This is a genomic window from Rhizobium sp. USDA 4016 (genome assembly GCF_056279705.1).
In genome coordinates this window covers 2,263,485-2,321,155 of record NZ_JBWCCY010000002.1, presented here as the reverse complement: position 1 = coordinate 2,321,155, position 57,671 = coordinate 2,263,485, and the positions used below count along the sequence as shown (strand labels likewise).

Annotated in this window: 49 protein-coding genes and 4 pseudogenes (1 of these 53 only partly in view); 43 read left to right on the top strand and 10 right to left on the bottom strand. The window is 60.9% G+C overall.

Annotation, left to right across the window (positions count from 1 at the left end):
- Positions 1 to 18: 18 nt before the first annotated feature.
- The 5 genes and pseudogenes from ACZ9DP_RS12150 to ACZ9DP_RS12130 all read left to right on the top strand — a co-directional run.
- Positions 19 to 381, top strand: a pseudogene (locus tag ACZ9DP_RS12150) (Tn3 family transposase); the annotation flags it as partial.
- A gap of 92 nt (positions 382 to 473) precedes the next feature.
- Positions 474 to 728 carry a FitA-like ribbon-helix-helix domain-containing protein gene (locus ACZ9DP_RS12145; protein ID WP_028739329.1) on the top strand — a complete coding sequence of 85 codons (255 nt, stop codon included), beginning with the start codon at positions 474 to 476 and terminating at the stop codon, positions 726 to 728.
- Positions 725 to 1,156 (top strand): PIN domain-containing protein, encoded by a 432-nt coding sequence (locus ACZ9DP_RS12140; RefSeq protein WP_476201906.1) that lies wholly within the window; start codon positions 725 to 727, stop codon positions 1,154 to 1,156. Before ACZ9DP_RS12145 ends, ACZ9DP_RS12140 begins: the two co-directional genes overlap by 4 nt.
- 160 nt (positions 1,157 to 1,316) lie before the next feature.
- A complete protein-coding gene (gene parS / locus ACZ9DP_RS12135; RefSeq protein ID WP_476201904.1) occupies positions 1,317 to 1,802 on the top strand; it encodes a type II RES/Xre toxin-antitoxin system antitoxin in 486 nt (161 codons plus the stop codon).
- Complete coding sequence (locus ACZ9DP_RS12130; protein WP_476201903.1) at positions 1,799 to 2,305, top strand: RES family NAD+ phosphorylase; 507 nt, start codon at positions 1,799 to 1,801, stop codon at positions 2,303 to 2,305. Before parS ends, ACZ9DP_RS12130 begins: the two co-directional genes overlap by 4 nt.
- A gap of 58 nt (positions 2,306 to 2,363) precedes the next feature.
- On the opposite strand, the gene ACZ9DP_RS12125 is transcribed toward ACZ9DP_RS12130, so the two are convergent.
- On the bottom strand, positions 2,364 to 2,492 hold the full coding sequence (locus tag ACZ9DP_RS12125) for a hypothetical protein (RefSeq protein ID WP_476202293.1): 129 nt from the start codon (positions 2,490 to 2,492) through the stop codon (positions 2,364 to 2,366).
- Positions 2,493 to 2,877: 385 nt separating this feature from the next.
- Positions 2,878 to 4,245 (bottom strand): MmgE/PrpD family protein, encoded by a 1,368-nt coding sequence (locus ACZ9DP_RS12120; RefSeq protein WP_476201902.1) that lies wholly within the window; start codon positions 4,243 to 4,245, stop codon positions 2,878 to 2,880.
- Between the two features lie 39 nt (positions 4,246 to 4,284).
- Between ACZ9DP_RS12120 and ACZ9DP_RS12115 the strand changes: the two genes are divergently transcribed.
- The 16 genes from ACZ9DP_RS12115 to ACZ9DP_RS12040 all read left to right on the top strand — a co-directional run bounded on the left by ACZ9DP_RS12115 (position 4,285) and on the right by ACZ9DP_RS12040 (position 22,414).
- Entirely contained in the window at positions 4,285 to 5,259 is a 975-nt protein-coding gene (locus ACZ9DP_RS12115) for a LysR family transcriptional regulator (RefSeq protein ID WP_476201900.1), read from the top strand.
- 37 nt (positions 5,260 to 5,296) lie between these two features.
- Complete coding sequence (locus ACZ9DP_RS12110; protein ID WP_476201899.1) at positions 5,297 to 6,202, top strand: LysR family transcriptional regulator; 906 nt, start codon at positions 5,297 to 5,299, stop codon at positions 6,200 to 6,202.
- Between the two features lie 178 nt (positions 6,203 to 6,380).
- Entirely contained in the window at positions 6,381 to 7,325 is a 945-nt protein-coding gene (locus tag ACZ9DP_RS12105) for an ABC transporter permease (protein ID WP_476201897.1), read from the top strand.
- Positions 7,322 to 8,140, top strand: a complete 819-nt coding sequence (locus tag ACZ9DP_RS12100; protein WP_476201896.1) for an ABC transporter permease — start codon at positions 7,322 to 7,324, stop codon at positions 8,138 to 8,140. The genes ACZ9DP_RS12105 and ACZ9DP_RS12100 overlap by 4 nt, the downstream gene beginning before the upstream one ends.
- On the top strand, positions 8,137 to 9,765 hold the full coding sequence (locus ACZ9DP_RS12095; RefSeq protein WP_476201895.1) for an ABC transporter ATP-binding protein: 1,629 nt from the start codon (positions 8,137 to 8,139) through the stop codon (positions 9,763 to 9,765). The genes ACZ9DP_RS12100 and ACZ9DP_RS12095 overlap by 4 nt, the downstream gene beginning before the upstream one ends.
- A gap of 1 nt (position 9,766) precedes the next feature.
- Positions 9,767 to 10,627, top strand: a complete 861-nt coding sequence (locus ACZ9DP_RS12090; protein WP_476201894.1) for a serine hydrolase — start codon at positions 9,767 to 9,769, stop codon at positions 10,625 to 10,627.
- A gap of 25 nt (positions 10,628 to 10,652) precedes the next feature.
- Positions 10,653 to 12,197, top strand: coding sequence for an ABC transporter substrate-binding protein (locus tag ACZ9DP_RS12085; RefSeq protein ID WP_476201892.1), 1,545 nt, complete (start codon positions 10,653 to 10,655; stop codon positions 12,195 to 12,197).
- Positions 12,198 to 12,331: 134 nt separating this feature from the next.
- Positions 12,332 to 13,780 (top strand): M20 family metallopeptidase, encoded by a 1,449-nt coding sequence (locus ACZ9DP_RS12080; RefSeq protein WP_476201891.1) that lies wholly within the window; start codon positions 12,332 to 12,334, stop codon positions 13,778 to 13,780.
- A 152-nt stretch (positions 13,781 to 13,932) separates the two neighbouring features.
- On the top strand, positions 13,933 to 15,066 hold the full coding sequence (locus tag ACZ9DP_RS12075; RefSeq protein ID WP_476201889.1) for a transporter substrate-binding domain-containing protein: 1,134 nt from the start codon (positions 13,933 to 13,935) through the stop codon (positions 15,064 to 15,066).
- Position 15,067: 1 nt separating this feature from the next.
- Positions 15,068 to 15,691, top strand: a complete 624-nt coding sequence (locus ACZ9DP_RS12070) for an ANTAR domain-containing response regulator (protein WP_476201887.1) — start codon at positions 15,068 to 15,070, stop codon at positions 15,689 to 15,691.
- Between the two features lie 195 nt (positions 15,692 to 15,886).
- A complete protein-coding gene (locus ACZ9DP_RS12065) occupies positions 15,887 to 16,732 on the top strand; it encodes a nitrilase family protein (RefSeq protein WP_476201885.1) in 846 nt (281 codons plus the stop codon).
- A gap of 30 nt (positions 16,733 to 16,762) precedes the next feature.
- The gene (locus tag ACZ9DP_RS12060) at positions 16,763 to 17,911 is read left to right on the top strand and encodes a substrate-binding protein (RefSeq protein WP_476201884.1); all 1,149 of its coding nucleotides are present in this window, start codon (positions 16,763 to 16,765) and stop codon (positions 17,909 to 17,911) included.
- A 51-nt stretch (positions 17,912 to 17,962) separates the two neighbouring features.
- Positions 17,963 to 18,796, top strand: coding sequence for a branched-chain amino acid ABC transporter permease (locus tag ACZ9DP_RS12055; protein ID WP_476201883.1), 834 nt, complete (start codon positions 17,963 to 17,965; stop codon positions 18,794 to 18,796).
- Complete coding sequence (locus ACZ9DP_RS12050; RefSeq protein WP_476201881.1) at positions 18,789 to 20,546, top strand: branched-chain amino acid ABC transporter ATP-binding protein/permease; 1,758 nt, start codon at positions 18,789 to 18,791, stop codon at positions 20,544 to 20,546. The genes ACZ9DP_RS12055 and ACZ9DP_RS12050 overlap by 8 nt, the downstream gene beginning before the upstream one ends.
- Positions 20,539 to 21,246 (top strand): ABC transporter ATP-binding protein, encoded by a 708-nt coding sequence (locus ACZ9DP_RS12045; RefSeq protein WP_476201879.1) that lies wholly within the window; start codon positions 20,539 to 20,541, stop codon positions 21,244 to 21,246. Before ACZ9DP_RS12050 ends, ACZ9DP_RS12045 begins: the two co-directional genes overlap by 8 nt.
- 13 nt (positions 21,247 to 21,259) lie before the next feature.
- On the top strand, positions 21,260 to 22,414 hold the full coding sequence (locus ACZ9DP_RS12040) for an amidase family protein (protein WP_476201877.1): 1,155 nt from the start codon (positions 21,260 to 21,262) through the stop codon (positions 22,412 to 22,414).
- On the opposite strand, the gene ACZ9DP_RS12035 is transcribed toward ACZ9DP_RS12040, so the two are convergent.
- The 6 genes and pseudogenes from ACZ9DP_RS12035 to ACZ9DP_RS12010 all read right to left on the bottom strand — a co-directional run bounded on the left by ACZ9DP_RS12035 (position 22,411) and on the right by ACZ9DP_RS12010 (position 27,528).
- Complete coding sequence (locus tag ACZ9DP_RS12035) at positions 22,411 to 22,803, bottom strand: MarR family winged helix-turn-helix transcriptional regulator (protein WP_476202271.1); 393 nt, start codon at positions 22,801 to 22,803, stop codon at positions 22,411 to 22,413. The genes ACZ9DP_RS12040 and ACZ9DP_RS12035 overlap by 4 nt on opposite strands.
- A gap of 210 nt (positions 22,804 to 23,013) precedes the next feature.
- Positions 23,014 to 24,042: a 2,5-dihydroxypyridine 5,6-dioxygenase NicX family protein gene (locus ACZ9DP_RS12030; protein ID WP_476201875.1), complete on the bottom strand. Its 1,029-nt coding sequence runs from the start codon at positions 24,040 to 24,042 to the stop codon at positions 23,014 to 23,016.
- Positions 24,043 to 24,098: 56 nt separating this feature from the next.
- A complete protein-coding gene (locus ACZ9DP_RS12025; protein WP_476201874.1) occupies positions 24,099 to 24,737 on the bottom strand; it encodes an N-carbamoylsarcosine amidohydrolase in 639 nt (212 codons plus the stop codon).
- A gap of 10 nt (positions 24,738 to 24,747) precedes the next feature.
- Positions 24,748 to 25,502: pseudogene (locus tag ACZ9DP_RS12020) on the bottom strand (maleate cis-trans isomerase family protein).
- Between the two features lie 92 nt (positions 25,503 to 25,594).
- Positions 25,595 to 26,395, bottom strand: coding sequence for an alpha/beta fold hydrolase (locus tag ACZ9DP_RS12015; RefSeq protein ID WP_476201873.1), 801 nt, complete (start codon positions 26,393 to 26,395; stop codon positions 25,595 to 25,597).
- Positions 26,392 to 27,528 (bottom strand): FAD-dependent monooxygenase, encoded by a 1,137-nt coding sequence (locus ACZ9DP_RS12010; RefSeq protein WP_476201872.1) that lies wholly within the window; start codon positions 27,526 to 27,528, stop codon positions 26,392 to 26,394. The genes ACZ9DP_RS12015 and ACZ9DP_RS12010 overlap by 4 nt, the downstream gene beginning before the upstream one ends.
- 321 nt (positions 27,529 to 27,849) lie before the next feature.
- Here ACZ9DP_RS12010 and ACZ9DP_RS12005 point away from each other — a divergent pair, with 321 nt between their 5' ends.
- From ACZ9DP_RS12005 to ACZ9DP_RS11955, 11 genes are all read left to right on the top strand, one after another.
- Positions 27,850 to 28,395, top strand: coding sequence for a (2Fe-2S)-binding protein (locus ACZ9DP_RS12005; RefSeq protein ID WP_476201871.1), 546 nt, complete (start codon positions 27,850 to 27,852; stop codon positions 28,393 to 28,395).
- Complete coding sequence (locus ACZ9DP_RS12000; protein ID WP_476201870.1) at positions 28,392 to 31,934, top strand: molybdopterin cofactor-binding domain-containing protein; 3,543 nt, start codon at positions 28,392 to 28,394, stop codon at positions 31,932 to 31,934. Before ACZ9DP_RS12005 ends, ACZ9DP_RS12000 begins: the two co-directional genes overlap by 4 nt.
- Before the next feature lie 31 nt (positions 31,935 to 31,965).
- Entirely contained in the window at positions 31,966 to 34,662 is a 2,697-nt protein-coding gene (locus ACZ9DP_RS11995; RefSeq protein WP_476201869.1) for a carbohydrate-binding protein, read from the top strand.
- Positions 34,656 to 36,908: an MGH1-like glycoside hydrolase domain-containing protein gene (locus ACZ9DP_RS11990; RefSeq protein WP_476201867.1), complete on the top strand. Its 2,253-nt coding sequence runs from the start codon at positions 34,656 to 34,658 to the stop codon at positions 36,906 to 36,908. The genes ACZ9DP_RS11995 and ACZ9DP_RS11990 overlap by 7 nt, the downstream gene beginning before the upstream one ends.
- A gap of 419 nt (positions 36,909 to 37,327) precedes the next feature.
- Complete coding sequence (locus ACZ9DP_RS11985; RefSeq protein WP_283073383.1) at positions 37,328 to 38,404, top strand: ABC transporter substrate-binding protein; 1,077 nt, start codon at positions 37,328 to 37,330, stop codon at positions 38,402 to 38,404.
- Positions 38,394 to 39,308: an ABC transporter permease gene (locus ACZ9DP_RS11980; protein WP_476201865.1), complete on the top strand. Its 915-nt coding sequence runs from the start codon at positions 38,394 to 38,396 to the stop codon at positions 39,306 to 39,308. Before ACZ9DP_RS11985 ends, ACZ9DP_RS11980 begins: the two co-directional genes overlap by 11 nt.
- A 12-nt stretch (positions 39,309 to 39,320) precedes the next feature.
- Positions 39,321 to 40,100 carry an ABC transporter permease gene (locus ACZ9DP_RS11975; protein ID WP_239601567.1) on the top strand — a complete coding sequence of 260 codons (780 nt, stop codon included), beginning with the start codon at positions 39,321 to 39,323 and terminating at the stop codon, positions 40,098 to 40,100.
- The gene (locus ACZ9DP_RS11970) at positions 40,087 to 41,136 is read left to right on the top strand and encodes an ABC transporter ATP-binding protein (RefSeq protein ID WP_476201864.1); all 1,050 of its coding nucleotides are present in this window, start codon (positions 40,087 to 40,089) and stop codon (positions 41,134 to 41,136) included. Before ACZ9DP_RS11975 ends, ACZ9DP_RS11970 begins: the two co-directional genes overlap by 14 nt.
- Before the next feature lie 4 nt (positions 41,137 to 41,140).
- Positions 41,141 to 41,737, top strand: coding sequence for a cysteine hydrolase family protein (locus ACZ9DP_RS11965; protein WP_476201863.1), 597 nt, complete (start codon positions 41,141 to 41,143; stop codon positions 41,735 to 41,737).
- A 67-nt stretch (positions 41,738 to 41,804) separates the two neighbouring features.
- A complete protein-coding gene (locus ACZ9DP_RS11960) occupies positions 41,805 to 42,296 on the top strand; it encodes a MarR family winged helix-turn-helix transcriptional regulator (RefSeq protein ID WP_476201861.1) in 492 nt (163 codons plus the stop codon).
- A 53-nt stretch (positions 42,297 to 42,349) separates the two neighbouring features.
- Entirely contained in the window at positions 42,350 to 44,701 is a 2,352-nt protein-coding gene (locus ACZ9DP_RS11955) for a beta-glucosidase (RefSeq protein ID WP_476201859.1), read from the top strand.
- A gap of 325 nt (positions 44,702 to 45,026) precedes the next feature.
- On the opposite strand, the gene ACZ9DP_RS11950 is transcribed toward ACZ9DP_RS11955, so the two are convergent.
- The gene (locus ACZ9DP_RS11950) at positions 45,027 to 45,356 is read right to left on the bottom strand and encodes a hypothetical protein (RefSeq protein WP_476201857.1); all 330 of its coding nucleotides are present in this window, start codon (positions 45,354 to 45,356) and stop codon (positions 45,027 to 45,029) included.
- Positions 45,357 to 45,631: 275 nt separating this feature from the next.
- Between ACZ9DP_RS11950 and ACZ9DP_RS11945 the strand changes: the two are divergent.
- Positions 45,632 to 45,907 (top strand): annotated as a pseudogene (locus ACZ9DP_RS11945) (DUF4440 domain-containing protein); the annotation flags it as partial.
- A 249-nt stretch (positions 45,908 to 46,156) separates the two neighbouring features.
- Here ACZ9DP_RS11945 and ACZ9DP_RS11940 read toward each other — a convergent pair.
- Positions 46,157 to 46,237: pseudogene (locus tag ACZ9DP_RS11940) on the bottom strand (integrase); the annotation flags it as partial.
- Between the two features lie 299 nt (positions 46,238 to 46,536).
- On the opposite strand from ACZ9DP_RS11940, the gene ACZ9DP_RS11935 reads away from it, so the two are divergent.
- The 10 genes from ACZ9DP_RS11935 to ACZ9DP_RS11890 form a co-directional block, all read left to right on the top strand.
- Positions 46,537 to 47,730 carry an ABC transporter substrate-binding protein gene (locus ACZ9DP_RS11935; RefSeq protein ID WP_476201855.1) on the top strand — a complete coding sequence of 398 codons (1,194 nt, stop codon included), beginning with the start codon at positions 46,537 to 46,539 and terminating at the stop codon, positions 47,728 to 47,730.
- A 24-nt stretch (positions 47,731 to 47,754) separates the two neighbouring features.
- Positions 47,755 to 48,627: a branched-chain amino acid ABC transporter permease gene (locus tag ACZ9DP_RS11930; RefSeq protein WP_476201853.1), complete on the top strand. Its 873-nt coding sequence runs from the start codon at positions 47,755 to 47,757 to the stop codon at positions 48,625 to 48,627.
- A gap of 43 nt (positions 48,628 to 48,670) precedes the next feature.
- Complete coding sequence (locus ACZ9DP_RS11925) at positions 48,671 to 49,657, top strand: branched-chain amino acid ABC transporter permease (protein ID WP_476201851.1); 987 nt, start codon at positions 48,671 to 48,673, stop codon at positions 49,655 to 49,657.
- Positions 49,654 to 50,427: an ABC transporter ATP-binding protein gene (locus ACZ9DP_RS11920; RefSeq protein ID WP_476201849.1), complete on the top strand. Its 774-nt coding sequence runs from the start codon at positions 49,654 to 49,656 to the stop codon at positions 50,425 to 50,427. Before ACZ9DP_RS11925 ends, ACZ9DP_RS11920 begins: the two co-directional genes overlap by 4 nt.
- Positions 50,417 to 51,160, top strand: coding sequence for a branched-chain amino acid ABC transporter ATP-binding protein (locus ACZ9DP_RS11915; protein ID WP_476201847.1), 744 nt, complete (start codon positions 50,417 to 50,419; stop codon positions 51,158 to 51,160). The genes ACZ9DP_RS11920 and ACZ9DP_RS11915 overlap by 11 nt, the downstream gene beginning before the upstream one ends.
- 137 nt (positions 51,161 to 51,297) lie before the next feature.
- The gene (locus ACZ9DP_RS11910; protein WP_476201845.1) at positions 51,298 to 52,506 is read left to right on the top strand and encodes an aspartate transaminase; all 1,209 of its coding nucleotides are present in this window, start codon (positions 51,298 to 51,300) and stop codon (positions 52,504 to 52,506) included.
- A gap of 76 nt (positions 52,507 to 52,582) precedes the next feature.
- Positions 52,583 to 53,521, top strand: coding sequence for a nitrogen assimilation transcriptional regulator NAC (gene nac, locus ACZ9DP_RS11905; protein ID WP_476201844.1), 939 nt, complete (start codon positions 52,583 to 52,585; stop codon positions 53,519 to 53,521).
- Positions 53,522 to 53,712: 191 nt separating this feature from the next.
- Entirely contained in the window at positions 53,713 to 55,776 is a 2,064-nt protein-coding gene (locus ACZ9DP_RS11900; RefSeq protein WP_476201842.1) for a hydantoinase/oxoprolinase family protein, read from the top strand.
- Positions 55,777 to 55,787: 11 nt separating this feature from the next.
- Entirely contained in the window at positions 55,788 to 57,464 is a 1,677-nt protein-coding gene (locus ACZ9DP_RS11895) for a hydantoinase B/oxoprolinase family protein (RefSeq protein WP_476201841.1), read from the top strand.
- Positions 57,465 to 57,473: 9 nt separating this feature from the next.
- A protein-coding gene (locus ACZ9DP_RS11890) for an SDR family oxidoreductase (protein WP_476201839.1) crosses the window boundary here: on the top strand, positions 57,474 to 57,671 show its 5' portion. The gene runs 597 nt beyond the window's last position; the window shows 198 of its 795 coding nt (coding positions 1–198); the start codon lies at positions 57,474 to 57,476; its stop codon lies beyond the right edge, outside the window.

The following is a 57,671-nucleotide window of genomic DNA, read 5'->3' as shown; positions in this document are numbered from 1 at the left end:
GCCATGAACTCACAATCTATTACCGATGCACACACCCGTCATCCGCATTCCCGCCTTTGGGGCAACGGCACGACATCTTCGTCAGATGGCCAATTCTTCCGCGCGAGTGACCGAGCCGCAAAGCGCGGCGACATCAATTTGCATTACGGCAGCGAGCCCGGATCGAATTTATACAGCCATATTTCCGATCATGTATGGCTACTTTAGCATTCTGCCCATCAGCCCGACCGAAAGCGAGGCTGCCTATGTGCTCGACGGGCTATTCGATCAGGACACGATCCTCGACATCCAGGAACACTTTACCGATACGGGCGGCGCGAGTGATCACATCTTCGGCTGTTCGCCCTGATTGACAAGCGGTTCGCACCGCGATCGAGATCGAATTATAGGGTCGCACATCTATCCCCTTGAACAACGATATCATTTGGTGTATTTCGATATCAAAGTCATCGTTTCTTAGAAGGGTGATATCAATGCCGGCGGTCACTATTCGCAATCTTTCTGATGAAACGCATCGCGCCCTACGGGTGCGAGCAGCTCACCATGGCCGAAGCACCGAGGCCGAAATCCGTGACATTATCGAGGCCGCCGTTCGTCCATCTGAACGCGTGAAACTCGGCTCCTTACTCGCGGCCATAGGTCGTGACGCTGAGCTTTCCAACCACGACGTTGAAGCCCTGCAGCAAAATCGCGATAAAGCGCCTGCCGAGCCGATGACTTTCGAATGATCTTGCTGGATACCAATGTGATATCGGAGCCGTGGAAACCGGTTCCTGACGGGGCAGTGATCGAGTGGATGGACGCCCAAGCCATCGAGACACTGTTCCTTTCCGCGATAACAATTGCAGAACTTCGTTTCGGGATCGCTGCCATGCCCTCAGGCAAACGGCAAACTATCCTTCGCGATCGCCTGGAGGGCGAAGTGCTTCCGCACTTTGCCGAGCGCATCCTGCCTTTCGGCCTTGCCACCTCGCAGTTCTACTCGGAGCTGATGGTGCGAGCTCGAGTATCCGGGAAAGCGATCGGCAAGGCGGATGGATATATTGCAGCCACAGCAGCAGCGAACGGCCTCGCGGTCGCAACTCGAGACACCAGCCCTTTCGAGGCCGCCGGGGTGAAAGTGATCAATCCTTGGTCACTACAACAAAGATATTAATCTAAGTCGTCGTGAGTTCGATTCTTATCAAGGCGTGACTTGCCCGTGACAGGCTTGCGCGCAGCAGAAGCGTGATCGAGGCCGTCAGTTTCGAGAGCCTATTGAAATAGGGTGCGACAACTGTCACATATAGAACGACAGATGACGTAGGAGATGCGCAATGGTAATTGCGGTGGATAAGGGCTTTCAGGATGGAGCTAGCGGAGGATTGCAAAAGGTCGCAGCGTTGCTCGGCGGAACGCGTGTCCTGTCGCGCCGCCTGACGAGCGCGCTCGATGCCCATGAGCTCTTGCTGCACGGTTTGCCGGCCTCAGCGGTTGACCACCTCGTCGGTAGCTTAGTCTTTATTGGCAAAAGTGAATCCCTCGAAAAGGCGGTCGGCATGAGTGTGCGGACGTGGCAGCGGCGCAAGGATGTACCATCCAAGCCACTTAGCCAGGAACAGAGCGGGCGGGCATGGAAGTTCGCCGAGATTCTGGCAAAGGCGACGGATGTCCTTGGAACTCAAGCGGAAGCCGAGCAATGGCTTGAGCGTCCGGCAGTCGGTCTCGACCAACGTCGCCCGCTCGATCTTTTGGGAACGCCCGCCGGCGTCGAACTGGTCGAGGATTATCTCCAGCGGCTCGAATATGGCGTCTATGCATGACGCCCTTGCCGATTGCGCTTGGTGGCTCCGAGCTGATCGCATGGCGGCTCGACCAGGCCGGCTATGCCCCAACCTGGGATAGCGGGGAAGGCGCGTACCGTGTGGGAGGCCGGTGGAACAGTAAGGGCATGCGCGCGGTCTATTGCTCCATCGACCCATCGACCGCCATCTTGGAGGTCGCGGTTCACAAGGGATTTCGCGCGCTCGATACAGTCCCACATATTTTGACGGCAGCCGTCGTCACCGACGTCTCTGCCGTGCATGTTGTCGATCCCGCCAGCGTTCCCAATCCAAATTGGCTGCGCCCCGGTATCCCAAGCGCCGGCCAGCAAGCATTCGGTGACGATCTGCTGCGACGGCACCGCTTTGTCGCCATCTCAAGCGCGGTGTCGTCGCACAGCTGGAACTTGGTCTTCGTGGCAAGCAGTGCCACCGGCGGTTATGCGCTGAAATTTCAGGAGGCTTTCGCGCTGGACACTAGGCTGCACCCACCGTCGGCGTGATGCACTTACAACCGGCCGCGTCGCGTGCCTTGTTGTGAGCGGAGGATGGCTATCGCGCTTACCCGCCGCCCCTGCCAAAGCGCCAGACGGGGATACCAAGGCCGCGGGCCTTGTTGGCGAGATTGCCGGTGATACCGGAGCCCGGGGAAAGCCCGACACCACTCGGTATCACTGCCGACGCGGGCATCCCAACAAGCCTTGCTCCGCAAGGGTAGGGAAAATGACGAGGACCATGAATCGGTTACCGCGGACGCAGGATGTTAGCGGAACCGAGGCTGCCATTCTGAAGGGTGAGGCGCTCGCATTCGGTCGGAACCTTGCGTCTGCCGACCAGTTCTTCTTGTTGAATGCGCGAGTACCGAACTTATGACTGAGAAAGTTGCAACTCCACCCAAAAAGGGCGATCCCAAAGGACAGCCCGTCCGTCGTCCCGCTCCTCAAGATCCGGCGCCGAGGTCCGATGAACGCCAAAAACCACCTCGGGACACAAGAGATGCGCCGGCGCCAAACCCGAATGGCGAGCCCTTCGACGCCCCTCGTCGCGCGCCGAAGGCTAGCCGTCCTCCGGGAGCTCAGTAGCCATCTGAGATCAAGTTCCAGAATGCGTTGTCGCAAGACAGGATTTCAAAATCCGCCAGGGCGCGAAGCCGTTGGAAAGAGGCTTCGGAATTGCGCCGATTTACCCATCGCAGGCAATCCATGAACTTAACTTTGCGTTCGTGATCACTCATCGGTGCTTCAAGCGATCCCTTGGCGTGCAAGCGAGACTTGTTGTAAATGCGCCCGTCGCGCGTCGTGACGGTGACGATGTGAGGGAGGCGCTCCACGCCTTTTTCCTCTTCGGCCGAATAGGACTGCATCTCGATTCGCGGCATAAATCCCCGGATTTCCGGCCGCTCAATCTCCTGTCGCGTAAAGTCCGAAAGGCTAAGAGATCCCTTGAGGAAAGCTGTCGCCAGGCAATATTGCATCGAGAAGCGGGCCTGCATTTCGTCGGCGGGGTCGGGATAAGCGAGGTTGCGGGCAGCGGATATGCCGACTTTCGTCTCGATCCTGGCAATGTCGCCCGCCAAAAGCTCATGCTCCTGCTTCAGATCCAGAAGCGCATCGATCGCGCGATGGGTCGAGGCGCAGCAGGGATGGTGCTTGGTCACCACGCCCCGGCTTTCGATGATATGCTCCTCCTCGAATGTCAGGTCTTCCCAGCCCGTGGCATCATCGCCCCCGAAAAGATCGAGGAAGCCTTGCGGCCGCTCGAGGATGTCCGGCCGTCCGCTCATGCCCGCAAGCGCCATGCGCGCCGCATCCACTGCATTGCGCGCTGCAATGCCGGCATGAAGCGGTTTGGCGGTCGTACCGAATTGCCCTTTCGGGCCGCAGGCGAAGCTCGTCGCAAGGCTCATCGCCGCGACTAAGCGGTTTTCGTCGGCGCCGAGAAGCCGTGCCACGCCAGCCGCAGCCCCGATGCTGCCGACCGTCGCCGTTGCGTGCCAGCCCCTGTTGTAGTGAGAGGGATTGACGCCAAAGCCGACCGCCGCCTGAGCTTCCAGCCCGGTCAGATAGGCCTCGAGAAACCGTCTTCCGCTCGTCACCTGGCCGCTCGTCACAACCGCCAGCAGCGTCGGCACCAGCACTGCGGACGCATGCGCCCTCGCCGGATGGAAATTGTCATCGAAATCGAGCGCATGAGCCGCCGTTGCGTTGATGAGTGCGGCGAGCGAGGGCGAGGCGGAGCCGCCGGTGACGAGCCGCGCTTCGCCGCCTCCGACGATTTCCCCGTCAAAGGCGCGGGTGAGCGCGGCGACGCTTTCATCGCCCCTGCCTGCAATCATACAGCCGATGGTGTCCACCGCAGCATCTCTTGCCCGGTCCATGGCGAGGTCTGAGAACGTCGTTCGCGACAGGACCTGTGCCGCGATCTTCCGGAGAATAGTGGCCATTGACGAAAGTCTTTCCGTGAGCTTGGTTCTCAGCGGAAAATGTTCAACTTTCCGCAGATCCGCAATCTTATGCGGTTTGCGGGTAGGGCTATCGATATTGGAGATAGAATGGCGCGAGACACGAGTGCGGCGATCAGCCTGAAGCATATCGAGGCCTATGACGCCATCGCCGCGACAGGCTCGACGATCGCCGCGTCCGTTGAGCTTGGGATCTCGCAATCGAACGCCAGTCGCTTGTTGCAGCAACTGGAAGACTATCTCGGCGTCCGGCTTTTCGAACGGGAAAAGAACCGGCTTCAACCGACCCGCGAGGGGCTGCAGCTCGGCCCGGAGATCCGTGCCATTTCCGACCGGCTGCGCGCCTTGAAAACGGCGGCGATGGAGCTCGAGAGCGGTCGATCGCGCGAGATCATGCTGCGGCTCGCCTTTCCCGCCAGCCTTTCCTCGACGCGCATTCCGAAGCTGGTGAAGAACTTTCTCGCCGCGAATGGTCCGATGCGCGTCGAAGTCGCGTCCGGCAGCTATCTCGCAATAGAGCGGATGGTGGCCGACGGCGAGGCCGATCTCGGTTTCGCGCGTCTGCCGCTGAGGAGCCCGGGATTGAAACAGGAGAAGATCCTGTCGTCGCGGATCATTTGCGCCGTGCACAACGATCATTCCAAGGCCGGCAGCGGCCTATTGTCGGTCGGCGACCTGAAGGGGCAGGATCTGATCATGCTGAACAGGGAGCGACCGGTTCGCCACGAGCTGGAGGCGTTGTTCTACAAGGCCGGCATCCGTCAACGCCCCCTGCTCGAGGCACATTCGGTGGCGAGCGCCTGCGCGCTGGCCGCGCAGGGGCTCGGCATTGCGCTGGTCGGTGAGATCATCGCCCGCGAATATGCGACGCTGCCGCTGCAGTTCGTTCCGCTCGAACCGGAACTGCCGGTTGCCTACGCGCTGATCAGCGGAGAGAAATTTCCGATGCCCAAGGCCGCCAGCCTTTTCCTTCAAAGCATTTCGGACTGGGCATGATGACGGTGCTCGAACCGTCCCGGGGGATCGCAAACGCATGAATATCAAGCAACTGGAAGTCCTGCGCACGCTTCTTGCGACGGGGTCGACAATTGCCACGGCAAAGACGATGGGGCTCAGCCAGTCCGGCGTCAGCCGCCTCCTCCAGCAGCTCGAGGCGGATCTTTCGATGTCGCTTTTCGTGCGCGACAAAGGCCGTCTCGTCCCGACACCCGAGGCCCTGCTTCTTGCCCGCGATGCCGAGAACATCTTGTTGGCGGTCGATCGGATGTCGGGCCATGCGGAGGACCTAAGAAGCGGCGCCGCCGGCCCGGAGATCGTCCGCATCGGTTTGCCGAGCAGCATGTGGGAGCATTTCGCGCCGGCAATGCTGGTCGATTACATAAGTGATTTCCCCGGTGTGCGGATCGAAACCTTCTTCGAGACGACGACTGCGATTAACAAGCTCGTCGAGCAGAGGGTGATCGATTTCGGCTTTCTGCGGATGGAGGGCGAGAGCGGACCGGGCATCGAGGTCGAGCGCGTCGCGACCGGCGAAAGCGTCTGCGTCGTTCCGAAGGATCATCCTCTTGCGAAACTGGAGGAAATCACGGTCAGGAATTTGCGCGACGTTCCTCTCATTCTGATTGGCCGCCAACGGCCGAACCGCATGGCGCTCGACCAAACCTTCCGGCGGGCCGGCGTCAAGCAGATCGTCAAGATCGAGACCCATACCAACAGTTCCGCCTGTTCCTACGTCGCGCATGGCCTTGGGGTCACGATCATCAGCAGCTTTTATGCGAATCTCTATCGCCACCTGCCGGTGGTTCACCGTCCTTTCGTGCCACGCGCAACCCAGGAATTCGGGCTGGCGAGGGCGGTCGGAACGCCGCTCTCGATTGCCGCCCATGCTCTGAGCGATGCCTTGAAACGACAGATCCAGCTTTCGCAAAAAGACGCTTAAGATCAAATTTTTAGCCTGAACCTTTACTCGAACGCAGCCGCTTGGGTTGCGGTCGTATTCCGCATAGACTTATGACAAAATCGCATAATATTGCGGATATTTCTTCATTCGATCATAGTCTGCAGCAACGAAACCGAGGGCGCCGGGCACTGTCCGTCGCCCATCGCGGGGAACAAAAATGCTGAAATTCGTTCTGAACCGCCTATTGATGGCATTGCCGACGATCGTCCTCGTTTCGGTGACCGTCTTCACGCTGATCCGCTTCATACCCGGCGATCCGGCAGCACTGATGCTGGGTGATATGGCTGAGCCGGATCAGGTCGCGGCGATGCGCTCGGAACTTGGCCTCGACAAATCGCTGCCGGAACAGTTCCTGATCTGGACCGCCAATGTCGTGCAGGGTGATTTCGGCCGCTCGATCGTCAATGACGAGGCGGTTCTGCCGCTCGTCGCATCGCGCTTTCTAGTCAGCGCCGAAATCGTCGTCATCGCCGTCCTTCTGGCGAGCCTCATCGCCGTGCCGGCCGGCGTCATCGCCGCCTGGCGGCAAAACAGTCTGACGGACCTGGCGCTGGTCGGCACGGCCACGATCCTGCTGTCGATCCCGACATTCTGGCTCGGACTCCTGCTTCTGCTTTTCTTCGGCTTGAAACTCGGCTGGTTACCGGTCCTGGGCTATGTCTCGATCGGCAGTAACGTTACCGGCGGCCTGCTCTACCTCGTGCTGCCGATCATGACCCTGGTCATTCATGAGATGGGTGTGTTGATCCGCATGGCACGCGCCTCGACGCTGGAAGTGCTGCGTCTCGACTATATCACCCACGCCCGGGCCAAGGGCCTTTCCGAAAGCGCCGTCCTCTGGCGGCACGCCTTCAAGAACGCCTTTGGCCCGACCTGGACAGTCATCGGTCTGATCCTCGGCAATCTGCTCGGCGGCATTGCCGTCATCGAGACGGTCTTCACCATTCCGGGGCTCGGGCGACTGATGGTCGACAGCATTTTTGCTCGCGATTACCCCGTTATCCAGGGTTGCCTGCTGTTCGTCTCGCTTTCCTATGTGCTGGTCAATTTGGTCGTCGACCTGCTCTATCCCTTGTTCGATCCGCGGGTAGTCGCCGAATGAAAAACGTCACGTTCAACAGCTTCATCGGCAGCATTCTGATTGCCGCATTGCTCATCTCCGCTGCGATCGGCCCTTTCTGGACCCCCTATGATCCGATGAAGCTCGGCTTCACGGCACGGCTGGCGGCGCCAAGCAGCGCCCACTGGCTCGGAACCGACGAATTCGGCCGCGACGTGCTCAGCCGCCTGATCGTCGGTGCCCGGGCGAGCGTCTGGATCGGCACCTTGACGGTCACATTCGCGACGGTCTGCGGCACGCTGATCGGTCTCGTCAGCGGTTATGCCCGCGGTTGGATCGATGCAGTCATCATGGCTGTCAACAATGCGCTTCTCGCCTTTCCGGGCATTCTTCTGGCGCTTGGATTGCTCGCCGTCTTCGGCGCCAACCAATATGGCATCATCTTCGCGCTGGGCATTGCCTATTCTCCCTCGATGGCCCGCGTTGTCCGCGGTGCCGTCCTGTCGCTGCGCGAGCGGGAGTTCATCGAGGCTTCCAAGGTGATGGGCAATGGCGAACTCTACACCATGTTCCGCCATATCCTCCCCAATTGTGTCGCCCCGATCACCGTGCTTGCGACCTCGATGTTCGGCTGGGCGATCCTTTCTGAAAGCGCGCTCAGCTTTCTAGGTCTCGGCGTTCCGCCACCGGCGCCGACCTGGGGCAACATGCTGGCTGCCGGCCGACCATTCATCGAGCAGGCTGTTTGGCTGGGTCTCTTCCCGGGCCTGGCGATCGCCCTGACGCTCCTCGGCATCAATCTTCTAGGCGACGCTCTTCGGGACAAACTTGATCCGCGGATGAGGGGGCTGAAATGACCAATGAAACGCTTTTGAATGTCCGCAACCTGTCGCTTCAGGTCGCCGGGACCGGTGTGCAGGTCGTCAAAGACGTCAGCTTCGACATCGCGCCGGGCGAGATCTTCGGCATCGTCGGAGAAAGCGGATCGGGCAAGACGCTGGCAACACGCGCCCTGATCTCGCTACTGCCGGCGCCCATCAAAGTGATCGGCGGCTCCGTTGCCTACAAGGGACGCGACGTGCTTTCCATGAACGGCGCGCAATTGCGCCAGTTGCGTGGTGCGGAAATCGGTGTCGTCTTCCAGGAGCCGATGACCTCGCTCAATCCCTCGATGACCGTCGGCCGCCAACTCGAAGAAGGATTGCAGCTGCATACGAAACTTTCGCAGGAGGAGCGGCGCAGCCGGATCCTCGACATGCTGAACCGGGTCGGGATCCGCGATCCCGCCGGGGCACTCACTTCCTATCCGCACGAATTCTCGGGCGGCATGCGCCAACGCATCATGCTGGCATCGGTCATGCTGCTGAAACCGGCGCTGTTGATCGCCGACGAGCCAACGACTGCGCTCGATGCCGTGATCCAGCGCGATGTCATGGAATTGATGGTGGAACTGACGCAGGCGGAAGGCACCGCCGTGCTGCTGATCAGTCACGACCTGCCGATGGTTGCCCGCTACACGAACCGCATCGTCGTCATGGAAAAAGGCGTGATCGTCGAAGAAGGACGCACCGCCGATCTGCTCGACGCACCGCAGCGTGCCTATACGAAGAAACTGCTTTCCTCCCTGCCGTTCCGTGGGCAAACGCGGACGATCGACAAGACCAAGGCGCCGATGGTCTCGGCGCGGGATATCGTCGTCGACTATGCGGGCCGGCGGTCGCTGATGAAGAAGGCAACGCCAAAGCGGGCGCTGCATGGCGTCAGCATCGATATCCACGAGGGCGAAGTCGTGGCGCTGGTCGGCGGTTCGGGCTCCGGCAAAACCACGCTTGGCCGCACCATTGCCGGACTGGTCCGGGAGAGCGAAGGCGATATCCGGTTCAAGGGACGCAGCCGCGACCACGACTGGATGGACTATCGGCTGAATTGCCAGATGGTGTTTCAGGACCCTTATTCCTCGCTCAATCCGCGCATGACCATTATCGCGCTCGTGGAAGAAGCGCTGCGGCTCGTTCCCGATCTTAACGCTGCGGCAAAGCGCAAGCGCGCCCTGGAGACGCTGGAGGAAGTCGGGCTTGGGGCCGACTATGCCGAGCGCTACCCGCACGAGCTTTCGGGCGGCCAGCGTCAGCGCGTGGCGATTGCCCGGGCCATTGCGCGCCGGCCGAAATTCCTGATCGCCGACGAACCGGTATCGGCCCTCGACGTGACGGTCCGGGCGCAGGTGCTCGAACTGCTGTCCGATCTGCAAAAACGCTACGGCTTTTCCTGCCTGTTCATCAGTCACGATCTCGGCGTGGTCGAACAGGTGGCCGATCGCGTCGTCGTCATGCAGGACGGCCGGATCATCGAGGAGGGCGACCGCGATACGGTTTTCGACAGCCCGAAGGAGGCCTATACGCAAAGGCTTCTCTCGGCCATCCCCGCTCTGGACCACAATGCTCAGGGCGGCGTGATCCTCAAATGGCGCCTGGAGAACTGATATGACGGTGATTGAATCCGGAAAGCTTGCGGAGCGATTGAATGCGATATGCGATGCCCAGCCGTTCGTAACGCGCTTCATGGTGCGTGCGCTTAGCAGCGGTGAAACGATCGGCAGAGGCGCGGACGAGGAAACTCCCTCCGCCAGCACCCGAAAGACCTCGATCATGATGGCAGCCTTGAAGGCCGCGCATGAAGGCCGCCTGGATCTGGACGAACGGATCACCTACGAAAAGCGTTTTGCAGAGGAAGTGGCGAGCGGGATATTCCGCTATCTGACGCCCGGTATCGTCATATCGCTGCGCGATGCCATCACCGGCATGATGGTGCTGAGCGACAATGTCTGCACCAAGATGGTCTTCGAAAGGCTGACGCTCGAAGAGGTCGACGGCTATTGCAAGTCGATCGGCATGTTAGGCACCAATCATCGCTTCCTCATCCCTCCCTTGGCGCTGTCGCCCAATCATTCATTGAAAGCCGTCACCACGACGACGGCGCGGGATCAGGTCTATCTGTTGCAGACCATCCTGGATGCGCAGAATTCGCGGGAAGCCGCGGACCGGCTCGGCTGCTCGCAGGCGCTGTGCGCCTATGCGCTTCAAACCCTGAAGAACCAGATCCTGCGTTATGCCATTCCCTCCAGGCTGCCGTTCGGTGTGCTCGTCGCACACAAGGGCGGCACCGGAAAGCGCGGCCGCATGAATGCCGGTATCGTCTATCGCGACGGTTCCCCCTTCTACATCATCGCCGCCTATACCGACGACGTGCCGCAGGAAATGCCGGACGGCACCCCTGGCTATACGGTCGCGCTTGAAACCATCGGCAGGCTTTCACGCGCCTGCTGGGATGAATTCCAATCCTAACGATCCATAAAAAGAGGGTAGAACAATGCATAAGCTTCTTCTTGCAGGGACCATGTTGATGGCGATGACCGGCGTGGTCGAAGCCCGCGACATCGTCGTGGCTCAAAGCTCCGACCTGCGCAGCAACAATCCGGGCGTCAATCGCGACGGCAATACCGATGGCGTCATCCTGCATATCGTCGAAGGGCTCGTCGGCTATGCCAATAATGGCGAGGTCAAGCCCCTGCTGGCAAAGAGCTTCGAAGTGTCGGTGGATGGGCTGACCTACAGCTTCGAACTGCGTGACGACGTCAAATTCCACAACGGCAAGAAATTGACCGCCGATGACGTCGTGTGGAACTGGAACCGCTATCTCAAACCCGAAACAAAGTGGACCTGCCTTCCTGATTTCGACGGCAGCGGCAATGTGCATGTTACGGGGGTCAAGGCGGCTGATGCTTCGACCGTCACCATCACGCTGGAAAAGCCATCGGCGATTTTCCTTGGCCTGATGTCGCGCCCCGAATGCGGTTACACCGGGATGATTTCCCCGGAATCGGTCGGCGCGGACGGAAGCTTCATCAAGCCGATCGGCACCGGTCCCTTCAAATGGGACGAATGGAAGAAGGGCGAATATATCCATCTCGCCAAGTTCGACGATTATGTCTCGCCCCAAAACGACGGCAAGCCCGACGGCATGGTCGGCTCCAAGCGTCCTCTCGTCGATGGCATCAAGTTCATGGTCATTCCCGATGCTTCGACCGTAAAGGCCGGCCTTCAGTCGGGCGTGCTCGATACGGCGGAGATTTCGCCGGATCTCATTCCCGAATTCAAGACGAGCGACACGATGCAGCTGATCGTGGCTCGCAACAACGGCAAGAACCTCTTCTACATCCAGACGCGCGACAAGGTTCTGAGAAATCCCGGCGTGCGCCGCGCCATGGCGATGGCACTCGATCTCGACCAACTCGTCGAGGCGGCCTCCAATGGCACCGGCGCAGCCAACGGTTCCATGGTTTCGGAAGACTCGCTCTATTTCGACGATGTCCAGAAGAAGCGTCTGCCCTACGACCTCGAGGCCGCGAAGAAGGAGCTTGCGGCGGCCGGCTACAAGGGCGAGCCGATTACCATCATCGCCAACAAACGCAGCAACGTGCCAAGCTTCCCGGCTGCGGTGATGGCGCAGGCCATGATGCAGCAGGCAGGTCTCAATGTGCAGATCGAGGTGCTCGACTATGCGACACAGGTCGATCGTCGCCGGTCCGGCAACTACCAGATCATCTCGCAATCGGTCGCGCCGCGGCTCGATCCGGCGCTGATGTACGGCTTCTATGTCGGGAACAAGGACAAGAACGCTTCTTTGATGTGGGATGACCCGAAGGCAGTCGAGTTGATGAAGGCCGCCTATGCGGAGTCCGACCAGACGAAGCGTCAGGCGATCTTCGACGAGTTTCACACGCTGATGCTCAAGGAAATGCCGGGCATCTTCCTCTATGACATGGTCGATGTCTGGGGCGCGACCAAGAAGCTGATGGGCCAGCCCGTCTGGCAATCGAATGCCCGTCTTTGGGAAGTTTCGCTCGACAATTGAGCCTGAATTGCCGCACCCGGGCGGGTCGAGCGCGGCGATCCCACTTCGACAGCCAACAGGAGATCCGGCAGGCAGTCCTGCCGGGTCCGGTGCAACACGTCCCTGTGGCGGCAGGACAGACAGCGAGGAATGCCATGAATCTTGACGCGATCAGCTCCATTGCCGCGACGATCGAAAAGATGAAGCCGGATTATATCGCTCTCAGCGACAGCATCTGGGATTTCGCGGAGTTGAAGTTCGAGGAGCGGCGCTCGTCGCAATTGCTGGCAAGAACACTCGAGGAAAACGGCTTTGCCGTACGCCGCAGCGTCGCAGACATGGAAACGGCCTTCATCGGTGAATCCGGCAGCGGCAAGCCGGTGATTGCTTTCCTCGGGGAATTCGATGCCCTGGCCGGAATGAGCCAGACCGCCGACGTGGCCGAGCCTCTTCCCGAGGTGGCGGGGGCAACCGGTCACGGGTGCGGGCACAATCTGCTTGGCGTCGGGTCGCTGATGGCGGCGGTTGCGCTTGCCCGCTACCTCAAGGAGAACAACCTGCCCGGCACGGTGCGCTATTATGGCTGCCCGGGAGAGGAGGGCGGTTCCGGTAAGACCTTCATGGTTCGTGCTGGCACATTCGATGATGTCGACGCCGCCCTGACCTGGCATCCGGCTCCGTTCAACGGTGTTCGCTCGACGAACAATCTTGCCGTTCTCGAATATTACTATCGCTTCAGGGGTGTCGCGGCACATGCTGCCAACAGCGCCCATCTCGGCCGTTCGGCGCTCGATGCCGTCGAACTCATGAATGTCGGCGTCAATTTCCTGCGTGAACACATGCCGCAGGATTGTCGCGTTCACTACGCGATCACCGACACCGGCGGCAGGGCCGCCAATGTCGTGCAGGCCAGCGCCGAGGTTCTCTATTTGATCAGGGCGCCTGACATGCCGCAGGCGCTTGAGCTTGCCGGGCGCGTCGAGAAAGTTGCACGAGGTGCCGCGATGATGACCGAAACCGAGGTCGAGATCGTGTTCGACACCGCCTCGACGAACCTTCTTCCCAACATCACGCTTGAAACGGCAATGCACGAGAACATGGTCGCGCTCGGGCCGATAACCTTCGACGAGGCCGACATCGCCTTCGCCAGGAAAATCCAGGATACCTTCACGCAGGAAGCGATCAGGAGCAGCATCCGCCTCTATCAGATCAAGGGCGATGTGTTCTCCGATGCCAAGGTCGATGGCTCGACGCCCTTGCACACCGGTCTGCGAGATTTCGAAGGACAATCGCATTTCCGGGCCGGTTCGACCGATGTCGGCGACGTCAGCTGGGTGACGCCGACCGCGCAATGCTGGGCGCCTGCCTGGGCGATCGGCACCAATCCCCATACCTGGCAGGTCGTCGCGCAGGGAAAAAGCCCGGCCGCGCACAAGGCCATGGCGCATGCGGCCAAGACGCTTGCGACAACGGGTCTCGCATTGATGTCGTCATCCCACCTCCTGGCAGCCGCGACGGCCGAGTGGCGAGAAAAGACCAGCGGCAAAGGCTATATATGCCCGATTCCCGACAATGTGATGCCCGCAACGGTTCACAGCCGGTAGTTCCCGTCTCCGTCCGTTGGATGATACGCCGGCGACCGGCATCGTATCCGCTTGCAGCACCCCCTGAAAAAGCACTAAGGGTATGGAAGTCGAAAGCGCGGAATTGAGGCATTCACCGCTTTCGAACCTCCAACACCTCGGAAAAGGCAAAGATGACAAGCTCCGAATGGCGGGTGGGAGTGCTGTTTTCCAGAAGCGGAATTAGCGAAATTACGGAAACCGAGCACTTTCTTGGCACCGCACTTGCGATCGAGGAAGTCAATGCAGCGGGGGGCGTGCTTGGCAAGCCCATCGTTCCGATCGCCTATGATCCGGGCGGGGACCAAACCGCCTATCGCAATCTGGCGCGGCGCCTGCTGGCCGATGACGACGTCAACATCATCTTCGGTGCGTCGATGTCGGCCAGCCGAAAGGCCGTGCTGCCGATCGTCGAGCGGCACAACGGACTGCTGTTTTATCCGTCGATGTATGAAGGTTTCGAATATTCGGAGAATGTGGTCTATACCGGCGCCACCCTCAATCAGAATACTTTCGCGCTCGCAGAATACCTTCTTCGCCACCATGGACGCCGGATCTTCTTTGTCGGCGCGGATTATATTTATCCGCGCGAATCCAATCGGGTCATGCGGGATGTGGTCGAGGCAAAGGGCGGTGAAGTCGTTAGCGAACGGTATCTTCCTCTTCATGCCGACGAACAGACCTTGCGTTCGGTGATTGCCGATATCGTCCGCCTTCAGCCTGATGCCATCTTCTCGACGATCATCGGCCGGCCGGCGCAGCGTTTCTACCGCATGTATGCCGAGGCCGGAATCGATCGCAGGCGGGTTCCGATTGCCAGTCTGACCATGGCCGAGAGCGAGATTCGTGAGATCGGAGCCGATGCCTGCACCGGCCATATTCTTTCGGCGACTTATTTTCAGACGGTCGAGAATGAGGCGAATGATCGCTTCGTGGGAGCATTCAAAGCCCGTTTCGGCCGGGACTTCACCACGAGCGTCTGGTCGCAGCCGGCCTATGCGCAGGTTCACCTTTTCGCCCGCGCGCTTGCCCGGGCCGGCTCGCTCGAGACCCATCGCATTTCCGAAGAAATTCTCCTGGAAGATTTTCTTGCACCGGAGGGCCGGATCAACTTCGACGCCGATACCCGTCACCTCTGGCTGCATCCCCGGATCGGCGTGGCGCGGGCCGATGGGCTTTTCGACATAGCCTGGCAGGCGCCTGGCCCGATCCGGCCGGACCCGTACCTGACGGCGTCGCGGTTCGAAGACGTCTGGCTGGAGGCCTGAGATGGCGGGACCGAGCAGGATCGTTCAGGATCTGCGGCGCGCACGCGTTCTGGTCGTCCATCCGCGCGACGAAGACGGCAACGTGCTGATTGCCCACCTCAAGCGCCTTGGCTGCGAGGTCCGGGCCACCTGGCCGCTTCCGCCAGCCTTGCCTCCCGACGTAGACACCGTCTTCCTGCATGTCGAGGATGTGCATGTCGAGCACGCGCTTGAGATCATCGACCTCCAGCAGACGGCGATCATCGCCATCGTGACATATGAGAGCCCGACAGCACTCCAGGCGATCATCGATCTCAACGCCCACGGCGTTATCAGCAAACCGTTGCGGCCGCTCGGCATCCTGACGCAATTTGCGCTTGCACGCTATCGGCAGAGCTACGAAAAGCGGCTGGCCGGCAAGGTGCAGAAACTCGAGGAAACCTTGAAAAGTCGCAGGCTGGTCGAAAAAGCCGTTTCAGCGCTGCGGGTCATGAACGGTCTCGACGAGGCGGCGGCCTATAAGCTCTTGCGCGATCAGGCGACGTCGAGGCGCGTTCCAATGGCGACGATCGCCGAATCCATCATTGCCGCGCAAGACACCATGAAAAGCCTCGGACTTTCCATCGGCGCAAAAACTCAACTTTGAGTCCATAAACTCTCCATGCGCACCTCCTGAAAATGCCTGTTAAAGCGGCTTGACGGTCGCATTCTTTCGTGCAAGCCTAAAGACAACGAGCAGGTTTGCTCAGCGGCAGGGCTGCCGCATTCACATCATGGCTATGTAGCCTCTGGTTCACGGATTGAATTCCGTGCCAGAGGTTTTTTGCGTTTGGAGACTAGATTGAGCGTCAAGACCTCAACCGCGCGGATGGCAACCGTCGCAACCATCCAGTTCGAACCGATCGTCGGTGATCGCGCCCGTAATCTCGCGGCCATCGAGCGGCTGGCGAGGACGGCGAAGGCCCAAGGCGCGGAGATCGTCGTTCTGCCGGAACTGGCCGATAGCGGCTATAACTTCCGTGACGGCGACGAGCTTGCCGCATTGGCCGGCCCGGTACCCGACGGCCCGAGTGCCGAGACGCTCTGCCATCTTGCCGGAGAGCTTGCCCTTTACATCGTCAGCGGCATAGCCGAGCAGGATGGCGACCGGTTTTACAACAGCGCTCTTCTCTGCGGGCCTGAGGGATATATCGGCAAATACCGCAAGCTTCATCTGTGGAACAACGAAAACCGTCTTTTCAGAAAAGGCGATCTCGGGCTGCCGGTATTCGACCTGCCCTTCGGCCGTGTCGGCATCGCCATCTGCTACGACGGCTGGTTTCCGGAAACATTTCGCGAGTTGGCGCTGGCCGGCGCGGAACTGGTCTGCGTACCCACCAACTGGGTACCGATGGCCGGTGCGGAAAGCATTGCCGAGCCGATGGCGAATATCCTGCACAAGGCGGCCGCCCACACCAATGGCCTTTACATCGCCTGCGCCGACCGGATCGGCGTCGAGCGCGGCCAGTCCTTCATCGGCCGCAGCTTTATCGTCGGCCCGCAAGGCTGGCCGATATCTGGTCCGGCCAGTGCCGATCGCGAGGAAATCCTCCTTGCGCAAATCGATCTGTCGAGCGTGACGGAAACCCGCACGCTCAACAGCTTCAATCATCTGCTCGGCGACCGCCGAGCCGATGTCTACGGGTAACATCGACCCAACTCAAGAAAGGGGAACAAAATGCAAATGAAAACCATAATCCTTACGCTGGCATCTGCGGCATTCGCCACCGCAGCTTTCGCCGAGGATCCGATCAAGATCGGCGTGCCGGTGGGGCTGTCAGGCGCAAACAGCGTGGTCGCGCCGTCCGTCGTCCAAGCTGCGGAGCTCGCCGTCGAAGAAATCAATGCCAAAGGCGGCGTGCTCGGGCAGCCATTGGAGCTTGAGATCGCCGACGATGCATCAGGGGCGGCCGGCGCGCAAAAAGCCTTCGATTCGCTGGTTTTCCAGAAGGAGGTGAACGTCGTCATCTCCATGGAGACGAGTGCTGCGCGCAATGCCGGCCTGCCGATCATTTCCAAGGGTGACGTGCCATACATCTACACGTCGTTCTACGAAGGCAAATCCTGCAACGCCAATCTCTTCGTCGATGCCTGGGTTCCAGAACAGCAGGTGCCGCCTGTCGTCGACAATTTCATCAGCAAACAGGGCGCAAAGAAGTTCTTCCTGATCGGTTCGGATTATGCTTTCGGACGCGGCATGCTGACCTTCGCCAAGGGCTATATCGAAAAAGCCGGCGCTCAGGTCGTCGGCGAGGAATATCTGCCGATGGACGGCAGCGACTGGACGGCCATCATCTCCAAGGTCCGCTCCTCCGGCGCCGATGCCATCATCACCTCGACGGCCGGCGGCGCGCCGAACGTGACCTTGACCAAGCAGCTGCGCTCGTCTGGCGTCACCCTGCCTTACGGCAATCTCGCGGTCGACGAAGGCACCGCCAAGAGCATGGGCGCGGATGCCAAGGACATCTTCCTCTCCGCATCCTACGTCACGGGCATCGACAGCCCCGAAAACAAGGCTTTTCTCTCGGCCATGGAAAGGAAGTTCGGCAAGGAACTGCGCACGCCGAACGATCTTTCCGTGCCGCAATATGAAGCGATCTACCTTTACAAGGCAGCCGTCGAGAAGGCCGGCAGCACGGATACAGCGGACGTGCTCAAAGCTCTTCCTGACGTATCCTTCACCGGTCCGCGCGGCAAGATCTCCATGAACAAGCAGCACCACGCGCCGCTGACGATGTATCTTGGCCGGGTAAAGGACGACGGCAGCGTTGCGGTCGTCGATAGCTTCAAGGACGTCGATCCTGGCGATCAGTGCCCGAATCTCTGAAACCAGCGTGGCGGGGCAGGGCGCCCCGCCTCCAGCATCGGAGTTCTAGAAATGACGCTCTTTCTCGATATTCTCAGCACTGCGGCCATTCTCTTCATCGTTGCCGCCGGGCTGCTTGCGATCTTCGGCGTGCTGAAGATCATCAATTTCGCGCATGGCGCATGGCTGACCATCGGGGCTTACTGCGCCGTCGTCGTCAGCGGGTTCGGCCTCAATCCGTGGCTTGCCATTCCCTTCGCGTTTCTGGTCGGAGCGATCCTCGGCGGCGTTGCCGAACGGTTCATCGTGCGGCCTCTCTATCGCCGCCCGCTCGACGCCATTCTTGCAACCTGGGGCCTTGGCATCGTCATCGGCCAGTTGATCACGCTCTGGTTTGGCCGCGACGTGCAGTTCACGCCGGCCCTGCTGCCCGGCACCTTCGATCTCCTTGGGACCAGCTACTCAGCCTACCGTCTTTTCGCCATTGTCGCGGCGATCTGTCTGGGTCTCGGCTTCACCTTGCTGCTCGATGGGACAAGACTTGGTCTTTCCGCCCGGGCAGTCATCATGAACGAAACACTGGCGCGCGGACTCGGTATCGATACCGAAAAGGTGCGGCTCGCGACCTTCATGATCGGCACCGGCCTTGCCGCCCTTGCAGGCGTGCTGCTCGCGCCGCTGACCAGCGTCGATCCCAATATGGGCGTCGCCTGGCTGACGGGTGCCTTCATGCTGGTGATGGTCGCAGGCTCTTCGTTCACCGCGCTTGCTGCCGCCTGCCTCATTTTCGGGGCCGCTCAGGTGCTCGTCAGCACCTATTTCAGTCCAATCCTCGGCGGCATCACCGTCGCCGTCCTCTGCGCAATCACACTGCGCATACGTCCGAAAGGATTTGCCCGTGCCTGACAGACAGAAACTCCGGCTTGTCCTTCTTCTGGCGCTGGCGCTCACAGCTCTCCTGCTGATCGTCTTCGGACCGATGTTTCTCGGCCGCTTCAGCCTCAACGTACTGGCGCGTTCGATGATCTACGCCATGCTGGCGATCACCGTCGACTTGCTCTGGGGCTATACGGGCGTTCTCACCTTCGGGCAGGCGGCATTCTTTGGCGTGGGCGCCTATGCAACCGCCATGGTTCTCACCCATATCGGCGCAAGCCCGGCGCTTTTCATCGTCGCTCTTGCCGCCGCCATCTTCGTTCCGCTCGTGCTTGGCCTCGCCGTCGGCTGGCTGTCGTTCTATCACGGATCAACACCGCTCTATGCCACCGTGATCTCGCTCGTGGTGCCGATCGTCGTCACACAGCTCATCTTTTCCGGCGGCACCTGGACCGGTTCCTCGAGCGGCCTTGTCGGTTACGAAACTCTCCCGCTAGGGCTTCCCGGCTATTTCCGCTTGTCGGGCGCGTGCCTGCTGGTCTTGGCCGTTCTTGCAATAGTCTTTGTCCGGTCGGACGCCGGCCGCCTGCTCGTTGCAATCCGCGACAACGAAGCCCGCATCGCCTATTTGGGCATGAACCCCGCTCGGCTAAAGATCGTCCTGACGGGCGTTCTCGCCGGGGTATGCGGCCTGGCGGGCTTCCTTTATGCCAACGCGTCCGGTGTCGTCGCGCCTGAGAACACCGGCTTCGTATTCGGAACCGAACTCGTCGTCTGGACGGCACTCGGTGGCCGGGGAACGATTATCGGACCCTTGTTCGGCGCAATCGGCATCGATTATCTGAGCGCCAGTCTTTCGGGCGATCTGCCCTTCCTGTGGCAACTGATCGTCGGTGCGCTCTTCGTCGTCATGATCATCCTTTTGCCGGGCGGCCTCGCCTCCCTGGTGACTCGATTCCTGCGGTCCGCGAATTCCAGCAGCACTCTGAAGTCCTTGCCGACGCGCATCGTCGCCAAGGATGGTGCGTTTGCTGGCAAAAGCCTTCTGTCGATCCGCGGTCTCGGCAAGTCCTATGGCAGCTTCTCCGTCCTCAAGGGCATCGACCTTGAAATCGGTGCGGGAGAACTCGTCAGCCTGGTCGGCCCCAATGGCGCCGGCAAGACCACGCTGATGCGTTGTCTGTCGGACGGTACCCAGCAGATTGAAGGTCAAGTGGATATCATCGGCACGAATATTGCCGGTCGTGCACCCGAACGGATCGTCGCCCTCGGCGTCGGCCGAAAATTCCAGGTTGCCAGCATCTTCGACAGCATGACCATCGGCGAATGCCTGAAGATGGCGCGTTTCAGCCGCGAGAGACCCAACCCGATGCGATCGCTTGCCGAGATCATGCTGCCGGCAGCTGCAGCCGAGATCCTCACGCTCACCGGCATGGCTGATATGCTGGACAAGCCGGTGTCGCTGCTGTCGCACGGTCAAAGGCAGGCTCTCGAACTGGCAATGGTCGTCGCTCTGGAACCACGCATCATTCTTCTCGACGAACCGACTGCGGGTCTTACCAAGACCGAACGCATGACCATCGGAACCATCCTCAAGAAACTGACGGACGAGATGGGTTTCGCCGCCATCCTGGTCGAACACGATCTGGATTTCGTGCGCGACATATCGAGCCGCATCGTGGTTCTCCACCAGGGCAAGCTCGTTCTCGACGGCACGGTGAATGACGTGGTCAATTCCGAAACGGTTCGCACCATCTACGCAGGAGGCGCCCATGGCTGACGCGCTCAAACTCAAGCTCAGCGGCGTATCGAGCGGATATGGCGCGGTCGATGTCGTCAATGGCGTGTCGCTCGCCATCCGGCCCGGCGAGATCTTCGCCCTCATGGGCAAGAACGGCATGGGCAAAACGACGCTGCTGAAGACGATCCTTGGCTTCCTGCGTGTCGGCAAAGGCAAGATCGAGGTCGATGGTTTTGTTATCATCGACCGGAAGCCCGCAGAGTTGATCGCTTCCGGCATCGGCTATGCCCCCCAGGAATTGCCGTTGTTTCAGGATCTCTCCATCCGCGACAATCTCCGCCTCGCGCTCAAGGGCGATCGGGATCTGGCATCCGCCCTGGAGCGAGTTTACGGTTATTTCCCGTTCCTGAAGGACCGGCTGGCACAGAAGGCCGGCACCCTGTCGGGCGGGGAGCAGAAAATGCTGATCCTCGCGCGGGCGCTGATGCTGCGGCCAAAACTGCTGCTGATCGACGAAATCTCCGAAGGCCTGCAGCCCTCCGTCGTCCAGAACATCGCCAAAGCATTAAGGGACGACCGCGAAAAGCGCGGCACGACCATCCTGCTGGTCGAACAGAACCTGGATTTCGCCCTTTCGGTGGCAGACCGCTGGGCGATTCTCAAACTCGGGGCGATCGAAGACGAAAGCCCCAATGGTCCAGTTAGCCGCGGCCGTGTCCTGCAACATCTGAGGATCTAGGGAGCTGGGGCAAGTGCGGGACCCATGGAATGCTTTCATGCCGTATCCGGATGCGGATGTTGGGCACGCGGCCATCGGTCCGCTTTCCGGCCTTCGCTTGGCGGTAAAGGACCTTTTCGATGTTGCCGGCTATCCAACCGCGGCCGGCAATGCCGCTGTGCTCGCTACCTCCGGCATCAAGCCATTGACGGCGCCCCTGGTCCAGACGCTCGTGGATGCCGGTGCCTGCTTCGTCGGCAAAACCAATACGGATGAGCTCGCCTATTCCCTTATCGGCGGCAACATCCATTTCGGCATGCCTATCAATCCGCGCGATCCCAACCTCATCCCCGGCGGATCGTCGTCGGGCTCAGCCGTCGCGGTTGCCGCTGGCCTCGCGGATATCGGGCTTGGAACGGACACGTCCGGCTCGACCCGGCTGCCCGCCGCCGTCAACGGCCTCATTGGCTGGCGGCCGACACATGGAAGCCTCGACAACAGAGCACTGCGTCCGCTGGCGCCAAGCTTCGATGTGCCGGGCTTCATGACGAGAAGTCTAGAACCAATGGCCTCTGTCATGAGCGCTGTCGGGATGCCTGAGGCAAACGACCGACCCTCATCTATTCTCATTCCCGAGGATATCTTCGAAACCATCGACGACACGGTCGCCGACGAGATGATCGCCAGCCTTCGATCAGCGGGCATGCCTGTCCGCAGGAGAGATGCGATCTCCTCGTTCAGCCTCGCGGATCTTGCTTTGGCGTTCATCACCATCCTCCAAAGCGAGGCTTGGGAAAGCAACAAGACGCTCTTCGAGCGGAGCCCTGAAGCCATTGCACCCGACATTGCCGCGCGTCTTCTGTCAGGATCTCGCCTGAATGAGGAAGAGGTGCGCGAGGCGCGCCGGATCAGAGAGCACTTTTCCACGGAGATCGACCGATTGTTCCGCGAAGATGTGGTTATAGCTCTTCCGACATTGGCCATGACCCCGCCAAGGCGAGATACTGCGCCGGAGTGCTTCGCGGCATTTCGCTCCGCCTGCATCAAGATTCTCTGTCTCTCAGGCCTTAGCGGCTGCCCGCAACTGGCGTTTCCAATTGCCAATTGCGCGGGGAACGTTTCGCTCTCCCTGTTCGGCGCAAGGAGCGCCGACAAGACGCTTGTCAATGTGGTTAAGCGACTAAATTAGATTTCGTTGTCTTCTGAAATTTTGCGCAGCAGGTAGAGCAGCGCCACGCGTTCCGCCGGATTTAGCTTTTCCATGGTGAGATCGGTGATCAGGCTCGCCCGTGGGTACATGGCGTCTAGAACATCCTTGCCGTCCGGCAGGAGCGACATGATGACCTTGCGTCCGTCCTGTGCGTCCTTCGAGACCTCGATCAGGCCACGCGCCTTCAACCGATCGATGATACCGCGGATCGTCGCCTGGTCGACAGCCGTGGCCTTGACCAGCTCGGCCTGTGAACTCGGGCCGTTGTCACGTAGGGCGCAGAGCGTCACGAACTGCACGGAGGTCAGATGCGGGTCGCTGGCGTTTTCCTGGAAGATGGCCAGGTGTTTCTGATAGGCCTTGCGCATGAGGTGACCCACCTGATCGGTGAATCTATAGCGGCTGCCTTGCCAATCAGGCTTTTCCTGCTCGTCCGACAATTGGCCAACTCTTTCAAAATCGGTTCCGGTTCGACGGGAAGTATCGCGCCATCCGTGGCGAAACTTCCCGTCCTGTTGATTAAATCGCCTTTTCTGGAAGAGCAATCTCGGTCCGTTGCCTGACGGACTGCGGAGCCGTTATTTCCAGTTGTGCTGCATTTCCTTGACGGCGATGTCGCCGTCGAGAACCATCGGCTCGTCGTCGAGGAAGAGCGAGCAATTGCGCATCGGGATATCGAGATGGCAGGCGGTGTCGTTCGGTCCGCCGAGCTCATTGTTCGGGCCGGTGGAGAACATCACGTTGCCGTAGAACGAGCGCAGCTCCATGCCCATACCGCCGCCGAAGTCGCAAAGGCCGTGCCAGTTTGCGCGATGGTCGAGACCCCAGCCGACATGGCTCATGCCCATGCCGCGCGGATCGTTGAAGGTCTTCATGTAGGACTTGATCAGATCGGCCTCCAGGCCCCCGCGGATATCCTGGATGAAGCCCTTTTCGATCGTGTAGATCACCGGCTCGCGGACATAGACGTTGAGCGGCAAAAGAACATCGCCCGGTGCCAGCACGATCTGGCCGTCGACGCCGTCATCGGCGGCACCGGAGAAGACGAAGGCGGCCGGCCAGTGATCCCAGCGGCCCGCTTCGTCCGTGCTGCCATATTCGCCGACTGTCGGATAGACGCCCATCTTGTAGACGACGTCGGTTCCGGCCTTGCTGGTGATGCGGAGCGACTTCGCCTTTTTCATGTAGTCCACGCCGACTTCGACGCGCTCGCGCAGCTGCTTCGTCGGCATCAGGCGGGCAAGCAGCGGCGCCGGTTCAACCGCGGTCAGTACGCGTGCGCCAGCGGCCTGGATCGCCATTTGTTCCGGGCTGAACAACAGAAAGATCAGATCGACAACCATATCGGCCTTCTTCAGGGCCTCGACGGCTTCCGGATTTCCGGCAAGCCCTGTCTGGCCGACAGCCCAGCTGCCGTCGCCCGGAAGCGGGGCGGGCAGGCGAAGGTGGTACATGCGTGCGCCCAGCCTCTGGCCGGCGGCCAGGAAGGCGTCGGCATAGTCGAGGCGTTCGTCGCCCTGCGAGAGCACGACGACCTTTTCGCCTTCATGGACGCCGCTCTGCTTCAGTTGTTCCAGGCACAGTTCCGTAAATACATTTCTGTCCATTTTATCGGTCCTCTGGTTGGCTGTCTTGTTATGGTTCGTAAAGCTGCTTCAAAAGCCTACGGACAGGCCTTCTCCGGTGCGAAGGCGGCGATGGCCTCCTCGCGCGAGACCACGTCGCCGTATTTGCTGTCGATGTCGAAGAGATTGGCATTGTGCGGATCGGGGTGGCGGTCTCCGACGCAGTCGCGCACGACGATCGTCCGGAACCCGTACTGGACTGCATCCACCGCACTGGCGCGGATGCAGCCGCTCGTCGAGCATCCGGCAAGAACGACCGTGTCGATACCCTGCGCGTGAAGATGTGAGGCAAGACTGGTGCCGAAGAAGGCGCTGGCATATTGCTTGATGATGACGAGTTCACCGTCCGCCGGATGAACCTCGTCGCAGAACTCGGCCAATACATTGCCCTCGACCATGGCCTTCATGACGGGCGACTTCTTCACCCACATGCCGCCATCGGCGCAATTTTCGGCGAGATAGAGAATGCGCGTATGGATGACGGGCACGCCGGCGGTGCGGGCGGCGGCGATCAAGTCCGGCGTGCGGGCGACAGCCTTGACCACGCCCGGCGCATAGAGCGGCGCGCCTTCGATCGTGTAGGCCTTGAGGAAATCGATGACGAGAAGGGCCGGCTTCTGGCCGAAGCCGATACGGTTGCCCCAGACACCCTGATAATTGGCTTCGGCGCTCTGCATGGCGATCTCCTCAATAAGCGCCGGACAGAAGCGCGCCAGCACCCGGCGAGACGGCTTCCAGCCCAAGCGACTTCAGCATGCAATAGGTGGTTGCGGCGGCAGCCGTGATCACCGGCTTGCCGGTCAGGGCCTCGACCTTGGCGATCACCGGAAGCGACGGCATCTGCACGCAGGCAGACAGCACGATGACGTCGACATCGGAAAGATCTAGCGTCTGGACGATGGCCGGCAGGTTTTCTGGATCGTGGCGGGCGACGTCGAGATTGTCGGGAATTTCCAGCGCCCGCCAGTCCATCACCTCAAAACCTTCCTCGCGGATGTAGTTCACGACGAGTTCGGTCAGCGGCTTCATGTAAGGTGCGACGACGGCGATCTTCTTCGCCTTCATCACCTTCAGTCCCTCGATCAGCGCGCCGGCGCTGGTGTGACGACCGGGATGTTCGTCTCGTTTTCGCGGGTGCGCCCGATGAGGCGGGCCTCGGACTGGCGGTGATAGCCGAGCCCCATCGCCATGATCGCAACCAGGCAGGCATAGCCCAGAACATCGACGCGGGCATCCGACAGTTCGATCGCGCAGCGGTCGGACTCCGCGTCCATGGCGGCCAGCTCTTCCTTGACGACTTTCCTCATCCGCATACGGCTGGAGTGGAAGGTGAAGCGCTCCGGACGGATCGACTGGCGGGCAGTCAGCATCGCCGGAATTTCCGTTTCCATCGTGGTGTTGGAACTCGGTACGATCTGACCGATACGATAGAGTTTCTGCACGGACATGCTCCTTTAATGACGGATCGGAAACGCGCCGCATGCGCTTCTGCCGCGGCCATAAAAATGGCGGGCCAAACACCCGCCACCAGCGTCTAGCGGCACAGAAAGTCCCTGAGTGCTTCGAAGAAACCGTCGAAATCGTCCCAAGGGATCATGTGGCCGGCATTCGCCACCCGCGTGATCTCGATGGCCGGATTAAGCGCACGGATTTCGTCCTCGTCCACCGGTTCGATGACGCCGCCGCGTCCGGCGACCATCAGCATCGACGGCTGCGTCAGCTTCGGAAAATCAGGGAAGATATCGTCGTTGTGGAAGTCCTCGAAGGCGGTGACGATGGCGGGCTCGTAGCATGTGTGCAGCCATTCGGCGCGTAGTCTGAGCTGGCCTTCCGTCCATGTCGGGCAAAATGCCTTCATGCCTTCCGCATCGATACCCTTCACGGCAAGGCGGATGGAATCGACATACCAGGGCAGCTTGCTCGGATAGGGCCGGCGACCGGGGCCGGACACCGGCGGGTCGATCAGGGCGAGACGGGAAAAACCGGTCGGCCTAGATATCGCCGCCCGAATTGCGATCCGCGCACCCATGGAATGACCGAGGAGGGCAGGGGCGAAAAGACCGAGGGCACCGGCGAAACCGACGACGTCGGCCGCCATTGCATCAAGGCCATAGTCGAGATCGGGGCCGGTCGAGGACAGGCCGCGGCCGCGGACGTCGAGCACGTAGACATCATGGCGTTCCGCCAGCCGTTCGGCGACGAAGCCCCAGGTGATTGCCGGGCTGGTGATACCTGGAATGAGAATGACGGCAGGCCCCTTGCCGCCGTAACGCAGGTAGTGCTGGCGGATGCCGTTGGCGAAAACGTTGGCGCCGTAGAGGAGGGCCGCGCTCATGCGACGCTCTTGTCTTGGAGCGGCTGGGCATAGACATCGTAGCCATAGACCCAGGATGGATCTTCCTGCGTGAGCAGGAACGTATTGGCATTCGACACGGTCTGCACGCGGGTGGCGCGCTCACGACGGTTCGCCTCGTAGAGCGCGAAGGCTGTAGCATAGGCATTGGGGCCGGCTTCCTGAAGGCAGCGCGTCAGCATCGCCGCGTCCTCGATTGCCATGGCCGCACCTTGCGCCATGTGCGGCTTCATCGGATGGCAGGCATCGCCGAGCAGGACCATGCGGCCCTGGCTCCACAGCGGCAACGGGTTGCGGTTGAACAGCGGCCACTTGGTCACGTCGTCGGTCGCCTTGATCAGGGCCTGGATGACCGGATGATAGCCGGCGAAGGCCTCGAACATTTCCTCGCGGCTGCTCTGGACAAAGGCGCCGTCGAATTCCCAGGCGGCATGCGGCACACCGGTGACGTAATAATATTCGTCACGGCGGCTTGTGGTATAGTACACCATCATATGCCGGTCCGGTCCCCACCACTTGACGCAGTCCTCGAATGTGAGGTCGAACTTCTTCAGCTTTTCGGCCGAGATCATGGCGCGATGACCGACCCAGCCGCTATAGTTCGGACGCTCCGCGCCGAGCAGGGTTTCGCGCACACGGGAGTTGATGCCGTCGGCGCCGATGACGATCGCCGCGCGGGCGGAGGTGCCGTCCTGGAATTCGAGGTAGACATCGGAGCCGTTGTCCTCGAGCCGCGTCAGGCGCTTGTTGAATTCGACCGTGCCATGCGCCATCGTCTCCATCTGCAGGGCGGACAGGTCGCCACGGTGCACCGTGCAATAGGTCGCGCCGTAGCCTTCGAGCGGAATGCGGGATAGATATTCGCCGGTCATGCCGTCGCGGCTGAACCAGTGGCTCGGCGTGCTGCTGATGTCGATCAGCTTTCGGTCCATGCCGATGCGCTGGAAGATCTTGAGAACGTTCGGGCCCATGTGGATGCCGGCGCCAAGACGGGTGAAGCTCGGCGCCTGCTCGAAGATCTTCACGTCGAAGCCCGCGGACTGGAGAAGCGCACCCGCCGCTGCCCCGCCGAGCCCCGCACCGATGATTGCGATCGTCTGCTTCTCCTGAGCCATGGGCTGTCCTTCGCGGCAAATGAGTTCGATGAGCGACCATTAAGTGTATACGCTATAAAAAGCAAGCTAAAAATTCCGGCATTCAGGCCAATTCCTGCCAAATAACTAGCCATTACGCTGATCAATGAGGCATTCTGTCTGATCTGGCCCAGCGTATTTTTGCTTGAACGATCTTACTTTAAAGCGTATACACTTTTTATCGAGCGCAGGGAAGCGGGAAATCGGAATGGGCTTTGACGGGGCGGGCAGGGTAAGGATGGCGGCGGAAACGGTTTCCGCGGCGTTGCCTTTGCCGCTGCTTCGCCGCCGGGGATGCGCCGCATGAGCAAGGCCTTTCAGCTCGATGTCAATGGCTCCCAATGCGCCGTCGAGGCCGATCCGAAGACGCCGCTTCTTTATATTCTCAGAAATGATCTGGCGCTGAACGGTCCGAAGTTTGGGTGCGGTCTTGGCGAGTGTGGTGCCTGTTCCGTCCTGGTCGATGGGCGGGCGGTGCGCTCCTGCACCATTCCGCTTTCGGCGGTCGGGTCCCACTGCGTTACTACTCTGGAAGGGCTCGGCAGCGAGGCCGATCTCCATCCGGTCCAGCAAGCCTTTATCGACGCCGCAGCGGCGCAGTGCGGCTATTGCCTGAACGGCATGATCATCGCGACCGTCGCTTTGCTCAAGCGCAATCCAGCGCCGGATGAAGCGGACATCCGCGAGGCACTGCGCCACAATCTGTGTCGCTGCGGAACCCATATCGAAATTCTCGCCGCCGTCCGACGCGCAGTCGGGTTGTCGCAGGCAGCCTTGCGACACGAGGCGGCGCTGAAGGCAGAAGAGATGGCCGGCGGAGCGGTCGAGACATCGGAGCGGCAGCAATGACGGTGGAGCGTGAAACGTCGAAGGAGGCCCATCTTTCCAGGGAAGAGTTGCTCGCCGTCCTGTCGCCCGCGCCGAACGGCGATGACGAGCTCTATCTGTCGATCGGTCCGGACGGGTCCGTCACCGCCTTCAACGGTCATGTCGATCTCGGCACCGGCATTCGGACGTCGCTGGCCCAGATCGTTGCCGAGGAATTGTGCGTGCCTTTCGAGCAGGTGCAGATGGTGCTTGGAGCCACCTCCGTCGCTCCGAACCAGGGTGCGACGATTGCCAGCGAGACGATCCAGGTCACAGCCGCACCCCTGCGCTCGGCCGCGGCAACGGCGCGGCGCTTCCTGCTGGAGAAAGCCGCAAGGCTGCATGACCTGCCGGCGGAAAGCCTTGTTGCGGAAGACGGGATCATCCGGACGACGACACTCGAAAACTGGAGCATGACTTTCGCCGATCTTGTCTCCGGCGATCATGTCCGTCTGACCATCGATCCCGAAGCTCCACTGAAGCCGGTTTCCGACTACCGCATCGTCGGCGCCTCGCGCCCGCGCGTTGACATACCGCAGAAGGCGACCGGTCGCTGGACCTACGTGCACGACGTGCGCGTACCGGGCATGCTGCATGGCCGCGTCGTGCGCCCACCCTATGCCGGCTTCGATCACGGCGAGCATGTCGGCGCGAGCCTGATCTCGATCGATGAAAGTTCCGTTGCCGAGATTGCCGGCCTCGTCGCGGTCGTCGCGATCGGCGACTTCGTCGGCGTCGTCGCGACGCGGGAGGAAAATGCCGCTTTGGCTGCAAAGCAGCTGAAGGTGTTGTGGCGTGCCGCGCCGGAGCGGCCCGACCTGAATGCGCCGGAAGAGGCGCTTCGTGCCAACTCGGCGACACCGCGCAAGCTTGCCGACCGCGGCAATGTCGATCTGGCATTGGCCGGTGCCACGACCTCTATGGACCGCACCTATGTCTGGCCTTACCAGATGCATGCCTCGATCGGCCCGTCCTGCGCCGTCGCGGATTTCCGTGAGGACGGGCTGACCGTCTGGTCCGGCACACAAAACCCTTTCCCGATGCGCCGGGATCTATCGATCCTGCTCGACATGCCTGAAGAGCGTATCACCGTCGAACGGCTCGAGGCGGCAGGCTGCTACGGGCGCAACTGCGCCGATGACGTGACCGCGGATGCGGCGCTCCTGTCGCGGGCGGTCAATGCGCCCGTCCGGGTGCAGCTTACCCGCGAGCAGGAGCATGCCTGGGAGCCGAAGGGTGCCGCCCAGGTGATGGATGTGCGTGGCGGCCTCGATATCGAAGGCGGGCCATCGGCCTATGATTTCGAAACGCGGTATCCGTCCAATCTCGCACCGACGCTTCCCCTCATTCTGACCGGCAAGATACCGGCCTCGCCCGATACGCTGCAGATGGGTGACCGCACGGCGATCCCGCCCTATGCCTATGGTAATCTGCGCGTCACCGTGCACGACATGCCGCCGATCGCCAGGGCGTCCTGGTTTCGCGGTGTCTCGGCCATGCCGAACACGTTTGCGCATGAATCCTATGTCGATGAACTCGCGACGGCAGCCGGTGTCGATCCGATCGAATACCGGCTGCGCTACCTGCAGGACCCGCGCGCCATCGATCTCGTGCATGCGGTTGCTGAGCGCGCAAACTGGGTGCCACACACCAAGCCCGGCACGCTCGGTGGGGAGGGCGACCTGCTCTACGGCCGCGGATTTGCCTATGCCGTCTATGTCCACGGCAAATTTCCCGGCACCGCGGCGGCCTGGGCCGCCTGGGTCACCGACGTCGCGGTCAACCGGAAAACCGGCGAGATCGCGGTCACCAAGGTGACCTGCGCGCAGGATTCCGGCCTGATGATCAACCCGGACGGGGTGCGCCACCAGATCCACGGCAATATCATCCAGTCCACCAGCCGCGTGTTGAAGGAAAAGGTGGATTTCTCATCCACAGCCGTGACTTCGAAGGAGTGGGGCGGCTATTCACTGATCACTTTCCCGGAAGTACCCGACATCGATGTGTTGATGATCCCTCGCCCGGACGAGCCGCCGCTGGGTGCCGGCGAATCCGCCTCGGTGCCGAGCGCTGCGGCGATCGCCAATGCCGTTTTCGACGCGACCGGCATTCGCTTTCGTGAACTGCCGCTGACGCCGGAGCGCGTGCTGGCGGGGCTGAACGGCGACGGGCAGGTGGAAAAGCCCGCGCCGCGGAAACGCTCCGCCTGGTGGAAATTCGGTCTGCCGCTGGCTGGCGGTCTTGCGGCCGTCACCGGTCTGCTCACGATGGGCTCTCCCTGGCGGCCGGCGATCAGCCCGATCGCGCGGCCCGATGCCAACGTCTATAGCGGCGTGACCATCGAACGGGGCCGGCTCGTTGCGGCGGCCGGCGCCTGCAATGTCTGCCATGTCGGCACGGATGGTCTCGCCTTTGCCGGTGGGCGCCGTTTCGATACGCCGTTCGGCGCCGTCTACGCGACCAACATCACGCCAGACATGGAAAACGGCATTGGCGGTTGGTCCTATCCGGCTTTCGAGCGTGCCATGCGGCAAGGGGTGAGCCGTGATGGTCATCATCTCTATCCCGCGCATCCTTACACGTCCTTTGCCGGTGCTGAGGATGCCGACCTGCAGGCGCTCTACGCCTATATGATGACGCAGGCACCGGTTGCCGAAAAGCCGACCGAAACGAAGCTGAAATTTCCCTTTGGCATTCGCGCGCTGATGGCCGGCTGGAACGCGATGTTTCTGAAGGCTGCCCCTTTCCAGTACAATCAGGCTGAGGATACCGAGTGGAACCGGGGCGCCTATCTGGTGGAAACGCTCGGTCACTGTTCGGCGTGCCATACGGAACGCAACGTGCTGGGGGCGGAAAAGAGCGGCAAAGCGTTTCTATCGGGCGGCTTTGCCGATGGCTGGGAGGCGCCTGCTCTTAACAGCCATACGAAAAGCCCCGTTTCATGGACGAAGGAGGCCTTCTACGATTATCTGCGCACCGGCCATGCGCGCGATCACGGCAGTGCGGCAGGCCCGATGGCCGATGTCGTTTCGGCGCTGTCGCCCTTGCCGGATGCAGACATCCGCGCCATGGCGTCCTATCTGGCCAAGGGGAGCGCACGGGCCACGGTCGCGGATGAGGTGGCCACAGTGGAGACGGTTATCGCAGCAAGTGTTTCGGCCGAAGCCGAGGCTGCCCGTCTTGCGCCGAAGGGTGCGCGGATATTCGAGGGCGCCTGCGCCTCCTGTCACACGGGCACAAATGCTCTTTCGTCGCTTGCCCTCAACAGCAACCTGCACAGCGATAGCCCGGACAACCTGCTTCAGGCCATCCTCAACGGCGTCGAGGCACCGGCCATTCTGGCGCAGACCACGGGACGCGAGACGCCGGAGATCATGTCTATGCCGAGCTTCCGCGAGACGCTGGACGAACGGCAGATCCAAGATCTTGCCGCCTATCTGCGGGCGCGGTTCGCTCCGGATAAGGCGCCTTGGGACAAGCTTAACGATGCCATGCGGCGCGTCACCTCGGTGGTGCACTGAGATGGAAAACCGCCTGGCGCAGAGCTCTGCAATGACGCACGAGGAAAGCCTGGCGCTCTTCCGCAATCCAACCCATGCCTTCCGTCCTTCCGCCTATTGGTTCTGGCACTCGATACCGGACGCGGAAACCTGCAGGCGGCAGCTTGCGGATTTCAAAGCGCAAGGTTTTGGCACGATCCTGATCCAGGCACGCATTGCTTTCCCACGCGACCTTTATCTGTCGGCGGCGTTTATCGCCGCCTATCGCACGGCCATCGGTATTGCCGGCGAACTGGGACTCAAGGCCGGCTTTTACGACGACTTCAACTGGATCAGCGGCCACGCGGGTGGTCGAACAGTCGAGGGGCGGGACGACCTGCGCGAACGGCACCTGTTCTGGACAACAGTGCAGGAAAATCGAGGCGCGATCAGCGGCATCCGCCCGCCTTTCGTTCAGTCGATGGGGCCGGACATCATGGCCTGGCAATATGAAAATGGCGAGGTTCTCTGGGGCGAATGGGCAATCGAGGCGGCCCTTCTTCATCCTGCGGACGGTGCTGCTGATCCGGCAACTGTTATCGATGTCACGCGGCACCTCGTGCTGACTCGTTTTGATGCGGTTTCCTGCGCCTTCGTATTCGATGGACACGTGCCGGAAGGACAAAGACTGACAGTCTTCGTCAATGCCCGGTCGGTGAGTTCGCGACTGATCAATTACCTGATGCCCGCCGCGGCGCAGCGGTTTATCGAGGTCGGGATCGATCCCATCGTCGCGGCGCTGAGTGATCTGGTTCCCGATCCTCTCGGGTTTGTCTTTTATGACCAGCCGGCCGCCGGCTTCTATCGCTGGGACCAGATCGGCGGCAATCTCGGCAACAGCCTTCTTTTCTCCGATGGGCTTGGCAGTCGTGTCGAGGACGCGACGGGAGTGCCGTTTCCGCTTGCCCTGATATCCCTGCTTTACGGGGACAGCGAACCAGCGCTGCGCCTTCGGGCGACGTTTTATGAGACCTATTCGGGCCTGATGAACGATGCATTCTTCGGGACGCTGCGGGCATGGGCGGATGAAAAGGGCCTCGTGCTCACCGGCCACGAAATCCTGCCGCATGTCAGCTCCTGGTCGCTGAACGGCGGCTTTACCTCCATCGACCCGCGTGTTGCACCGGCCACGGACTTCTTCGGCATTGATGCGTTTCGTCATGAGACGGCGGTTGATGCCAACAATTTCATTGCGCAGCTGGCGCCGAAAATGGGCGATTCCGTCGCCCGCTCCAATGGCCGCAGCCGCTGTGTCGTCGAAACCTATGCCAGCGCACTGCGCACGCCGGTTCGCGCCGCCGGTCAGTGGGAACTGACGCTTCAGACGATGCGGACGCAGGCGATAAGGCTGTATTGTCTCGGTACACGGCAGTTTCTCTGGCACGGTCTCTACCAAACCGATGGCAGCGATACCGACATGACGCCCTTCGTCAATCCGCGGTTCGACTTCGGGCCGGGGATCAATTTTGAGCCGTGGTGGCCCTATCATCATCTCTTTGCCGAGGAGACGGCGCGGATTTCCGCCTTCATCGAGCCGGCCACGCCGCACACGCCGGTGGCCATAATCTATCCGCTGCACACCGCCTGGGCGGAAGGCCCGCGCCATGCGCATGCGGCCCATGTCGGAACTTGGTGCGAGCATCTGCTGGCGCTCGGCTGCGATTACATGCTGGTCAGCGAGGATGACATTGCGCTTGCGGACATCGACGACGGTCGCCTGTCGACCCGTTCTGGCCTCACTTTCGATGCTGTCGTCCTGCCGTCGGTCACAGTGATGAAATCACGGCGCGCGCTGGACAAACTCGCCTGCCTGCAGGCTGCCGGCGGCGCCGTGTGGTGCTCAGGAGCGCTGCCGACCCTGCTTTGCGATGGGTCAATGCCTCTTGTCGGCGACTGGACGAGTGCTCACCTTGTCGGTCGTCCGGATGCTGCTGCAATCGCAACATTGCTCGAAACCCTGCCGAAATGCGGCCCCAATCTTTCGACCCGGTCGGGCAAAAAGCCGTGGCAATGGATTGGCCACGAGCCAGACGGAAGCTGGCGCGTGGTGGTCTTCAATGATAGCTCCGAACCTGCGACATGCGACCTGCGCTTGGCGACAGGTTTCAATTGCGAATTCTGGGTGCCGGCGACGGGTGAAATCACGGTTGAGCGTGGGCTTGCTTCCCTCTGTCTGTTGCTGGAGCCGCAGGTGGTATGGTGCATGCGGCTGCTGCTGATTGATGGTGCAGGCTGGCGTGATCTGATGATTTCGGAACTTGCATCGCCGCGCGGCCCGGTCGCGGTGCTTGTAGAGGGATGGACTTTTCAGGCTGGAGCTGGCGTCCCGACGGCAGCGATTTCCGTTGCAAGCGGCTGGGAACGCCAAGGCTTTTCCAATTTCTCCGGCACCGGCGCCTACCGCAACAGGATCAGCATCAAGACTGCTAGTCGCTGGCTGCTGGAACTCCCGCAGGTGGAAACCGCCGCCGCCGTCTCTCTTGACGGCATCGAGATCGGTTGCCGCGGCTGGAGTCCGTACCGGTTCGAACTGGGCCATCTCGCTGCTGGAAGCTACGATCTTGAAATCGCCGTCTCCAATACGGCTGCAAACCGCTATTATTCGGGAACGCCCTACCAGGGCGAGACCCTCGACGCGAGCGGCCTGCTTGCCGCCCCGCGCCTGATTGCCCTTGAAGAAGACCTGACCGGAACGACATCATCATGCTGAAACACACGACCATCCCCCTTGATCGCGCCTGGAACAGCTGGTCCACCCGACCGGCAGAGATGGTCTTCCTGCCGCTTGGCGTCCGCATCACGCCGGTGCTCTATTCTACCCGCAGCCGCACCGTCTCGCTGATCGAACCGCGCACGGATAGCGTCCGGCTCGGCCGTCACGGGATCGACGGCTCGGTGATCGAACTCGAGACGGAGCACAGCGGCACGACGATCGCCTTGTCTGCGACCAAGACGTCCCCCTTTGCCTTTCGCGGCAGCTGGAATGGCCTGCAGTCAGGCGAATGGGGTCTGCGCTTCTGGGTGACGATCACAATTTCCGCCGAGGGCGGCGAGGCGGTGCGCTTCGACGAAGACGAAGGCGTCGCCGTCATCAAGGTCGGCACGCGCTTCGTCGCGGTGGCGACGGGCGATGCGCCGGTGCAGGTGACGGGCCATGCGACGATCGATGATCTGCGTGCCGATTTCGAAGCGAACGGCTATTTCCATCTCGCAAGCCGCAGCAGCGAGGCGCCTGTTCTGGCGCTCCGCTTCAACCTCGAAATGATGCGACGGGGCGGCTATGCCGCCGCCGTTGCCGACAGCGCGGAACTTGCGATCATGAATGCGCGGGCTTGCCTTGCAGCGGATGAGCAGCCGTTCTTGCCGGCTGCGCATGAGGGCGATTATGCGGGCGCGCTCGATGCCATCCGCGATGTCGTCGCCTGGAACACGGTCTGGGACGAGACGAATGTGCGCCCATACACGGCCGTAACCCGTATCTGGAATCTGGGAAAATTCGCCGTCTGGTACAACGACCAGACCTTTGCGGCCCTTCTTGCAGGCGTGTTCGACGCCGACCTCGCCCGGGAAAACATGGCCGTGGCGCTGGCCGGGGCGACACCGCAGGGCAATATTGCCTGCATCGTCACCTCGAACGATGCCTGGGTCGACCGGACGCAGGCGCCACATGGTGCGCTGGTTGCGTGGTTGCTCTACCAGCGCACCGGCGAGCGATCCATTTTGGAGGCAAGCTATTCGGCGCTTGCGCGAAACCAGCGCTGGTGGCGAGCCCATCGCGATCCCGAAGCGACTGGCCTCGTTTCCTGCGGCACCTCCGATGTCGGCGAAGGCCTGTACAAGGGCACGGCCTTCGGCGCTCGCAACGAGACCGGTATGGACAATTCTGCGACGCATGATGAAGCGGTCTACCAGCCGGAAACGCGAACCCTTTCGACCTTCGACCTCGGCATCAATTGCGCGCTGGCGCTCGATGCCGAAATGCTATCGAACATGGCGAGCGTGCTCGGGCATCACGACGATGCGCGCGAGTTCACTGAGGCGGCTGCCCGCAGCCGGCAGCTGATTTCCGAAGAGTTGTGGGACGAAGAGCGCAAGATCTTCGCCAATCGCCAGCGCAAGGGCGGTTTCGTGCGTTCGCTTTCGCCGACGAGCTTCTATCCGCTGCTGTGCGGTGCGGCGACGGAAGAGCAGGCGCGCCATTTGCTCGAACATCTGAAGGACGATAAAACCTTTGCCGGTCCCTATCCGCTGCCCAATGCGACACGCGACGATCCGGCCTTTGCAGACAATGTCTACTGGCGTGGCCGCATCTGGCCGAACGTCAACTACATGGTCTGGCTCGGGCTGCGGCGCTACGGCTTGCTCGCCGAGGCGAAAAATCTGGCGGAGCAAAGCCATGCGTTGTTCATGCAGTCCTGGCGCAGCCAGCGGATCGCCGCGGAAAACTACAACGCCACCACCGGCGAGGCCATGGACCAGGGCGACACCGATCCCTTCTACATCTGGGCGGCACTGCTGCCGCTGATGGCTGTCTGCGAGATCGTCGATTTCAGTCCCTGGCGCGGATGGAGCCTGTCGAATTGCGGCAAGGACGTCGCGGTCGGTCCAATGCTGTCGCCGGTGGGGAAAATCGCGATGTCCGTTTCCGATGGGCTCCTGACCGTTCAGCGGCACGGCCGGCCATTCCTTGTCTCAACTCTGCGGACGACGCTCTTTGGGATCACCGTTACGGATACGCATTTTTCCTGCGTAATAGGGCCGCTCGACGAGCATGGATCGTTGACCTTTCCCGATCTTTCAGCGGAGGCGATCGTGGCGGTGCACGCCGATGGTCGGGATCACGGCTGGAGCGGTAGCGATGGCCTGCGGATCGAGCTTTCGGGGTCAAAGGCCAGCCGGCGGCTCGACGTCTATTTTCGTGCCGTTGCAGGCATGGTTTGGCCGGGAGTTGCTTGACATAAATCAAGCCTTGGCTTATTAATTTGTATACAAATAAAAATAACAAAAAGAAAACTGAAGCCAGAGGGTCAGAACAAGGAATGACATCACACTGATGATATAAATCGGGTCACTGCGATCTTTCGGGTTGCGGATTTGATTCCGCTTTAAAGTCGCGATTAGCTTGAGGCGATGTAGTTTTCGCTTCGCCTGTCACGGAGTTGAGCTTCCGGCAGCGCGCTTCCGGCTGGCTTGAGGTATCATCGCGTTATCGTTGTTTCAGGAAATGACTTCTCCGGTTTTTAATTTGCATACAAATGAATTTCCTTTCTTTGTATGTGAATGTCCGACGCCTTTGAATGCTCCGCGCGGAGTGTAGAAACAGTCGCTGCGCTGCGGATTTGTCGCCGATCAACCAGTTCAAAGAGGGTAACATCATGACTGGAATCACAAGACGCAATGCACTCAAGCTGATGTCCGCGACGTTTATCGCCGGCGCCAGCGTTTCCATGCTGCCGAAGATGGCCTTTTCGGCCGGCACGATCACGGTCCTCAACTGGCAGGGCTACGGCACGGACGAAGCCTGGTCGATCAAGGCTTTCCAGGAAGCGACCGGCGTCGAGGTCGTGCACGACTACTACAGCTCGGAAGCCGAAATGCTGACGAAGCTGCGCACCAATCCGGGGACCTATGACCTCGTCGTCCTCAATGCAGCGCGCTGCGCCCAGGCGATGGCGGAAGATCTGATCTCGCCGATCGACTTTGCCAAGGTGCCGAATATCGCCTCGGTCGCGGCAAACCTGCGCTCCAACGAGAACTTCAACAAGGATGGCGTCGGTTATGCGGTGCCGTGGGTCTGGGGTCTCACCGCCGTTGCCATGCGTGAAGGCCTGCCGAAGGCAGACAGCTATGCCGTGCTCGGCGATGCGGCCTACAAAGGGCGTGTCGGTCTCCAGGACGATGCCGTTGGCGTCATTGCGGCAGCGGCCCTGCTCACCGGCCAGGACATGAACAATCCGAAGGATCTCGATCTCGTCAAGGAAACCCTCAAGGGCTTCAAGCCGAACGTCAAGTTGCTCTGGTCGACCGAAGACCAGTGGAACAAGTCCTTCGCAGCCAAGGAATTCGATGTGGCAATGTACTGGTCGGGCGGCGCCGTCCGTTCGCGGCGCGTCAGCAAGCTGCCGGTCGATTTCGTCGTTCCGAAGGAAGGCGGCATCGGCTGGGTCGACGGTCTCGGCATTCCGGTCGACGCCCCGAATGCCGAGGGCGCGCATGCCTTCGCAAACTGGATGATCGATCCGAAGTTCTACGTCGAATGGGCAACCAAGGCCGGCGCGCCGGCATCGGCCAACACCGCTGCCATGGAAAGCCTGCCGGCGGACGACCTTAGCCGCCAGATCCACAAGCCGGAATACATTGCCACCATGAGCATCATGTCGGCGCTGCCGGACGATCGCCGCGAGGCCTTCAACAACCTCTGGCAGGAAGTGAAAGCCTTCTATGCGGAGTGACACCATCCTCAACGATGCGGCGCGCGGATCTTCGGATCCGCGCCAGCGCCGCCCGATCCCGGCCTGGGTGGCCACGACAGCCCTTTTGCTGCCGACCTATGGCTGGTTGACGCTGGCGGTTCTGTTGCCGCTCCTGACGATGTTCGTTTTCAGCTTCATGTCGGCGACGCCGATGGGTAAGACGCCCATCGTCTTCACGCTGAAGCACTACCGCGCCTTCATCGATCAACCCTATCTGATCAACATTGCCTGGACCTCGCTGGTCATCGGTTTCTGGACGACGCTGCTCTGCGCCATTTTCGGCTTTCTTGCCGCTGTCGCGCTGGCAAGGGCGACGGTCGGGCGCATGCGCGAGACATTGCTGATCCTGCTCCTCCTGCCATTCTGGACAAACGGCCTGGTTCGCGTCTTCTCCTGGACGATGGTCCTGCGGGAAAACGGCTTTCTCGACAGCGTGGTGCATATGCTCTTGCCGGATATCGGCTCGGCTTCCTTCCTTTATTCCCGCTATGCCATCGTTCTCGGCCTCGTCCATGGGTACCTGCCCTACATGATCCTCACCTGCTATATCGCCCTGTCGACAATCGATGACGCGATCATCGAGGCGGCGGCAAGCCTCGGGGCGCGCTGGTGGACGATCCTTCTGCGCATTCTCCTGCCACTTGCAGCGCCTGGTCTGATTTCCGGCGCGGTGCTCACCTTCGTGCCCGTCATCGGGTCCTTCATGGAGCCACGCATCCTCGGCGGCAAGGTGGGCGTCACCATGGGAACGGTGATCGAGGACCAGTTCACCCAGGCCTTCAACTGGCCGCTCGGGGCGGCCCTTTCGTTCACGCTGCTCGCCGTGGTTCTCGCGATCTTTGCAACCTTCTCCGGCGTCCTGCGCCGCGGCACGACGGCTTAAGGGAGCGCAACGATGACACAGATTGGCCGCATCTACCTTCTGGTGATCCTGTTCTTCCTCTACACGCCGATCCTGGTGATGATGGCAATGGGCTTCAACGAATCCCAGCTCTACGAACTGCCCTTCAGCTTCTCCACCCGCTGGTATGTCGCCCTGATGGACAACCAGCAGCTCCTGAAGGCCGGAATGAACAGCATCATCATCGCGCTCATCACGGCGGCGATCGCAACCTGTCTCGGCACGATGGCCTCCATCGCGCTGTCGCGGCGTACGTTCCGCGGCAAAAGCCTGCTGCAACTGCTTCTCCTGCCGCCGATCGCCATCCCATGGCTGATCACCGGCACGGCCATGCTTGTCTTCTTCTACTGGTCCGGCATCGGACGCGGCATGCACGCGCTGCTCATCGGCCACGTTGCCCTGGCGATCCCCTATGTCGTGCTGGTGGTGGGCACCGGCTTCAATACGATCCGGGCCGATCTGGAAGAGGCGGCGATGAGCCTCGGTTCGACGCCCATCCATGCCTTCTTCGCTGTGACGCTGCCGCTTCTGTTTCCGAGCATTCTGGGCGCGGCGCTCTTTGCCTTCGCCGTTTCCCTCGACCAGTTCGTGATTTCGTATTTTCTTGCCACGCCCGGCTACTCGACGCTGCCGGTGCAGATCTACTCCGCGATCCGCAAGGGCTTCACGCCCGAAATCAATGCAATTTCGACGCTGCTCCTTCTCGGCTCGATGGCTGCGATCCTGATCTTTGCGCGTTTCGCCAAACCCGGAGATGTAAGTGACAAACGTTAACGTACACGCGGTCGCCAAGACCTATGGCACGACGCCGGTTCTGACCGATATCACCACGGACTTTCCGGAAGGTTCCTTCACCAGTCTTCTCGGACCATCCGGATCGGGCAAGACGACGCTGCTGCGCATCATTGCCGGCTTCATCCGGCCGGACGAGGGTGTCGTCAGCATCGGCGGCAAGGATGTCACGCATGTTCCGGTTTGGGGCCGCAACATCGGCATGATGTTCCAGTCCTACGCTCTGTTCCCGCACATGACGATCGCACAAAACGTGTCCTTCGGCCTTGGCCGTCGCGGCATTCACGGCGCGGAAGCGCGCAAGCAGGTCGATGCGGCCCTGGAAATGGTTCGTCTCCCGGGTTTCGCCGATCGCATGCCGAAGCAGCTTTCGGGCGGCCAGCAACAGCGTGTTGCGCTGGCGCGGGCCTTGGTCATCAAGCCGAGCGTCCTGCTTCTTGACGAGCCCCTGTCGGCGCTCGACCGCCGTCTTCGCCAGGAAATGCAGGTAGAGCTCCTTCGCATCCAGCGCGAGACCGGCCTGACAACGATCTTCGTCACGCATGACCAGGAAGAGGCCCTGACCCTTTCCGACAAGGTGGCGATCCTCGATAAGGGTCGCATCGTTCAGATCGGCGATCCGGAGACGGTCTATGAAAAGCCCCTGACGCGGTTCGCTGCCGAGTTTCTCGGCGATTCGAACTTCCTCAGGGGACGTGTCGAGAGCGGTGCTGTTCGTCTCGTCGATGGCACAGTCGTTCACGCAACAGGCGCCCTGCCGGCGGATGGTGCGCAGGCGACGCTGGCTGTGCGCCCGGAAAAGATGTTCGTCGTCAAGGACGCGACACCCGGCAACCGTCTGACGGCGCGCATCACGACGGTGATCTATGCGGGGCAAGCGCTGTCCTACATTCTCGAAACGGCCGATGGCATGCAGGTAAAGCTCTTTGCCCAGAACCGTGACGGCAATGTCCTCAGAGAGGGCGAGACGGTCGTGCTTGGCTGGTCTGCCCACCACACCGTTGCGGTTGCGGACTGAACCGATGCCGCTCGAGCCAATCCCCAAAAGCACGCTGCATCTCGTCATCGATATGCAGCGCCTGTTTGCCGAGGAGACCGCCTGGCACACGCCAGCGATCCGGACGATCCTTCCGAACGTCGTCCGGCTGAGCCGGGAGCGGCTGGCGGAGACGCTCTTCGTCAAATTCATCGTGCCGCAACGGGCGGAAGACGCAAAAGGCCGCTGGAAGAATTACTATCGCCGCTGGTCGATGGTCACGGGCGAGGTTCTTGCTCCCGGAATGCTCGACCTCGTCGAGCCGCTGCTCGGGCTTTCGCGTCTCGAAGCGCAGGTGGAAAAAGAGACGTTTTCCGTTTTCGGTGCTCCCGGATTTGCCGAAAGGCTTGAGGCGTCGGGCATCGACACGCTGGTGTTCAGCGGCGTTGAAACCGATGTCTGCGTGCATGCCAGCGTGCTCGATGCCATCGATCTCGGGTTTCGTGTCATCGTTGCGGCGGACGCGGTGGCGAGCGGCGACGAAACGGCGCATGCCTTCGTTCTCAACCATCTTCTGCCGCGCTTTGCGGAACAGTTGGAAATCGCCACCACTCAGGCCATTCTGGATGCGTGGGCGTCGTGACAGATGGCCTGATCGACGCACACTGAAACGTAGACGGCAAAAGCCATACCGGGAAACGAGAGAGATCATGAACGGTCCCCTAGAAGAACAGCCGTCCCGCCGCGTCCATCATCCCGGCGAAGAGACGATTGCGGGTGGGAGCGGTAATGGCGCCTATGTGCTCGGGGAGCAGATCGGCTTCTTTTTGCGACAGGCAAACCAGCGCCATGTGGCGATCTTCGCCGATCTCATTGCCGAGAGGCTGACGACGACCCAATGGGCGGCGCTGGTCAAGCTCAAGGATCTGCAGCCCTGTTCGCAGGGCAATCTCGGCCGCGAGACGGCGATGGATATGGCGACCATCAAGGGTGTCGTCGACCGTCTCGTCAAGCGGGGTCTGGTGAACACGGCGCCCGACGCCGCCGATGCGCGCCGACTGGTCCTGACTTTGACCCGGGAGGGCGAGGATACGATCGCGCGCAATCTCTCAAAGGCGCTGGACGTTTCGCACAGGACACTCGGCCCTCTCTCTCCCGCGGAGCGCATGATGCTGATCGAGCTTCTCCAGAAAATCTGTTGAGCGCCGGCCTTGGCCGGGTAATGCCATCCCATTCATGAGCATCGAGGCGACCATTGACCGAAGACGATGATGACAAGTTGCAGGCCATTGTTGCTTCGATGAGCGATCAGGAAAAGATCGATTTCGTCAGCGGCCACGGGCTCTGGAGGACCAGGGCCATCGAAAGGCTGGGCATTCCGGCGATCGTCATGACCGACGGAACCTACGGCGTGCGGTATTCGACGACGCAGATCGATTCTGGCTCCGATCCGAATGCGGCGCTTGCAGCCTTCCTTGCCGTGGTGAACCGGCGCGCCGAGGGTGGCGGCGTAGGGATGTTTGGCGACACCCATCCCGCGACATGCTTTCCGAACGGCAATCTTCTTGGCTGCTCGTGGGATATTTCCCTTGCCGAGGACCTCGGGCGGGCGCTGGCGGCCGAGTGCCGCTCGCTTGGTGTCGATTTGCTTCTCGGCCCTGGCATCAACATTCGCCGCACCCCGCTCGCCGGGCGCGCCTACGAATATTATTCCGAAGACCCTGTTGTCAGCGGCGATCTGGCCGCCGGGCTCATTCGTGGCCTGCAAGGGGCTGGCGTCGGTGCCTCGCTCAAGCACTTCGCCTGCAACAACTCGGAAATCGACCGGACCAACATGAGTTCCGACGTCGATGAACGCGCGCTTCGTGAAATATATCTCGCGGGCTTCGAGCGGGCGATCGCAAAGAGCGATCCCTGGACGGTGATGAGTTCCTATAATCCGCTGAACGGCGTGCAGTCGGCGGAAAACCACTGGTTGCTGACAGAGGTCCTGCGCACGGAGTGGGGCTATGACGGCTTGGTGATCTCGGATTGGCATGCGATCAAGGACCGGCCGGCGGCGATCCACGCCGGAACGGATCTCGACATGCCGGAAAGCGGCCCGCGCAAGGCGCGCCTGCGCGCAACCCTTGAGGCCGGGCAGTTGGACCGCGGGGTGCTGGACCGGTCTTGCCGGCGCGTTCTTTCGCTCGTCCGCCGCGTGTCGGAAAAGCGCAATCCGATCGAGCCCGTCGATCTCGATCACCATCACGACCTCGCCCGCCGCATGGCTGCCGAATCGATCGTCCTCCTGAAAAACGATGCCGCCGCGCTGCCGCTCAAGGACATGGCGGGCAAGCGCATTCTTGTTGTCGGCGACGGAGCGATCCGCCCGACCATCCAGGGCTCGGGCTCGGCCACCACGAATCCGTATCGTGTCGACGTTCCCCTGGATGAAATCCGCGCCCATGCCGCAGAGGCGACGATCGATTTCGTGCCTTTCGCCAAGGGTGGCGGCGATGATCTCGAAACGCAGATCGCAGGCGTGCTTGCCAAAGCGCGCGAGACTGACGCGGTCGTTATCTTCGCCAATCATCGCACAGGCGACGAAGGCGAGGGTACCGACCGATCCGACATCCGTCTTGCCTACGGGCAGGATGCGCTAATCGAGGCGGTGGTCGACGCGGGTTGCCGGACCATTGTCGCGCTCACCATGCCCGATGCCGTCGCCATGCCGTGGATCGGCAAGGTCGATGCCGTTCTTGCCTGTTTTTATCCTGGCCAGGGAGGCGGAGCAGCGCTGGCGCAGGTGCTTTTCGGCCTGTCAAACCCGAGCGGAAAGCTGTCCACGACGTTGCCGGTACGGATGGAGGATATTCCGGGCTTCCATACCTATCCGGGGGAAAACGGCCATCATGTCTACAGCGAAGGTATTTTTGCAGGGTACCGCTATTATGACCTGCGGGCCGTGGAGCCGCTCTTCCCGTTCGGCCATGGCTTGAGCTACACGCACTTTGCCTACAGCGATCTTTCGGTGGACACGGACACAGTCGCGCCCGGAGTTCCCATCAAGCTCCGATTCAATCTTTGCAACATCGGGGAGGTTTTCGGGCAGGAGGTCGTGCAGATCTACGTGCGTCCGATCGAACCCGGACTGAAGCGGCCCATCCGTGAGCTTAAGGCCTTCACCAAGCATGGTCTTGCGCCGGGCGAGACGATGCCTGTCGATATCGAGCTTCTGCCGCGAGACTTCCAGTACTACGATGCCGCGACCGGCCGATGGATGTTGCGGGCGAGGGCCTTCGTCATCGAAGTTGCCGCCTCATCGCGCGATATCCGCCTGTCGCAAATTTTATCCTGCGTGCCGGAGCCAATGCCCATTCCGCGGATCGCGACCACCTCGTCACCCGCTGTCGTGTTTAGCCATCCGATGGCCGAGGCGGCGCTGAAAGGCTTAATCGTTGAGCGGCTTAAGATGGGCGCAGATGAAGCCCAGAAGCTTGTCGATGGTATGCGGCAGTCCTTTCTCGGCTTCTACGATACGCTCAGCTGGTCGATCGGCGAAAGCATTCCGGAAGCCGAGCTTGCGGCCCTATTCGCCGCAATAAACGAGGAGACGCTGTCATAGATGCTGTTTTTGGCGCGGGTGAGCCGATGATTACCGGGGTATCCCGCATCGCAAACTTATCCCTTCACTCAGTTCGTCTCTATTTCCTTTGGCGAAAGTGGCGTGTGGAGGGCCGCGAATTTAGGTCGGCACGAAGGCGAACCGCCCGTGAAAGCTTACTGGACGGCGATTCATCGCCGATCACCAGTTTGACCTTGATGCGGAGCGCCTGATGCACCTCGGCAAGCTATCCGCCTTCACCAAAATGGCACGACTTCACGGCGAGCAACGAGAGGTCAGCGTTCTTGGGCAATGGTCCGAGGTGGCCATTGGGAGACCACGATGTTCACCGCAAGCGTGCGACTCGGCGGCGTCGCGGTTCCCAAGGTGCTAAACGAAGAAGGATCACAATCCAGTGGGCGAAAACCGACCACGCCGCGCGCCGCGTATCAGCACGCGTACAGATCGCGCAACGGCGCTGCGGGATGGCCGTGTTCGCTCCGGCAAAGCTCGCAATGGCGGAAAGTGCCGCGTACATGGATGCGTCCAACGGGTCGCGGTCGAGCATCGTGCGCACGTCCACGATCAGTCGCAGACGCGCGGCTTTGGCTTCCGCATCGCGATAGAGACGCCGCAATTCGCGAATGGGAGATGTGATGCCGTCTGCGTCTTCCACGAATTCCCAGTCTTTCAGAAGTTCGACTTATCCTAGATAGCAAGCCATCCGTCAAAATGCATAGGCCATTCGGCAGATCCGATTGCGGCCATTCGGCAGACGCGACGCGGTGCGCGACAAACCATCGCCGACAGGCCGGCAATAATTATGCCGGAGAGACAATGTCAAATTCGATGGAGACTGAAATGAAAAGACATCTGCTTGCCGCTTCCGTGATTTCGCTCCTGGCGACGCCGGCTCTCGCAGAGGAATGCGCGCCGGTCACCAAGCCTTAGGTGGAGCAGCTGTTCGATCGCTGGAACACCTCGCTGGCGACGCTGAATCCCGAAAAGGTCGTCGAAAACTATGCTGCCGATGCCGTCCTCCTGCCGACCCTGTCGAACAAGCCGCGACTGACGCAGGAGGAACGCAAGGAATAGTTCGTAGACTTCCTGAAGAAGCATCCGAAGGGTGAGATCGACAGCCGCACGATTAAACTGGGCTGCAACGAAGCGCTCGACACGGGCATCTACACCTTCACCTTGAAGGACGGCAGCAAGGTTCCGGCGCGTTGCCGACGATTTCGGGTCTCAGCGAGATCGACGCAGGCGGCTCCGTCTTCGTGTTTTTTCCGAAAGTCCCGGGTGCATTGCGAGGATGCGGCGACCGGATACGGCCTGATAAAACCTGCCTACATCAGGGAGCGTACCGCTTCTTCGCCGTGATGCTTCGACCGACTTGCGCAGCGCCTTCCCGCCGGCGTACCGACGTCACAACCCCTGCGGACTTCGTCGGAAATCGGCCCTTCCACGCTGGTAGCGTCAGGTCACGTCCGCCGAGGCATGGCCAGGCTGCTTTTGGACGTAGCGCTCATCGACCTCGATCGAGGAGGCGAGGCCGGCGAGTCATGGGTTGGAGGCGTTGCTCTATAAGGCGTGCTTTGCGGCGAGGAACAATATCATCAAAATCGCCGATGGCTCGTCCGGCTGGGAAGCAAGCTGTTCCAGCAATGCCAAATCGATCGGTTCGCTATAAATAAACGCTATAGCGGCAGAATGGAGTTGTGTTGGCCAGCGACGCTTTCCTGAACCTACTGTGACAGTGTCAGCGCTGGGCTGGCGCAATAAGAGCCGCGGAAAGCGGTCAGGAGTACGCTAGGCCACATGCCAAGCGCTTGCACCCGAGAACATGGAGTGGGAACATGAAACTTATCGTAAGCCGCAGAGCACTTTTCATTTCTACAGCGGTCCTTTCGCTGGCGGTTGCCGTTTCCGGCATGCCAGCTATCGCGCTGGCAGCGGAGGGGACGATCAAACTCGGACTTGTTGCGCCGATGAGCGGCCCGAATGCGCGCTACGGCGCATTTTCGATGCATGGAGCCGAACTCGCTGTCAAAGACATAAATGATGCCGGCGGCGTCGACGGGATGAAAATCGAACTCCTCAACGCCGACAGCCAGGGCACACCGGTTGAAGGCGTTTCGGCGGCCCGTCGTCTGATCGACCAGGAGGGCGTCGACTTCATCATCGGTGACGTTTCCAGCTCGGTGACGCTCGCCATCCAGCCTGTCGCGGAAGATGCCGAAGTCCTTCTCCTCAATGCGGCGTCATCCAATCCGAAGATCACCTACCAGGCTGGTGTCGGCGGCTTCAAGTGGACCTATCGCAACTATCCGACAGATGAGAACCGGGCGCTGATCGTTGCCAAGTATGCCGCAGAGCAGCGTGGCTTTACCAAGTTCGCAGTGCTCTCCGTTGACAGCGACTATGGCCGCTCGGCGATCGCATTCACGAAGAAGTACCTGCCTGACTTCAAGGGAGAGATCCTCAGCGAAGACTACTACAAGGAAGGCGAAGTCGACTTCCGCAGCGTTCTGGCCAAGATCCGCGACAACGGCGCCCAAGCCATCATCATGTACGGCCTCGCCGATACGACGCCCATCATCGCCCGCCAGATGATCGAACTTGGAATAGCAGGCAAGGTCACGCTGATCGGTAACGGCGAGTTCAACACGGAAAAGACCATCAAATCAGCCCCGCCGGCGCTCGAAGGTGCCGTCGAAGCCGCCGCATGGCTTCCGCAGTTCGACTCCCCGGAAAGCAAGGCTTTCGTCGAGAAGTTCACGGCCACGTACAACGAAGCCCCGAACAACCACGCCTATGTTCACTGGGATACCGTCAATCTTTTCGCAGCGGCGATCAAGCAGGCCGGCAGCGCGGACAAGGCGAAGGTTCGCGACGCACTCTCCAAGATCAAGTATAAGAGCCCGGTTGGCGAAGTCACTTTCGACGACCACAACCAGGCCCGCCTGCCTATGATCCTGCTGCAGATCGAGAATGGCAAGCCGAGCATCAAGGGTGCATACACAGCGGACATTCAATACCCTGCCAAGTAATCTGCCGGGAGGAGGAGTACGCCCATGCTCTCGACCATACTTGAGCAATCTGTGAATGGAATCGTGACTGGTTCGGTTTACGCAATCGTCGCCGTCGGCATGACCATGATTTTCGGCGTGCTGAGAGCCATCAACTTTGCTCACGGCGAGTACTATATGCTCGGCACGTTCGGGGCCTGGTTTGCGATCGACTATCTCGGTCTGTCCTACGAAGCCTCGATTGTCGTGGGGGTTCTTGCGACAAGTGCCGTTGCCTATGTGGTCGGGCAACTCGTCATGCGCCGTATGGTCGGTGCGCCCGCGGAGTCGGGCGTGCTCGCCACCCTTGGCATCGCGCTGATCCTGCAGAACACCATCATTCTCGTCTTCGGCGGAGGCTACAAGTTCTTCGCCGGAGGCTATATCGAACCGGTTTCCATTCTGGGCTTCAGCCTGGCCCAGCAGCGCATTCTCATTCTCGTCGTCTGTTTGCTGGTATTCATCGGCCTCGAACTGATGGTTACCTACAGCCGCATGGGCAAGTCGATGCGCGCCGTTTCCCAGAACGTCGAGTGCTGCAGCGTCGTCGGCATCGATGTGCCGCAGGTGGTGCTTCGAACCTTCATGCTGGGGGCGGCCCTCGCCGCACTTTCAGGTGTACTCACGGCGCCGGTCAATGTCAGCGTTTATGGCGGCATGGGCGAGCTGATCACGTTCAAGACGCTGCCGATCATCATCATGGGCGGTTTGGGGAATGTGCGCGGCACGTTCGTTGCGGCGATGATCCTTGGCGTGGCCGAGAGCCTGGTCGCCACCTATGTCGGCCTGCAATTCCGCGACACCGTCGGCTTCGCCACGCTGATCCTGATGCTGATGTGGCGACCGCATGGTCTCTTTTCGACGCAGGCGCGCTTCTAGCAGCGGCGCCCGCCGACCTCTCTCGAACTACCGAGGACCAGACATGTCTCTCACAGAAACCGCTCAACAGGCACGCAGGCGCGACCTTCGCATACCGCTCGCCACAGTCCTGGTCGTCGTCGCGCTCGCCGCGCCGTTCATCGGCAGCCGTTACATCACCCATTCCCTGATCATCGCCCTGATCTTCATGCTTCCGGCACATGGGCTCAATCTGCTTGTCGGCTATACCGGTCTTCTTTCATTGGCCCAGGCCGCGTTCTTCGGCATCGGCGCCTATACGGCAGGTCTTCTCGCCGTCACCTACGGAACGCCGTTCTACGTCAATCTCATCGCCGCGGGCGCCGTCTCCGGAGCCCTTGCTCTTCCGCTCGGCATTCCCGCCTTGCGTCTGCGCTCGACGTCTTTCGTGATGTGCACCCTGGGTTTCGTGATCATCGGTCAGGCGATCGCCAAGAACTGGATCTCGCTCACCCGCGGGGACATGGGGCTTTCGAGCATTCCGAAACCATATTTCGAGTTGGGCCCGCTTTCGTTCACCGTATCCGGTACGACGAACTTCTACTATCTTGCCCTGATCATCGGGACCCTCGCCACCTTTGCCGCCTGGGCGATCGTCCGCTCGCCCGCCGGGCGAAACATGGTGGCGATCCGTGAGAACGAAACGCTCGCCGAGTCTCTCGGCGTCCCCACCTGGCGCTACAAGCTGATCGTTTTTATGATCAGCGCGGTGTTCGCCGGGGTCGGCGGCTGCCTTTACGCCTATTACCTGACGGTCGTCAGCCCGCTGACCTTCCAGATGTATTATTCGACCACGATGCTGATCATCGTGCTGGGAGGCGGGGCGGGGATGATTTCCGGCACCGTATTTGGAAGCCTGCTCTTCGTGGGGCTGACGGAGGCGCTGCGCATCACGCCCGAACTGCGCATGATCGCTTACGGCTTCTGCCTTCTCGTCCTTGTCTTCTGGTTCAAGAATGGATTTGCGCCGCTCATCAATCGCTTCTGGAATGCGATCGGAGGCGCGAAATGACCAGTCATCTTCCCCTTCTCGAGATCAAGAACCTCAGCAAGTCCTACGGCGCGGTCAAGGCCGTCAACGATGTCAGCATTCACATCGACCGGGGTGAGATCGCAGGTCTGATCGGACCGAACGGCTCCGGCAAGTCGACCTTCTTCGATTGCAGCACCGGCCTTGCGAAGCCAGACACCGGCAAGGTCGTCCTTGACGGACAGGACATAACTGGCTGGTCCTTGAACCGCATCGCCCGCGAAGGCCGCATGCTGCGGTCTTTCCAGAAGACCGTGACCTTCAAGTCGCTCGACGTCGAGGAGAACCTGGTCATCGCCGGCCAGATGTTCACCTTCCCGTCCATCGCATCGACCTTCGGTCTCGGAAAGATGTCCCGTCAGCGCGTCGATGGTCTCAGGGAGAGAGCCCGAGACCTCATCAAGATGGCGGGTCTTTGGGATGTGCGCCATCAGCCGGCGGGCAATCTGTCGGGCGGACAGCAGAAGCTCATCCAGTTCGCATCCATGCTGATGCCCGAACCAAAGCTCATCCTGCTGGATGAGCCGATGGCCGGTATCAATCCGAAGGTCATCGAACGCGTCGTCGACACCATCCTCTATGCAAACAAGTCGCTTGGCGTGAGCTTCCTGGTGATCGAACACAATATCGATGTCGTAACGAGCATTTGCCAGCGCGTCATCGTGCTCGACCAGGGAGCCAAGCTCGTCGAAGGCTTGCCAGGCGACATCATTCAGGATCAGCGCGTCAGGGAGGCCTATCTTGGCGGGTGACTCGAACCTTTTGATACGCGACCTGCGCGCAGGTTACGGCAATCTGGACATTCTCAACGGCGTCGATCTCGACGTGCCCGCGGGACAGTTCGTGGCGCTCATGGGGCCGAACGGGGCTGGCAAGTCCACTCTTCTCAAGACGCTCTATGGCATGACGACCATCAAGCAGGGGAACATTGACTGGCGCGGCAAGAACATCGCGGGCTGCAAGTCGAGGGCCATTCTGGACGAGGGGATTTCCTTCGTGCCTCAGGGGCGCTGCAACTTCCCTGTTATGACCGTCGACGAAAATCTGCAGATGGCGGCCTATACCATCCGCGACGCCAAGGTGAAGGCCGACCGCGATTACGTCTACGACCTCTTTCCGATCCTCAAGAAACGCCGTGCCACACTCGCCGGCAACATGTCCGGCGGCGAGCAGCAGTTGCTCGAAGTGGCGATGGCGGTGCTACAGCGGCCAAAGGTGTTGCTGGTTGACGAGCCTTCGGTCGGGCTGTCGCCGGCTGCGATCGGTATCGTGTTCGACGAGCTTCTTCGACTTCACGCAGACGGCATGACGATCCTGCTGGTCGAGCAGAACACCAAGAAAGCCATGGAAGTGGCCCAACGCGCGGTCATCCTGAGACTTGGCAAAGTCATCTGGGACGGCCTGCCGAAAGACATCACCCATGACGAGCTCGGCGAACTTTTCCTGACCGGGAAGATGCGCGGCGAAACCGAAGCCTTCCACTGAAGCCGATCTCGGCTCTCTACTGCATACTTCCTTAAATCGGAAGGATAAAATTATGCAGCAATTCAAAGCGTTACAGCGTCCTTTGCGCGTCTGAAAAGACGCGCGGCGCTGTAGGAATAAGAAACGAGGAAATCCCAATGAGCACCTTCGTGCCTGCATCGCGTGTGTCTAATATCAAGGTTTCGCCAAGCACGGCTGCGGCAGCCCGCGCTCGCGAATTGAAGGCGGCGGGTCGCGACATCGTCGATCTGACCGTCGGCGAGCCGGACTTCGACACGCCTGACAACATCAAGGCCGCAGCGCACGCGGCCATCGACAGGGGCGAAACGAAATATACCGCCGTCAACGGCACGCCTGCGCTGCGCAAGGCAATCATCGGCGATTTCCAGCGTCGCCTCGGCTTGAGCTACGCGGACAACGAAATCTGCGTGGGCGGAGGCGCCAAGCAGATTCTCTTTCTCGCGCTGATGGCGAGCGTAGAAAACGATGCCGAGGTGATCATTCCCGCACCATACTGGGTTTCCTATCCCGATATGGTCATTGCCAATGAAGGCAAGCCGGTCATCATCGAATGCCCGCAGGAAACAGGCTTCAAGCTCACGCCGGAGGCTTTGGAAAAGGCGATTACGCCGAAGACCTTGTGGCTGATCCTCAACGCGCCGTCCAATCCGACGGGCGCGGCATATGACAGGAGCGAGCTCGGAGCCCTCGGAAAAGTGCTGCTGCGCCATCCCCACGTCTTCGTGCTCTCCGACGATATCTACGACCAGGTCTGGTTCAAGGACGAGCCGATGACGACGCTGGTTGCCGCCGTCCCGGAACTGAGGGAGCGTGTTCTCCTGACCAACGGCGTCTCCAAGTCCTACGCCATGACCGGATGGCGTATCGGCTACGCCGCGGGTCCGGCCGCATTGATCGCGGCCATCAATAAGCTGCAGTCGCAGATGTCGTCTTGCCCGTCGTCGGTCAGTCAGGCCGCAGCCGCCTATGGGCTGTCTTCGGATCAGTCATTCGTTATGGAAAGCGTGAAAGTCTACAAAGAGCGCCGCGATTATGCGTGCTCACGACTCAATGCCGTGCCCGGCCTCTCCTGCCTCGTGCCGGATGGGGCCTTTTATCTGTTTCCGAACTGCGCCGGTGTCATCGGCAAGAAGACTCCCGAAGGCAAGACGATCGAGACGGACCTCGATTTTGTACTCTATCTGCTCGATGGCGTCGGGGTCGCGGCGCTGCAGGGTGCCGCCTACGGAGTATCGCCCCATTTCCGCCTGTCGATCGCGACGTCGATGGAGACGATCAGGCAAGCATGTGATCGCATCGAACAAGCCGTTGCCGGGCTGCGTTAACCGCGAAAGGCCGGTGGGACTTGCGTCCCTCCGGCCGCAGGCTTTACGTTTTGCATGAAACAAGAAGCCGGTGGCCATGAGCGTCGATTTCCGAAAACTGAAGAGCTTCGTAAAGATCGTCGATACGGGCAGCGTGTCACGAGCGGCAAGCCTTCTGAGGACGGCTCAGCCCGCGCTGTCGCAGCAGATTGCCTCTCTCGAGGCGCACTTCAAGCACAAGCTTCTGATCCGCAGCAATGTCGGCATTACGCCTACGGAGGCAGGGCTCATCCTCTATCGGCATGCGCAATTGATGCTGAAGCAGATCGAGCAGGCGCAGGTCGACATCGATCAGGCAGCAAAATCGGTGGCGGGCCGCGTCTCGATCGGGCTTGCGACCTATTCCTCGTCAAGCGCCTTGTCGCTGCCGATCCTGAAGGAGATGAAAGCGAGGCATCCCCACATCGTCGTCCACATCAATGACAGTTTCGGCCAGATCCTCAGCGAACTGATCATGACGGGCAAGATGGATATGGCGCTGATCTATGCTGCCGCCCCCATCAAGGGCGTAACTCTGCAGCCGTTGTTCCGCGAGGAAATGTTCCTCGTCTCGCCGCCGGGCATCGAACTCCCTGGCGATAGCAGCGCGCCGCTTCCCCTTTCTGCCCTCCAGGAAATCCCGCTGCTTCTTCCCAGCAAGGCCCATCTGCTCCGACGGCTGATCGACGACGCCCTGGCGAGAGCGAGAGCAACACCTGATGTCGTCTCGGAAATCGAATCCGTTCCCGCCCTCAGCGCGGCGGTCCTCGAGGGGCTTGGATCGACCATTCTCCCGGCTTCGGTGGTCACGGAGACGGCAATCTTTTCAGGCGCGCAGGTGAGGGCACTGACGAAGCCGGTGATCGACGCGACCGTGTCGCTCTGCGTCGCCGATCATCTTCCCTTGTCGGAACCCGCCATTGCCGCACGGTCGGTTCTCCTCGATGTCGTCGGTAAACTGATGAGCAGTCATCACCAGGGAATCAAGCCGGCATAGTTGGTGGCCGATCCTCGCAGCGGCAGTCCGACGGTGTATCTCCGCCGCCATAAGCAAACCCTATAGCGGCAGACTGTAGTTGTGTTAGCCAACGCGCCGGGCATTCCCCTAACCTTCAAGCAGACACCGGGTCCAGGCATCGGATCCGCATAGCGGCGCCTGCCGCTCCGAACAGTCGCTTCGAGGACAACATGGCAAAACTGGCTTTCGACACGGGCGGTACCTTTACCGACTTCGCGCTCCTGGACGACAAGGGCGACCTCCACCTCCATAAGGTCCTGAGCACGCCGAAGAACCCTGCGGAAGCGGTTGTGCAGGGTGTGTCCGAATTGTTGGAAAATTTCGCCGGCACCATCGCCATCGAGAACCTGCAGGTGCTGGGCGCCACTACCGTCGTCACCAACGCGGTTCTCGAGCGCAAGGGCGTCGAGACCGGGTTCGTCACCACCGACGGCTTCCAGGACATGCTGCGTATCCGTAACGAAGGGCGCTACGACCTCTACGACCTGAACATCAAATATCCCGACCCGCTGGTCACCCGCGCAAACAGCTTCGGTGCTAAGGAGCGTATCGCGGCCGACGGTTCTGTCATGACCGAGCTTAAGGAAGAGACGGTTCGCGAGATCGCCGGCCGTCTGAAGCAGAAGGGCATCCGCTCCGTCGCCGTCTGCCTTCTCCATGCCTACAAGTATCCGCAACACGAGCAGCGCGTCGCAGCGCTGCTACGCGAAGAAGACCCCGACATCTTCGTCTCGCTCTCGTCCGAAGTTTGCCCTGAGATGCGCGAGTTCGACCGCGCGTCCACGACGGTCGTCAACGCCTATACCAGGCCGCAGATGGCCGGACACGTTGCTCATCTCCAGCGTGAGTTCGCTGCGAAGGGCATCGTTCGCCAGGTCCTCTGGATGACGTCCTCGGGGGGGCTGGTGCCGAGCCGGCGTGCCGCAGAACTGCCGGTGCGCCTCATCGAGTCAGGCCCCGCTGCGGGCGCCGTGGCCGCTGCCGAGTTCGGCCGCACGGCAGGCGAGGCGAGCGTCTTGTCCTTCGACATGGGTGGCACGACCGCGAAGCTTTGCCTGATCCCGGACGGTGAGCCGAATGTCGGGACCGATCTTGAAGTCGCCCACTATCAGCGCTTCCGCAGGGGATCCGGTTTCCCGCTGAAGATCCAGTCGATCCAGATGATCGAGATCGGCGCGGGCGGCGGCTCCATCGCGGCGAAGAACCCTCTCGGCCTGCTCGACGTCGGCCCGCACTCCGCAGGCGCCATGCCCGGACCGGCTGCTTACCAGCGCGGCGGCACGCAGCCGACCGTCACGGATGCGGACATACTGCTCGGATATATGGGCACCGAATCCTTCGTCGGCGGGTCGTTCAAAGTTTCCAGAGAGGCCGCTCATGAGGCGATGGCCAAACTTGCTGCCTCGCTCAAGGTCTCGGTCGAGCGCTGCGCATGGGGCATCCATGACCTCGTCAACGAATCCATGAGCAAGGCGGCAGCCATGCATGCGACCGATCTCGGCGTCGATCCTCGTTCGCTGCCCATGGTGGCGTTCGGCGGCGCCGGTCCGGTCCACGCCTATGGCATCGCCCGCAAGCTTGGCATTTCCCGCATCATCTGCCCGACCGGTGCAGGCGTGAGCTCGGCGATTGGCCTGTTGATCGCTCCCGTGGCAGTCGATCTTTCCGCAAGTCATCCGATGGTACTCGAGGCCTGGGATGTCGGCGCCATGAACCGCCTGCTGGACGAGCTTTCGGCCCAGGGCGCCGAAGTCGTATCGGCGGCCGGCGTCCCGAAGGATACGATCAGCAATCGCTACACCGTCGACATGCGCCATGTCGGCCAGGGCCATGAAATCACCGTGGTTCTGCCAGACCGGAACCTGCCGAAGGAGGAATTCCTCAGTGAGCTCCGCGGCAACTTCTTCAAGCTGTACCGCGAACTGTTCGGCCGTACCGTTGCGGCTCCGCTGGAGGTCATCACCTGGCGCCTGCGCGCCGGCGGCGAAAAGGATCAGGTCACGCGCCCGCACGAGACCGTCGTTGCCGACGCGAAGAAGGGCAGCCGCCAGGTCTACTTCCAGGAGATCAACGGCTTCGCCGAGACTGCGGTCTACGACCACTACAAGCTCCCTGTTGGCGGGGAGGTCAAGGGTCCCGCAATCGTCGAGCAGCGTGAATCGACGGCGGTCGTCGGCCCAAGCGGCGTCTTCCATGTCGATGCCCATGGCAACCTCGTGATCAACATTCACTAAAGGGTACTCAGATGTCGAAACCCGCCACCGATTTCAACGACCCGATCAACCTTCAGGTCATGTGGAACCGCTTGATCTTCATCGCAGACCAGGCCGACAACGTGCTCGGCAAGACGGCATTCTCGCCGATCGTCCGCGAGAACCATGACTACGTGACCGTCCTCCTGGACAGCAGGGGACGGGCGCTGGCGCAATGCACCTGGTCGATCCCGGTTTTCATCACCTCGCTCCCTGCCGCGGCCCAGAACTATTTCCTGCCGAAGTTCCCGGCCGACAAGCTCGAAGAGGGCGATGTGCTGGCGACCAACGATCCTGAGATCGGCACCGGCCATCTTCCTGACGTCACGATGATCACGCCGATCTTCAAGAACGGCAGGATCGTCGCCTATGCCGGGTCCATCGCCCATCTTCCCGATATCGGCGGCGCCCCTCTGCATTCCGAAGCGAGCGACATCTACGAGGAAGGCATCCGCTTCCCGATCGTCAAGCTGCTGAAGGCCGGCGTTCCGAACCAGGACGTCTTCGACATCATCGAAGCCTCGGTCCGCCTTCCGACCGAGGTGCGGGGCGACCTCGAATCGATGATCGCCGCCAACAACGTCATGGGTCGCGAGCTCGTCAAGTTCCTGGACGAGTACGGTCTCGACGACGTCGAAGGCCTGGCCGCCGCCATCCATTCCCGCTCCGAAGCACAGACCCGCAAGGCGATCCGCGAATGGCCGAACGGCACTTACGCCGCCGAGGTTTTGCTCGACGGTTACGATGTCGACGTGACGCTGAAGGCTTCGGTCATCATCAAGGATGACTCGATCCACGTCGACTACACCGGCACCTCCGACCAGGTTCTGCACTCGATCAACTGCCGGACGAACTATCGCTATGCCCATTCCGTGTATGCTCTGAAGTGCCTGCTCGACCCTGAGACCCCGAATAACGAGGGCTGCATCGTCCCGATCACCGACGAGGCTCCGCTCGGCTGCATCCTCAATCCGCAGCAATGGACGGCGGGCAACTCGCGAAATCTGATCGGGCACGTCATTCCTTCGCTGATCTTCAAGGCGCTCCAAGGCGTCGTGCCCGAGAAGGTCATGGGTGACAGCGGCGGTGCTCCGATCTGGGCCGCCAATTGCGTTGGTCAGCGCAACGACGGTACGCAATATGGGTCCGTCCAGAATTTCCACGGCGGGCAGGGTGCGCGAGCAGAGCTCGACGGTCTGGACACGCTGAGCTTCCCCTCGAATTGCAAGGTAACGGCCATCGAGATGTTCGAGGTTGCCGTTCCCGTCCTGACGGAGCGGAAGGAACTGATCGCGGACTCGGGCGGAGCAGGCAAGCATCGCGGCGGTCTCGGCCAGCGTGTCGTGCTCCGCAACCTCGGCAAGAACCCGATGAACATCTACCTCGCGTCCGAGCGTGTCCGCCATCCCTGCTTCGGCGTAGTCGAAGGGCAGAGCGGATCGGCAGGAAAGGTCATGAAGGAGGGCAAGCCTCAGTTCCCGAAGGGCAAGGTGATCCTGAAGACGGGCCAGCGCCTTGAAGTAGAGACCCCGGGCGGAGGCGGTTGGGGACCTACGAGCGATCGTTCGCGCGCACTCATCGAGCAGGATCTTTCCGAGAATCTGATCTCCGCGAAGGCTGCGAGGGAAATTTACAGCTATTCTGGCCCGATCGCTGCTGCGGCCGAATAGGGGGAAAACATGGGACTTCTTCAAGGAAAAATCGCTCTCGTGACGGGAGCCGGCTCCGGGATCGGTCGCGAGACCGCCCTGCTGCTGGCAAAGGACGGCGCCACCGTCGTGCTGACCGGGCGGCGGATCGAACCGCTGCGCGAGGTAGCGAACCTGATCGAAAAGGCTAATGGCAAGGCCATCGCGCGCGCGCTCGATATCGAGACG

Coding starts and splice junctions, on each gene's coding strand:
- ACZ9DP_RS12145 (WP_028739329.1), top strand. CDS start 474: ATGCCGGCGGTCACTATTCGCAATCTTTCTGATGAAACGCATCGCGCC.
- ACZ9DP_RS12140 (WP_476201906.1), top strand. CDS start 725: ATGATCTTGCTGGATACCAATGTGATATCGGAGCCGTGGAAACCGGTT.
- parS (WP_476201904.1), top strand. CDS start 1,317: ATGGTAATTGCGGTGGATAAGGGCTTTCAGGATGGAGCTAGCGGAGGA.
- ACZ9DP_RS12130 (WP_476201903.1), top strand. CDS start 1,799: ATGACGCCCTTGCCGATTGCGCTTGGTGGCTCCGAGCTGATCGCATGG.
- ACZ9DP_RS12125 (WP_476202293.1), bottom strand. CDS start 2,492: ATGCCCGCGTCGGCAGTGATACCGAGTGGTGTCGGGCTTTCCCCGGGC.
- ACZ9DP_RS12120 (WP_476201902.1), bottom strand. CDS start 4,245: ATGGCCACTATTCTCCGGAAGATCGCGGCACAGGTCCTGTCGCGAACG.
- ACZ9DP_RS12115 (WP_476201900.1), top strand. CDS start 4,285: ATGTTCAACTTTCCGCAGATCCGCAATCTTATGCGGTTTGCGGGTAGG.
- ACZ9DP_RS12110 (WP_476201899.1), top strand. CDS start 5,297: ATGAATATCAAGCAACTGGAAGTCCTGCGCACGCTTCTTGCGACGGGG.
- ACZ9DP_RS12105 (WP_476201897.1), top strand. CDS start 6,381: ATGCTGAAATTCGTTCTGAACCGCCTATTGATGGCATTGCCGACGATC.
- ACZ9DP_RS12100 (WP_476201896.1), top strand. CDS start 7,322: ATGAAAAACGTCACGTTCAACAGCTTCATCGGCAGCATTCTGATTGCC.
- ACZ9DP_RS12095 (WP_476201895.1), top strand. CDS start 8,137: ATGACCAATGAAACGCTTTTGAATGTCCGCAACCTGTCGCTTCAGGTC.
- ACZ9DP_RS12090 (WP_476201894.1), top strand. CDS start 9,767: ATGACGGTGATTGAATCCGGAAAGCTTGCGGAGCGATTGAATGCGATA.
- ACZ9DP_RS12085 (WP_476201892.1), top strand. CDS start 10,653: ATGCATAAGCTTCTTCTTGCAGGGACCATGTTGATGGCGATGACCGGC.
- ACZ9DP_RS12080 (WP_476201891.1), top strand. CDS start 12,332: ATGAATCTTGACGCGATCAGCTCCATTGCCGCGACGATCGAAAAGATG.
- ACZ9DP_RS12075 (WP_476201889.1), top strand. CDS start 13,933: ATGACAAGCTCCGAATGGCGGGTGGGAGTGCTGTTTTCCAGAAGCGGA.
- ACZ9DP_RS12070 (WP_476201887.1), top strand. CDS start 15,068: ATGGCGGGACCGAGCAGGATCGTTCAGGATCTGCGGCGCGCACGCGTT.
- ACZ9DP_RS12060 (WP_476201884.1), top strand. CDS start 16,763: ATGCAAATGAAAACCATAATCCTTACGCTGGCATCTGCGGCATTCGCC.
- ACZ9DP_RS12055 (WP_476201883.1), top strand. CDS start 17,963: ATGACGCTCTTTCTCGATATTCTCAGCACTGCGGCCATTCTCTTCATC.
- ACZ9DP_RS12045 (WP_476201879.1), top strand. CDS start 20,539: ATGGCTGACGCGCTCAAACTCAAGCTCAGCGGCGTATCGAGCGGATAT.
- ACZ9DP_RS12035 (WP_476202271.1), bottom strand. CDS start 22,803: ATGCGCAAGGCCTATCAGAAACACCTGGCCATCTTCCAGGAAAACGCC.
- ACZ9DP_RS12030 (WP_476201875.1), bottom strand. CDS start 24,042: ATGGACAGAAATGTATTTACGGAACTGTGCCTGGAACAACTGAAGCAG.
- ACZ9DP_RS12025 (WP_476201874.1), bottom strand. CDS start 24,737: ATGCAGAGCGCCGAAGCCAATTATCAGGGTGTCTGGGGCAACCGTATC.
- ACZ9DP_RS12015 (WP_476201873.1), bottom strand. CDS start 26,395: ATGAGCGCGGCCCTCCTCTACGGCGCCAACGTTTTCGCCAACGGCATC.
- ACZ9DP_RS12010 (WP_476201872.1), bottom strand. CDS start 27,528: ATGGCTCAGGAGAAGCAGACGATCGCAATCATCGGTGCGGGGCTCGGC.
- ACZ9DP_RS12005 (WP_476201871.1), top strand. CDS start 27,850: ATGAGCAAGGCCTTTCAGCTCGATGTCAATGGCTCCCAATGCGCCGTC.
- ACZ9DP_RS12000 (WP_476201870.1), top strand. CDS start 28,392: ATGACGGTGGAGCGTGAAACGTCGAAGGAGGCCCATCTTTCCAGGGAA.
- ACZ9DP_RS11995 (WP_476201869.1), top strand. CDS start 31,966: ATGACGCACGAGGAAAGCCTGGCGCTCTTCCGCAATCCAACCCATGCC.
- ACZ9DP_RS11990 (WP_476201867.1), top strand. CDS start 34,656: ATGCTGAAACACACGACCATCCCCCTTGATCGCGCCTGGAACAGCTGG.
- ACZ9DP_RS11985 (WP_283073383.1), top strand. CDS start 37,328: ATGACTGGAATCACAAGACGCAATGCACTCAAGCTGATGTCCGCGACG.
- ACZ9DP_RS11980 (WP_476201865.1), top strand. CDS start 38,394: ATGCGGAGTGACACCATCCTCAACGATGCGGCGCGCGGATCTTCGGAT.
- ACZ9DP_RS11975 (WP_239601567.1), top strand. CDS start 39,321: ATGACACAGATTGGCCGCATCTACCTTCTGGTGATCCTGTTCTTCCTC.
- ACZ9DP_RS11965 (WP_476201863.1), top strand. CDS start 41,141: ATGCCGCTCGAGCCAATCCCCAAAAGCACGCTGCATCTCGTCATCGAT.
- ACZ9DP_RS11960 (WP_476201861.1), top strand. CDS start 41,805: ATGAACGGTCCCCTAGAAGAACAGCCGTCCCGCCGCGTCCATCATCCC.
- ACZ9DP_RS11935 (WP_476201855.1), top strand. CDS start 46,537: ATGAAACTTATCGTAAGCCGCAGAGCACTTTTCATTTCTACAGCGGTC.
- ACZ9DP_RS11930 (WP_476201853.1), top strand. CDS start 47,755: ATGCTCTCGACCATACTTGAGCAATCTGTGAATGGAATCGTGACTGGT.
- ACZ9DP_RS11925 (WP_476201851.1), top strand. CDS start 48,671: ATGTCTCTCACAGAAACCGCTCAACAGGCACGCAGGCGCGACCTTCGC.
- ACZ9DP_RS11920 (WP_476201849.1), top strand. CDS start 49,654: ATGACCAGTCATCTTCCCCTTCTCGAGATCAAGAACCTCAGCAAGTCC.
- ACZ9DP_RS11910 (WP_476201845.1), top strand. CDS start 51,298: ATGAGCACCTTCGTGCCTGCATCGCGTGTGTCTAATATCAAGGTTTCG.
- nac (WP_476201844.1), top strand. CDS start 52,583: ATGAGCGTCGATTTCCGAAAACTGAAGAGCTTCGTAAAGATCGTCGAT.
- ACZ9DP_RS11900 (WP_476201842.1), top strand. CDS start 53,713: ATGGCAAAACTGGCTTTCGACACGGGCGGTACCTTTACCGACTTCGCG.
- ACZ9DP_RS11895 (WP_476201841.1), top strand. CDS start 55,788: ATGTCGAAACCCGCCACCGATTTCAACGACCCGATCAACCTTCAGGTC.